47 protein-coding genes (2 of these 47 cut by a window edge) are annotated in these 57,671 nt (G+C 41.6%); 35 read left to right on the top strand and 12 right to left on the bottom strand.

Going from position 1 to position 57,671, the window contains the following annotated elements; genetic code table 11:
- The 6 genes from KYJ26_RS03515 to KYJ26_RS03490 form a co-directional block, all read left to right on the top strand.
- A protein-coding gene (locus tag KYJ26_RS03515; protein WP_219165961.1) for a glycosyltransferase family 4 protein crosses the window boundary here: on the top strand, window positions 1-999 show its 3' portion. It extends 102 nt beyond the left edge of the window; 999 of the gene's 1,101 nt are visible here — the last part of the coding sequence; its start codon lies beyond the left edge, outside the window; the stop codon is at window positions 997-999.
- A 98-nt stretch (window positions 1,000-1,097) separates the two neighbouring features.
- Entirely contained in the window at window positions 1,098-2,474 is a 1,377-nt protein-coding gene (locus KYJ26_RS03510; protein WP_219165960.1) for an O-antigen ligase family protein, read from the top strand.
- A 420-nt stretch (window positions 2,475-2,894) separates the two neighbouring features.
- Window positions 2,895-5,951 (top strand): S-layer homology domain-containing protein, encoded by a 3,057-nt coding sequence (locus tag KYJ26_RS03505; RefSeq protein ID WP_219165959.1) that lies wholly within the window; start codon window positions 2,895-2,897, stop codon window positions 5,949-5,951.
- A 220-nt stretch (window positions 5,952-6,171) separates the two neighbouring features.
- Window positions 6,172-10,758, top strand: a complete 4,587-nt coding sequence (locus tag KYJ26_RS03500) for an S-layer homology domain-containing protein (RefSeq protein WP_219165958.1) — start codon at window positions 6,172-6,174, stop codon at window positions 10,756-10,758.
- Window positions 10,759-11,034: 276 nt separating this feature from the next.
- Window positions 11,035-15,351 carry a S8 family serine peptidase gene (locus KYJ26_RS03495; RefSeq protein WP_219165957.1) on the top strand — a complete coding sequence of 1,439 codons (4,317 nt, stop codon included), beginning with the start codon at window positions 11,035-11,037 and terminating at the stop codon, window positions 15,349-15,351.
- Window positions 15,352-15,555: 204 nt separating this feature from the next.
- Window positions 15,556-16,176, top strand: a complete 621-nt coding sequence (locus KYJ26_RS03490) for an S-layer homology domain-containing protein (RefSeq protein WP_219165956.1) — start codon at window positions 15,556-15,558, stop codon at window positions 16,174-16,176.
- Between the two features lie 93 nt (window positions 16,177-16,269).
- Here KYJ26_RS03490 and KYJ26_RS03485 read toward each other — a convergent pair whose 3' ends face one another.
- Complete coding sequence (locus tag KYJ26_RS03485; protein ID WP_257474871.1) at window positions 16,270-18,402, bottom strand: 5'-nucleotidase C-terminal domain-containing protein; 2,133 nt, start codon at window positions 18,400-18,402, stop codon at window positions 16,270-16,272.
- Between the two features lie 579 nt (window positions 18,403-18,981).
- Between KYJ26_RS03485 and KYJ26_RS03480 the strand changes: the two genes are divergently transcribed.
- On the top strand, window positions 18,982-21,498 hold the full coding sequence (locus KYJ26_RS03480; protein ID WP_219165955.1) for a phosphodiester glycosidase family protein: 2,517 nt from the start codon (window positions 18,982-18,984) through the stop codon (window positions 21,496-21,498).
- Between the two features lie 48 nt (window positions 21,499-21,546).
- Here the strand turns inward: KYJ26_RS03480 and KYJ26_RS03475 are convergent, their stop codons facing one another.
- Entirely contained in the window at window positions 21,547-22,452 is a 906-nt protein-coding gene (locus tag KYJ26_RS03475; RefSeq protein ID WP_219165954.1) for an accessory Sec system S-layer assembly protein, read from the bottom strand.
- A 4-nt stretch (window positions 22,453-22,456) separates the two neighbouring features.
- The gene (gene secA2, locus KYJ26_RS03470; RefSeq protein WP_219165953.1) at window positions 22,457-24,823 is read right to left on the bottom strand and encodes an accessory Sec system translocase SecA2; all 2,367 of its coding nucleotides are present in this window, start codon (window positions 24,821-24,823) and stop codon (window positions 22,457-22,459) included.
- 360 nt (window positions 24,824-25,183) lie between these two features.
- Between secA2 and KYJ26_RS03465 the strand changes: the two genes are divergently transcribed.
- Window positions 25,184-26,233, top strand: a complete 1,050-nt coding sequence (locus KYJ26_RS03465) for a glycosyltransferase family 4 protein (RefSeq protein WP_219165952.1) — start codon at window positions 25,184-25,186, stop codon at window positions 26,231-26,233.
- 101 nt (window positions 26,234-26,334) lie between these two features.
- On the opposite strand, the gene KYJ26_RS03460 is transcribed toward KYJ26_RS03465, so the two are convergent.
- Window positions 26,335-27,363: an LCP family protein gene (locus tag KYJ26_RS03460; protein WP_219165951.1), complete on the bottom strand. Its 1,029-nt coding sequence runs from the start codon at window positions 27,361-27,363 to the stop codon at window positions 26,335-26,337.
- A 201-nt stretch (window positions 27,364-27,564) separates the two neighbouring features.
- Window positions 27,565-28,200, bottom strand: coding sequence for a YigZ family protein (locus KYJ26_RS03455; protein WP_219165950.1), 636 nt, complete (start codon window positions 28,198-28,200; stop codon window positions 27,565-27,567).
- 522 nt (window positions 28,201-28,722) lie between these two features.
- On the opposite strand from KYJ26_RS03455, the gene KYJ26_RS03450 reads away from it, so the two are divergent.
- Both KYJ26_RS03450 and KYJ26_RS03445 read left to right on the top strand, forming a co-directional pair.
- On the top strand, window positions 28,723-29,865 hold the full coding sequence (locus KYJ26_RS03450; protein ID WP_219165948.1) for a sensor histidine kinase: 1,143 nt from the start codon (window positions 28,723-28,725) through the stop codon (window positions 29,863-29,865).
- A gap of 29 nt (window positions 29,866-29,894) precedes the next feature.
- Window positions 29,895-30,572 carry a response regulator gene (locus tag KYJ26_RS03445; RefSeq protein WP_219165946.1) on the top strand — a complete coding sequence of 226 codons (678 nt, stop codon included), beginning with the start codon at window positions 29,895-29,897 and terminating at the stop codon, window positions 30,570-30,572.
- 406 nt (window positions 30,573-30,978) lie between these two features.
- Here the strand turns inward: KYJ26_RS03445 and treR are convergent, their stop codons facing one another.
- Window positions 30,979-31,701, bottom strand: coding sequence for a trehalose operon repressor (gene treR / locus KYJ26_RS03440; RefSeq protein ID WP_219165945.1), 723 nt, complete (start codon window positions 31,699-31,701; stop codon window positions 30,979-30,981).
- Window positions 31,702-31,819: 118 nt separating this feature from the next.
- Here treR and KYJ26_RS03435 point away from each other — a divergent pair, with 118 nt between their 5' ends.
- Window positions 31,820-32,428: a nuclear transport factor 2 family protein gene (locus tag KYJ26_RS03435; RefSeq protein WP_219165944.1), complete on the top strand. Its 609-nt coding sequence runs from the start codon at window positions 31,820-31,822 to the stop codon at window positions 32,426-32,428.
- A gap of 29 nt (window positions 32,429-32,457) precedes the next feature.
- Here the strand turns inward: KYJ26_RS03435 and KYJ26_RS03430 are convergent, their stop codons facing one another.
- The 5 genes from KYJ26_RS03430 to treP form a co-directional block, all read right to left on the bottom strand.
- The gene (locus KYJ26_RS03430; protein WP_219165943.1) at window positions 32,458-32,619 is read right to left on the bottom strand and encodes an aspartyl-phosphate phosphatase Spo0E family protein; all 162 of its coding nucleotides are present in this window, start codon (window positions 32,617-32,619) and stop codon (window positions 32,458-32,460) included.
- 68 nt (window positions 32,620-32,687) lie between these two features.
- Window positions 32,688-33,161, bottom strand: coding sequence for a hypothetical protein (locus tag KYJ26_RS03425; protein WP_219165942.1), 474 nt, complete (start codon window positions 33,159-33,161; stop codon window positions 32,688-32,690).
- Window positions 33,158-33,307: a hypothetical protein gene (locus KYJ26_RS03420; RefSeq protein ID WP_219165941.1), complete on the bottom strand. Its 150-nt coding sequence runs from the start codon at window positions 33,305-33,307 to the stop codon at window positions 33,158-33,160. The genes KYJ26_RS03425 and KYJ26_RS03420 overlap by 4 nt, the downstream gene beginning before the upstream one ends.
- Window positions 33,308-33,491: 184 nt before the next feature.
- Entirely contained in the window at window positions 33,492-35,177 is a 1,686-nt protein-coding gene (gene treC, locus KYJ26_RS03415; protein WP_219165940.1) for an alpha,alpha-phosphotrehalase, read from the bottom strand.
- A gap of 343 nt (window positions 35,178-35,520) precedes the next feature.
- Window positions 35,521-36,936, bottom strand: a complete 1,416-nt coding sequence (gene treP, locus KYJ26_RS03410; RefSeq protein WP_219165939.1) for a PTS system trehalose-specific EIIBC component — start codon at window positions 36,934-36,936, stop codon at window positions 35,521-35,523.
- 462 nt (window positions 36,937-37,398) lie between these two features.
- On the opposite strand from treP, the gene KYJ26_RS03405 reads away from it, so the two are divergent.
- Complete coding sequence (locus KYJ26_RS03405; protein ID WP_219165938.1) at window positions 37,399-38,304, top strand: C40 family peptidase; 906 nt, start codon at window positions 37,399-37,401, stop codon at window positions 38,302-38,304.
- A 119-nt stretch (window positions 38,305-38,423) separates the two neighbouring features.
- On the opposite strand, the gene KYJ26_RS03400 is transcribed toward KYJ26_RS03405, so the two are convergent.
- The gene (locus KYJ26_RS03400) at window positions 38,424-39,590 is read right to left on the bottom strand and encodes a 3-phenylpropionate MFS transporter (RefSeq protein WP_219165937.1); all 1,167 of its coding nucleotides are present in this window, start codon (window positions 39,588-39,590) and stop codon (window positions 38,424-38,426) included.
- Between the two features lie 187 nt (window positions 39,591-39,777).
- On the opposite strand from KYJ26_RS03400, the gene KYJ26_RS03395 reads away from it, so the two are divergent.
- The 23 genes from KYJ26_RS03395 to KYJ26_RS03290 all read left to right on the top strand — a co-directional run.
- Window positions 39,778-40,296, top strand: coding sequence for a DUF6241 domain-containing protein (locus tag KYJ26_RS03395; protein WP_219165936.1), 519 nt, complete (start codon window positions 39,778-39,780; stop codon window positions 40,294-40,296).
- Between the two features lie 78 nt (window positions 40,297-40,374).
- Window positions 40,375-40,500, top strand: coding sequence for a hypothetical protein (locus tag KYJ26_RS23870; RefSeq protein WP_257474870.1), 126 nt, complete (start codon window positions 40,375-40,377; stop codon window positions 40,498-40,500).
- A 168-nt stretch (window positions 40,501-40,668) separates the two neighbouring features.
- On the top strand, window positions 40,669-41,571 hold the full coding sequence (locus KYJ26_RS03390; RefSeq protein WP_219165935.1) for a DMT family transporter: 903 nt from the start codon (window positions 40,669-40,671) through the stop codon (window positions 41,569-41,571).
- A gap of 183 nt (window positions 41,572-41,754) precedes the next feature.
- Window positions 41,755-42,117 (top strand): PilZ domain-containing protein, encoded by a 363-nt coding sequence (locus KYJ26_RS03385; RefSeq protein WP_219165933.1) that lies wholly within the window; start codon window positions 41,755-41,757, stop codon window positions 42,115-42,117.
- Window positions 42,118-42,289: 172 nt separating this feature from the next.
- Entirely contained in the window at window positions 42,290-43,141 is an 852-nt protein-coding gene (locus tag KYJ26_RS03380) for a DegV family protein (protein WP_219165932.1), read from the top strand.
- Window positions 43,142-43,343: 202 nt separating this feature from the next.
- Window positions 43,344-44,831 (top strand): ATP-dependent helicase ComFA, encoded by a 1,488-nt coding sequence (locus KYJ26_RS03375; protein WP_374939748.1) that lies wholly within the window; start codon window positions 43,344-43,346, stop codon window positions 44,829-44,831.
- Window positions 44,832-44,919: 88 nt separating this feature from the next.
- A complete protein-coding gene (locus KYJ26_RS03370; protein WP_257474868.1) occupies window positions 44,920-45,525 on the top strand; it encodes a ComF family protein in 606 nt (201 codons plus the stop codon).
- Window positions 45,526-45,585: 60 nt separating this feature from the next.
- A complete protein-coding gene (locus tag KYJ26_RS03365) occupies window positions 45,586-46,002 on the top strand; it encodes a TIGR03826 family flagellar region protein (RefSeq protein WP_219165930.1) in 417 nt (138 codons plus the stop codon).
- 110 nt (window positions 46,003-46,112) lie between these two features.
- The gene (gene flgM / locus KYJ26_RS03360; protein ID WP_307513559.1) at window positions 46,113-46,382 is read left to right on the top strand and encodes a flagellar biosynthesis anti-sigma factor FlgM; all 270 of its coding nucleotides are present in this window, start codon (window positions 46,113-46,115) and stop codon (window positions 46,380-46,382) included.
- Between the two features lie 17 nt (window positions 46,383-46,399).
- Window positions 46,400-46,894, top strand: a complete 495-nt coding sequence (locus KYJ26_RS03355) for a flagellar protein FlgN (protein WP_219165929.1) — start codon at window positions 46,400-46,402, stop codon at window positions 46,892-46,894.
- A gap of 29 nt (window positions 46,895-46,923) precedes the next feature.
- On the top strand, window positions 46,924-48,501 hold the full coding sequence (flgK, locus tag KYJ26_RS03350) for a flagellar hook-associated protein FlgK (protein WP_219165928.1): 1,578 nt from the start codon (window positions 46,924-46,926) through the stop codon (window positions 48,499-48,501).
- A gap of 14 nt (window positions 48,502-48,515) precedes the next feature.
- Entirely contained in the window at window positions 48,516-49,421 is a 906-nt protein-coding gene (gene flgL, locus KYJ26_RS03345) for a flagellar hook-associated protein FlgL (RefSeq protein WP_219165927.1), read from the top strand.
- Window positions 49,422-49,495: 74 nt separating this feature from the next.
- A complete protein-coding gene (locus KYJ26_RS03340) occupies window positions 49,496-50,086 on the top strand; it encodes a DUF6470 family protein (RefSeq protein ID WP_219165926.1) in 591 nt (196 codons plus the stop codon).
- An 18-nt stretch (window positions 50,087-50,104) separates the two neighbouring features.
- Window positions 50,105-50,548 carry a flagellar assembly protein FliW gene (fliW, locus tag KYJ26_RS03335; protein WP_219165925.1) on the top strand — a complete coding sequence of 148 codons (444 nt, stop codon included), beginning with the start codon at window positions 50,105-50,107 and terminating at the stop codon, window positions 50,546-50,548.
- 4 nt (window positions 50,549-50,552) lie between these two features.
- Window positions 50,553-50,774, top strand: coding sequence for a carbon storage regulator CsrA (gene csrA / locus KYJ26_RS03330; protein ID WP_219165923.1), 222 nt, complete (start codon window positions 50,553-50,555; stop codon window positions 50,772-50,774).
- A 157-nt stretch (window positions 50,775-50,931) separates the two neighbouring features.
- Window positions 50,932-52,698 (top strand): flagellin N-terminal helical domain-containing protein, encoded by a 1,767-nt coding sequence (locus KYJ26_RS24165; RefSeq protein WP_219165921.1) that lies wholly within the window; start codon window positions 50,932-50,934, stop codon window positions 52,696-52,698.
- Window positions 52,699-53,181: 483 nt separating this feature from the next.
- Window positions 53,182-53,541: a flagellar protein FlaG gene (gene flaG, locus KYJ26_RS03320; RefSeq protein WP_219165919.1), complete on the top strand. Its 360-nt coding sequence runs from the start codon at window positions 53,182-53,184 to the stop codon at window positions 53,539-53,541.
- A gap of 12 nt (window positions 53,542-53,553) precedes the next feature.
- Window positions 53,554-55,566, top strand: a complete 2,013-nt coding sequence (gene fliD / locus KYJ26_RS03315) for a flagellar filament capping protein FliD (protein WP_219165917.1) — start codon at window positions 53,554-53,556, stop codon at window positions 55,564-55,566.
- Window positions 55,567-55,588: 22 nt separating this feature from the next.
- Window positions 55,589-55,993, top strand: coding sequence for a flagellar export chaperone FliS (gene fliS, locus KYJ26_RS03310; RefSeq protein ID WP_219165914.1), 405 nt, complete (start codon window positions 55,589-55,591; stop codon window positions 55,991-55,993).
- Entirely contained in the window at window positions 55,993-56,340 is a 348-nt protein-coding gene (gene fliT, locus KYJ26_RS03305; protein WP_219165912.1) for a flagellar protein FliT, read from the top strand. The genes fliS and fliT overlap by 1 nt, the downstream gene beginning before the upstream one ends.
- An 8-nt stretch (window positions 56,341-56,348) precedes the next feature.
- The gene (locus KYJ26_RS03300; protein WP_219165910.1) at window positions 56,349-56,741 is read left to right on the top strand and encodes a DUF8042 domain-containing protein; all 393 of its coding nucleotides are present in this window, start codon (window positions 56,349-56,351) and stop codon (window positions 56,739-56,741) included.
- 78 nt (window positions 56,742-56,819) lie between these two features.
- Window positions 56,820-57,152, top strand: coding sequence for an MmcQ/YjbR family DNA-binding protein (locus KYJ26_RS03295; protein WP_219165908.1), 333 nt, complete (start codon window positions 56,820-56,822; stop codon window positions 57,150-57,152).
- Between the two features lie 6 nt (window positions 57,153-57,158).
- Window positions 57,159-57,671, top strand: partial view of an ABC transporter permease gene (locus KYJ26_RS03290; protein WP_219165906.1) — the 5' portion only. It continues 243 nt past the right edge of the window; 513 of the gene's 756 nt are visible here — the first part of the coding sequence; it begins with the start codon at window positions 57,159-57,161; its stop codon lies beyond the right edge, outside the window.

Raw genomic sequence — 57,671 nt, 5'->3', positions numbered from 1 at the left:
GTCTTTCAAGAAGGTGCACTTGCAATGGAAGCCAGGGAGGCAGGAATCAGGGTGGAAGTGTTTGCTCAGTCTTCCCGTTATGATTTATCTGTATTAAAGAGGCTGGTAGCCTTTATTGGAACAGAGCACTTTGATATCCTGCACACGCACGGACCAAGAGCAAATTTATTTGGATCTTTCATTAAACATAGAATTTCATGTAAATGGATGACGACGATTCACAGTGATCCGATGCTTGACTTCATGAAATCCGGATTAAAAGGGAAAGTGTTCACGAAATTAAACTTGTTCTCTTTGAATAGGATCGACCACTTCTTTGCCGTTTCTGAACGTTTTAAGGAAAACCTGATGAAGTTTGGTATTCCAGAGGAGAAAATCCAAGCCATTTATAATGGGATTGAATTTACTGCACCTGTTGATAAAGCAAATCATCTATATGAAGAACTTAAGCTTTCTGAAGATGATTTCGTCATGACGATGGTTGCCAGGCTGCATCCGATTAAAGGTCACGAAATGGTGTTGAACTCCTTGAAGCAACTTAATAACCCCTCTATTAAGCTTTTACTTGTCGGTGATGGTCCGATTCGGAATGAATTAGAACAAATAGCAGATAAACTTGATTTGGGGAATACCGTGCAATTTTTAGGGTTTAGAAAAGATATCCAAGAAATTTATTCTATTTCTTCTATTTCATTATTGGCTTCATTCAGCGAGAGTTTCCCGCTTGTTTTACTCGAGGCTGCCAATGAACAGGTACCAATTATTACGACGGATGTTGGGGGAGTCGGGGAGCTTGTCAAACCTCCTCTTCACGGATGGGTCGTTCCAGTCGATGATCAACCGAAGTATCAGGAAGCTATAGAAGAGGCTTATCAACTGCATGTAGAGAAATCTTTACCTCTGAAGGGGCAAAATTTGAGAACTTATGCAGAATCGACCTACTCTTTACAACATTTAGCAGAGCTGACAAGAGAAACGTATAAGAAGATGATCATTTAGTTTAAATTAACCTTGTCAGTCTATACTGTATCGTGTAAGGTTTTAATGTGTTATGAAAAATAATCATATGAAAACGTTCAAAGGAGAAAGCTTCCATTATGTCTTATAAGAATTCTTTAACATATTATGTTACATTGTTAACGTTATTTATCATCCCTATTTTCTATTTCAAAACGTATATTGGACCCTTACCCCTTTCAGCTGAAATCATTCTGATCCCACTCCTTGTACTGGCTTTTCTTTGGGACTGGAGGAAAGGTTCAATTGAATTTAATGATATAAGCATTAAGTGGTTTGTGATAGCCTTTTCCGCTTTCATTCTCATTAGTCTTTTATCATTCACTAAGGCCGTATTTTTCACTCCTGCAGTCATGGAGACAGGCCGTTATATCTCATATGTAGTTTTGTTTCTTATCATTTTAAAGGTTAAGTTTACGAAAAAACAGTATTTGAACTTCGCTAAAGTCTTTGGGGCAGCAGCATTATTCATTGGACTATTCGGAGCTCTTCAATATGTGTTTAATTTCTCATTAAACAAAGCCGGGTTGTATGCTTTACAGGAAGCAAAGGGAAGAATCGATTCCACACTGGTGAATCCCAATTATTATTCTTCATTCCTTAATTTTGTCATTCCGACCTTGGTTTTACTGGCCGTTGTATACTTCAAAGATAAAAAAACACAGTTAATCTTTTTTGCCATCTACGGCATTTATATTGTGAATCTGATTCTCACATATACACGTGCAGCATGGGTAACGATGGTATGTGCATTCCTTATGATCATTCTCATTATGCCTAAGCGTTTCTTGAAAGGAATTTTCAAGCCTCATATTCTCATTGCATTCCTTATCCTTGGAGTGTTCGTCTACTTCATGCCGGACGTTCAATCGAGAACGAATTCGGCTGTCTACGCGATCGAGAAATTGGTCTTTAAAGATCAGGCAAGAGAGCACGTAGCCGGTCCTGATGATGAAGGACAGGATACAGAAGAAGTTGAAGAAGAGCCTTCTGTTGAAGACGAAACAACGAACAAAGCAGTCGTTTCCCGTATTACACTGTGGAAAACAGGTTGGGTCATGTTTAAAGATAACCCAATTCTTGGAGTCGGTATGGGGAACTACTATGATCGATATAAAGAATTCACGATTAAATATCCAGAATTGGATATTGGTCATGATACCTATTCCGTGCACAACTCTTATATTAAGGTTGCAGCTGAGACGGGAACTTTAGGAATTCTTGCGTACCTTTTGGTATATGTCATCTACTTCGTCAACATTGCGATTCTTTACTTTAAACAGCCGAACACGCTGGGTAAAGTATTGGCGGCAGGTCTGTTTGTCGGATCGACAACTTATATGGTGCAAAACATGTCGAACAACTTGATGTTTATTCCGCAATTAAACATCATATTCTGGTTAGTCGGAGGATTGGTTCTTACATTCCTGCACCGGAATTATAAACAATTTCAATAAGCACAAAATCTAGGCCCGTGGTGATAACCACGGGCTTTTTTGTATTGTTTGGAAGTTGAGTAGTGCGAAAATACCAGGTTAAAATCCCGATTTCTTGTTACATTTCTGTAAACTTTATCATCTTAATGGAAAATAAATAGAGAAATATGTAAAAAACAGTTGAAATATCCAACGAGTTTGGTAGAATAGAGTTCGAGCTTAATAATTTCTAATTCTAGCAAGAACTACCTTAATAACCTTTATTAACTACATAGTCCTTATATTACCAACTTTTTATGAAATATCAGGAATTTTACTGGGGTAAAGGTCATAGGTTAAGTCTTGTGTGAATTAAGTTATTAACACAACCAATCATTAATCGATCACAAGTCGGTTAAAAATGACAAAATAGTAAACACAAAACAGGGAGGAACTTTTAACATGACTTATCAACCAAAGTCTTATCGCAAGTTCGTTGCGACTGCTGCAACTGCTACTTTAGTAGCATCAGCTATCGCTCCAGCAGCTTCTGCTGCAACATTCACAGATGTATCTGATCGCTACAAGGAAGCTGTTGACTACTTAGTAGCAAACGGTGTAACACAAGGTACTGATGAAGGACGTTTCGGTACTGCTGATTCAATCAAACGTGTTGACGCTGCAATCATGGTTGCTCGTCTACTTGATCTTGACGGTGCAGACGCTCCAGACGCTGGATTCACTGACGTTCCAGATCGTGCACAATGGGCAGTAAATGCTCTTAAAGAAGCAGATATCATCAACGGTAAAACAGCTACTCGTTTTGGTTCACAAGATTCAATGACTCGTGCTGAAATGGCTAAAGTCATTGCTAAAGCTTACGAACTAACTGGAAGCGAAGACCTACCATTCTCAGATGTTTCTGCAACTTTCGAGAAATATGTTAAAGCAATCTACGAAGCTGGTATCACACAAGGTAAAACTGATACTCAATTCGGTTCTGATCAAGATGTAACTCGTGGAGAGTTTGCGTTGTTTGTTCACCGTGCGGAAATGATTGAAGATGTAATGGCTCCTGAGGTTGCTAGTGCGATGGCTATCGATGCCAATAAAGTTGCTGTTACCTTCAATACGGATGTTACTGAATATCACCTTAAGGCTTCTAACTTCAAAGTAAGTAACTTGTCTGTAACTGATGTATCAGTTAACGGTAAAGTAGCAACACTTACTCTAAGCTCTGAGTTAACTAACGGTACTACTTATACTGTAACTGCTACAGGATTAGAAGATGCTGATGGTAATGTGATCGAGGATTCTTCTTCTAACTTCTTATATGCAGTTGAGTTTGAAAAAGGTATCTCTCTAACTAAGAAAGAATTTGTACGCTATGCTAACCAGGATAATCCAAATATCTTCGATTTCGTTGAAGTCAAAGACCAAAATGGAAAAGCAGTTCCTGAAAGCCAAATTGCTGCAAAGAATGTTGAAACTGATGTAGCAACTGTAGTTTCAACTGCATCTGCAACTAAAGGTGATTTACTAGCTTCCGGTACTGCAAATGTAAACATTAAATACACTTTAGCTGACGGTACAATTGTTGAAACAGGTACTATTCAAATTAAAGTAACTAATCAAGATGCATCCAATACTGCTGGATTCAGCATTAATAGTGCTGCTTATGATAATACAGTAGCGTTTAAAAATGCTGAGGCAGTAAATATGCATAAAACAATTCTTTACCCTGGACAAGGAACAGGTAAAGCATTATCTGCTTATGCATACGATTCAAATAAGGATCCTTTAACTGAAGCTGTAGGTTCTACTAACAGCGAAAAAGTATCATATACTGTTACTTCTGGAGATACTCTTTTCCAAGTTAACAAAGATACTGGTGCGGTAATCTATCAAGCTCCTAAAGCTGGAAAAGCAACAGTTCAAGTTAAAAAAGGTTCATTCTCTTACGATGCACAAGTTGAATTACGTGATTATGCAAAGTTAAACAATGTAACTTCTAACAAAAGTTCTTTAACTATCGCAGAGGCTAAATCTACTCCTGCAGAACAAACTGCTACTTCACTGCAAACAGCATCTTTAGATTTAACATTGCTAGATCAATATTCAACTCCATTTGGAACAGAAGATAGTAATCGTTACAATGGTACTGCTGCTACTATAGCTGCTGGTTCAAATGTTACTAATGATGCTGGAACGGTTGTAGGTCAGTCATCAGCTATCACTTACGCTAGTAAAACAGGTAAAATTGTTGCTACTGCTGATTCAAATAAGGTTGGAGTAACAATTGGAGCAGGCGGAACAGTGACTGTGACACCTAAGGTCCGTGACATCTCTTCAGATGAAACTGTAAACCTTACATTATCATTATATGATACAACATCTAATTCAGATGGCACATTATTGAAGACTGTTACAGTGCCAGTAACAATTAAAAACATTACTGAAGCCACTGCACAAAAAGTGATGAAAGCAAGCGATATGGATGCTAGTGGTGCAGTTGATCCAATGTCTGCTGTTGTAACGTTATGGGAAGTTGACGTTGATGGAGACAAGATCAAGCCTGTTAAACAAGGTGTACCAACAGTCAACCGTGGTGCTGACTTAGCTTCTACTGCAGATGATGTAACATTATCATCTAACGAAGTTATTGAGTTTGAAGGAGTATTTGAGAATGCAGAGGTTGATCGTTTTGTTAAAGAAAAAACGGCAACTTACGATCCAACAAATGTAAAGGCTGATAATAAAGTTACAATCACAACTGGAAATGCAAATGCAACAGCTGAGTTCGAATTCAACGATCCAGCTACTACTGGAAGTTCAGTTGCTTCATTATTTGGCTATGATAAAGAATTTACTGTTAAAGCCAAAACTAGTGATTCAACTACATCAAACTATCTAGTTGCTCAAACTATCAATTTACGTGCATACAACAGTAATAAAGTAGCCATGTCCGCCAACATTGCTTCTACAACTACAGTTGATATGAGTAAAGTAAATGAAATTCTTGGTAACGCAGCAGCTACTCCAATTTCAATTAAAGATTCAGTATTAGGTCTTTATGACAAATCTGAATTTATTATTGATAAGATTGGTACTACTGACACTACTATCGCTCTAATGAATGGAGAAGATGGAGCAGTTATCTCTCCGGTAGTTTCTCTGAAAGATCAAGATGGAAATCCATTATGGATTGGTCCAAAAGCTTATGGTGAAACCGTAACAAACACATTTGCTTCAAGTAAAAATGATGCTGTTAAAGGTGGTACTCAAAAGTTACAATTCACAGCTACACTTCTTGACTCTCAGAATGTTGCTCTTTCTAGCACACCTGCAATTGGTGCTCCATTAACAGGTTCAGAAACTGTAACATTAGATGCGGATAAAGAACAAGGATCTGTAAAGGTTCTATTAACAGGAATTTATCGTGATAACGATTTCCCAAGCCCTTACAAGAAAAACTTGTTAGCTGCTTCTCAAATTGTAACAATCACTTATACTAAGTAATTAGAATAAGCTCTGTGGAGAGAAATCTCTGCAGGGCTTTTTCTTTTTTGAAAAAATTCAATGAGAGAGGTGTTCTGAAAAATAAATAAAGACACCCATAAAATCACTAGTATATACAATTTTAGTGGAATATCATTCCTTTTTATAGGATAATATAACTATATTGATTTTAGATAGATTATGAATCAATGTGAATCAAATTATCCAGGAGGAATGTTAGTTGAATAAACTATCAAGAAACAAGAAATTTATAGCATCAACAGTATCTGCGTCTATTGTTGCAGCCACTGTTGCCGCACCAGTGGCATCTGCTTTTTCAGATGTGAAAGAAGATACATATTATTATGAAGCGGTCAAGTTTTTAACGGAACAAGGGATCGTAGATGGATTTCCTGACAATACCTTCAGGCCGGATCAACAAGTGACTAGGGGACAGATGGCTAAATTTATTGCCAAGGCTTTAGATCTTGATACCACGTCTGTTAAGGGTTCGCATTTCACAGACATTGAAGGAAATAGGTTTCATACATACATATCTGTACTAAGTGAGAAAGGAATAATCGAAGGTTTTGAAGATCGTACTTTCCGACCAAATGAACCCGTTAAGCGTTCTGAAGCTGCTAAGTTTTTAGCCAAGGCATATGATTTGGATGAAAATTTTAACGTGTCATTTGATGACGTGAAAAAAGGCAAGTGGTATGCAGGGTATATTGGGGCTTTAGTAGAACATGGGATAACACTTGGAAAGACTTCAACTCTTTTTGATCCTGATGGAACCGTAAAGCGAAAAGAGATGGCAGCGTTTATATACCGTTCGGGGTCAGTAAAGCCGGTGACCGCAATGAATATCGATTCGATCTCAGGTACATACATAACAGTGGAGGGAGAAAAATATTCGGTCCCTTCAAGTTTACAAGGCTTATTCAGTGAACAAAATGCAAAAGCACTACAAAATGCTAAAATTAGGTTTTCTCTAGGTGAAGATAATAATATAGAAGAAATTACTTATTTAGAGTTAACCTCTGTTAGCAAAGAAGCTATTAGCTTAGATGGTAGAAATGCCATCATAAATGGAAATCTTAAGGTACAATCGCCGAGTATTACTTTGAGTAACCTAACCGTCAATAAGAACCTTATGTTTATCGGGACTCCCTCCGGTTCGACCTCGCTTAAGAATGTGGTAGTGAAAGGTGAGACATCTTATAAAGACGGGACATCAGTCTCTGTAAAGGGAGCATCCGAACAATATCCTACGGTTAATGTTAATGATTCCAATCTTGAAACAGTCACGTTAGACTATAAAAATATGAACTTTATATCCAAGGGTACTACGGTTATGAATCAAGTAAACATCCAAAAAAATGCTAAGATCGATTCTGCTATAGGTCTAGCCAACCTCCAACTTGGAAAAAGTGTTACTGAATTAACGGTCAATGGAATGATAAAAGAGCTAACTACCTCAGGGGAAGATCTCACAATACTTGGTCAAGCAAACATTATGAAACTGGTAGTATCAGGTGATGAAGCTGTGAACCTGAATACTACCGGTACAATCGATCTGATTGAAGTGAAAAATAAGAAAAGTAAATTAGTATTATCAATGAACGTAATCATTAAAGATATTAATCTTCCGGCTGCTAGTAAAATAGAAGAGATCATCTATAATTACAATCAAGTGAAGAGTGAAATAAAAAAAATAAATGGTATCTCTAACCCCGATGCATATAGCCATTCCGGTGGGGGGGGATATACGCCACCTCCAACTCCTTCAAAATCCTCATCACTCCAATTAGAGGATGTAATGGTTACTAATAAGCAAGGTGATACACCGGATGAAATCACAATTGGTGGATTAGCAACAGGTGATGTAGTCAAAGTATACGGCTCAGCAACTGGTACTGAAGCCCTCACAACAGTTACAGCAACAGGCCAGGAACTTACCATCAACACTCTACCTTTATCTTCAACAGGCGGATACGTTTGGGTGAGCATTAAGCGCTCTGGGAAAACGGAAAGTGACCGTATTATGAAGAGATATTATGATGAACAAATAACCGTATTAAATAAAGCGGGGATTTATGGACCGGCTGATTCGGAATCGCGTGAGACCATAAACGGAGATGTTGTAATCGACGCTGATGATGTGATCCTCAATAACACCATTATTACCGGAGACCTGATCATCTCTGAATCAGTAGGTGAAGGGGAAGCAACGCTAAACAATGTTGAAGTTCAGGGAAGTACCATCATTAAAGGCGGTGGGTTAAACAGTATCCACTTTAACGATTCAGTACTGGCTACGGTCATTATTAATAAGAATAACGGAGCTATAAGGGTAGTTGCAGAAGGATCCACTAGAATAGTAGAAGTACAACTAGAATCGACTGCCAAACTTGAAGAGAACCTGGATGAAGGATCTGAAGGATTTACTGATGTAACGGTTAGTGAAGAGTTACAATCATCAAATACTAATCTTCAGGTAGAGCTAATAGGTTCTTTTGAAACCATTAACTCAAGAGCTTCCCAAGTGCAAATTCATTTAGCAGAAGACACAGATATTGAAACGCTTGTACTAAATGCGATAGCCAATGTAATTGGTGAGGGAAGAATCACGTCACTCGAAGTGAATTCAAGTGGATCAACTATTTCTCAAACACCTCAAAACGTCGTTTTAAACATTTCACCTGTGACGAATGAACAAAATACTGTAACGGTAGGTGGGGAGGAAGTGACGGAAAGTTCCTCTTCAGCACGTTCTACTGAGATCAATGACTTTACATTAACTCAATCATTTATTTCCTTAAATTTAGGTGAATACGTTAGTGATTTATCAATAGAAGATTTCGTTATTAGTGGTTCTTTAAATGGTATTGAACTAGCACAAGATGACATTGATGGTATGAATTTTGTTTACCATCCGAATTTAGGTGTATTGACCTATTCACCTCTTACTACGTTAGAAGGAACACTTTCTGTTACTGTTTCTCCTCTAAGTGCACCTGAGGAGGGTGTGGAAGACACTCGCAAACTGAGAGGAACACCGGTAACAAAAGTGATTGATTTGGGCACAGGAGCAAGCGGAAGACTTACCGACATCTTTGGGGCTTCAGCAGCGAACGCAACTCTAAAGTTCAGACCTTCTGGGGCTGACCCTGAGAGTGAACCAGTAAAAACAGTGACTACGGATAAAAATGGATTCTATTCTGTATCACTTCCTCCAGGCACATATATTGGTGAAGTTAGTGGAAATGGATATGTCACGACCTCCATTCTTGTGACAATAACTGATGATCTTTTCCAGGAGGGGCAAGATGAAACGGTCATTCGCCAGGCTGGAACGAACGCCACTAAGATTATGCTTAGTTGGAATGAACAAGAAAGGGATGTTGATTCTCATCTGATTGGACCGACCATAAACGGAGAAGAGTTTCACACCTTTTATTCCAACAGAACATATGAAGATGGTGAGATGATCTATGTCGACTTAGACTGGGATGATGTAGACTTCTTTGGACCAGAAACGACGACCATTAGAAAGTGGACAGATGGCAGATATGTTTTTTATGTTCATAACTTCTCTGGAGAAAAAGAGTTATCCGAATCTGGTTCTGTGGTGAAAGTATTTAACGGGACTGATGGTCAAGCCAGTAAAACCTATAGGGTTCCTACTGAAACTGGGGATAAAGAGTATTGGGCCGTTTTTGAGTTGCTGGTAAGTGATAATGGAACTTCATTTCAATATAATGAAATTAACGAAATGGTGATGGATGACTTTGTTTTATCTTCACCGAAAGAGTCGCTAACATCATTGATTTCTGAAGTAGGTTATTTTCTGACTAGTGCTGGGGACTTCTTTACAGAAGGTGATCTTCTAGAATTGAATTCTCTGAGAACACAAGCCCGAGCAACTATTGAGAATACAAATGCAACAACCAAAGAACTTATTGCTGCTTATGAAAAATTGAATGAAGAAAGATATTCTCTCAATGTACCTCCTACGATAGAATTTGTAGAAGGAATTAGTGATATAAATATCAACACAAATGAAGAATTACCGATTTTTAGCGAAGCAGACGTTATAGTGAATGATCCAGATAGTCAGTCTGGGTGGAGTTTGAATATTTCAATGAAGGACAGTGAAGGTAATGAAGTAGCTTATTCGGGTTCTGCTGAAGTAGGGGTCTATGAAGTTACGTATACTGTTACAGATGCTAAGGGTGCATCCGCTCAAATTACAAGGACTGTCACAGTAACGGAACAACCGGATCAACAAGTCCAACCGGAGCTAATCCAACACACCGTGACTCTTGGATCGGACCTTGACCAAAGCACCATTATTCAATTCGATGAAACATTTACTCCCCCTTCCCTGGAAGCAACGGACGGCACTTATGGCTTTAAGCTTGTCTATGATTCCAATCAATCACAGGAGTTGCAGACCTGGTATGAAGAAAATAAAAAACCGGATGGGGACGAGCCTGAATGGTATACGTACTTATTCAACACGGTTCCAACCGGTGAAGATGATACCGAAGTCAATGCAATGTTTAACCTGGTCAAAAATAGCGAAGGCTGGAAAATACAAGATGGCACTCAGGCGGCTTCAAATCAACTTGAAGATGCATCAGCGGGAATGATCATTCCAAATGATTTTCCATCAGGTACTTACACTTTTGCAGGAAGCATTGATGGAAAGGAAGTAATGGTTGAAATTACGATTAACACATCAGAAGAGATTGCTACTTCTGATTCATTGGACATGGGAACCCATTTTGCAGTAGAAAATGGTATTGTTCGATTCATATAATCTACCAGAATTAATACATGTATGTTTGAGCCCTGACACGAATAAGTGTTAGGGCTATTCTTATTAATAGAGGTGTTATATCTTTAATAAAGTACTATTGCGAAGACACACGAATATATACTTTAATCAGTTATGACACTTAGTTAAGTTAGAATAATATTCCTATAGTAACAATAATTGACTATAAAACCTCACTCTATTAAACTATTAAAGAGTCCAATTTTTCAGAAAAAACAAAATGTGGACTTCTAGTCAAATATAAGGGGGTTATGAAGCATGAAGTTGAACAAATTGTTCATCTATCTAGTTATTTTCTTGATGGCTTTTTCCAGTTTCTCAATGGGAACGAGTGCAGCCATTAATAAGAATCTACTAGATAAGAAGACTAATAAGAAGACACTCGTTAAATCATTTAGTGATCAGAGCGAAGTGGAGTATGATCCGGATGAAAAGGTGAGAGTAATTGTTGAGCTGAAAGATAAGCCGGCGATTTTCTCAGCTCAAAGCATTGGCAAGTCGTACAGCGATCTTTCAGATTCTGTGAAAGAAAAGCTGAAAGTAGAAGCATTGAACGCACAGGAGAAAGTGAAACATGACATAAAGAAAGCTTCTATTGACATGTCTTATCAGGAAAGCTTTACAACAATCGTGAACGGATTCAGTGGTGAAGTCGACTATAAGTCTTTAGAAAAGATTGAGAATTTGGCTAACGTTGGAAAGGTACATATCTCACACGAGTATAAGCGACCTTCTGAGCAGCCTGACATGATTTACAGTAAAGAGCTTGTGAAGGCACAGCAAACGTGGCAGGACTACGGTTATAAAGGACAGGGGATGACGGTTGCGGTCATAGATACAGGTATTGACCCGGCTCATAAGGACATGGTTCTCAGTGATGAAACCAAACCTGAAATTTCTTCTGCAATGGTAGACAAACTTAAGAAAGAGAAAGGTCTGCCGGGTAAATATTTCACGGAAAAAGTTCCCTACGCATACAATTACGCCGATGAAAATGATCAGGTACTGGATTTAGGACCTGGTGCGAGTATGCACGGAATGCACGTGGCGGGAACTGTTGGAGCAAACGGTGATGAGGAAAAAGGTGGCATCATGGGTGTGGCCCCTGAAGCTCAACTCCTTGGACTGAAGGTTTTCGGAAATGACCCGGAAATGCCATCCACCTATAGTGATATTTATATTAAGGCAATCGATGATGCCATCATCCTAGGCGCTGATGTTATCAATATGAGTCTTGGTTCGACGGCGGCATTCGTACTGCCGGATGACCCTGAACAAAAAGCGATTGCGAGAGCAGTGGAAAATGGTGTGTTGATGTCCATTTCTGCAGGAAACTCAGCTCAATTTGGCGAAGGTCACGATAGCCCATTCGCTGAAAATCCTGACATTGGCGTTGTTGGCTCACCTGGATTATCTGCTGATTCTTTGCAAGTGGCATCATTTGAGAATCAGTATTTGGATCTTGGAGGCTTTAACGTAACGGTCGACGGAGAAGAACGTGACGCAGTTGCATTCTTATCCGCAAGTAGCGTAGATCCATCCACTCTGGGGGAGCAACCTTATGAATTAGTGGATGCCGGTCTCGGACGCATGCCGGGAGATTCAGAAGTGAATCCGAATGCAAATGATTTTACGGGATTGAATCTTGAAGGAAAAGTGGCCCTTATTCAACGGGGAGAAAGTTCCTTTGTAGCGAAAACATTGAATGCTCAGGAAAAAGGAGCCATTGCTGTTATCATCTACAATAATACTGGCGGGTTTGTCAGTATGGCAACAGACAATTCCATCGAAATTCCACAGCTTTTTGTCTTAAAGCAATATGGAGATGAGATAAAAGGATTATTGGATGAAGGGAAAAAGGTAGAAATCGCCTTTAAGGGCGAGAAAGTGAAATCATTGAACCCTGAAGCTGGAAAGATGTCGACTTTCACATCATGGGGAGTGACACCTAACCTTGACTTCAAACCTGAAATTACGGCTCCAGGTGGAAATATCCTTTCTACCCTGCAAGATAATCAATATGGATTGATGAGCGGTACGTCCATGGCGGCACCACATGTTGCCGGTGGATCAGCCCTTGTTATGCAGAGAGTGGACAAAGATTTTAAACTCTCAGGTTCTAAACGCGTGGAGATGACGAAGAATATTCTTATGAATACGTCAAAACCGCAGATGGATAAAGGAACGTACAATGACCACTATCAGACGGGCCTTCCATACTCACCGAGAAGAGAAGGATCAGGACTGATGGATCTTCATGCAGCGATGAGTACACCGGTTGTCATTACGGAAAGTAAATCTGGTTTAGGTAAAGTAGCCCTTAAAGAAATCGGGGATAAGACTACTTTTACGTTAAACCTTAAGAACGTAAGCAAAAAAGATGTGGAATATGTAGCGGACGGAACCGTACAGACGGACCTTGTTGCTGAAGGGTATAACACACTTGAAACTCAAGGGATCTTTAAGAAAGATACAATTAGTGAAGAAGAGCCATTCTTAGGAGAATTCCCGGTCTCGTTTTCTTCATCAAAAGGAATGGAAACGGATAAAGGGTATACTGTTACGGTTCCTGCCGGTGGATCAGTCAATGTCGATGTAACGGTCGATGTAAGTAATACCATTGATTGGTTTAACAACGCTTCATTAGATACATTATTTGAAAATGGATACTTTGTGGAAGGGTTCATTTCCTTTAAAGACCCACAAGATACCAATCCGGAGCTTTCAGTTCCTTATGTAGGATTCAAAGGGGACTGGGACCAGGCACCGATTCTTGATAACACCATCTATGATGAAAAGTCTTTCTACGGGAAAACAGGTTTAGTCAGCCCGGTTAAAGGAGCAGATAACCTCTATCTAGGAACAAATCCGGTTGAAGAAGAAGCATACGAAAACAAAGTAGCCTTCTCTCCGAATGGAGACGGGGTACAGGATGTTGTATTCCCTGCTTTATCGTTCCTGCGTAATGCAAAGAATGTTTCCTTCTCCATTCTGGATAGTAAAGGAACTTCACTATTAAAGTTAAGAACAGAAAAAGAAATTTCCAAACATTATTATGATGGCGGCTCAGCAGAAGACTTCACCCCGTTTAGCGAAGCGAAATGGGACGGGAAGTATAAAGGGAAAGTCGTAGAAGACGGATGGTACTACTATGAAGTGAAAAGCATCGTAGATTACCCTGACGCTGAGTGGCAAACGAAGAAGATGAAAGTCTATGTAGATACGAAAAAACCATCAGTAACGTCGTCTTATGATCCTGAAACAGGAAGACTGATATGGGATGCGGATGACCAGGGGGTTGGCGTTTCCTATGTTGACATTCTTGTCAACGGAAAGAGTATTCTTGAAAAACCATTTTCATCAAGAACGAGCGAATACAAATTGGAGAATGTAGATAAAGACGCAACTATAAAGGTCTTGGTATATGACTGGGCTGGAAATGTAGGAATCTCAGCTGCAAATAATGGTGATGACGATACAATTCCATTTGTTACTGCTCTTACGCCGGAGGCACTTAGTGTAACGAAGGAGAGAGCGGTCACGGTTGAGGGATATGTGAACGATGATTCCGATGTGAAAGAATTACTTGTGAATGATAAAAAAGTACCATTGAAGTGGGATGCAGAAAATAAGCGATATGCGTTCAGTACAACCGTTGAATTTAAGACGGATGGCGTTCAGGACATTACGTTCTCAGGAACCGATTCCAAAGGAAATCAAATTTCATTTAAACGTAAAGTAATGGTGGATTCAACCCTGCCTAAATTGAACGTAAAAGCCCCATACTATACGAATAAAGCCAATGCCACTCTTGATTTGAACATAGCTGATAACTTCAAAGAACTCCGTTTCTATATTGACGGCAGTGAAAAATATTATCAAGAATTCAGAGAACCTTATGAAATGAAAGCTATCCAAAAGTCTCTAAAGGAAGAGGTATCCTTAAAAGATGGTGCCAATCATTTCGAGTTAAAGCTTGTTGATATGGCTGGTAATGAGACAGTGAAAAACATCACCATCTATCGGACTTCCAAACAACCAAAATCGTTTAAAGATGTATCTTCGACTTACTGGGCAAAGGATGCGATCCAATACTTAAACGTAACGGGCGTCATCAATGGTTATAGTAACGGTGAATTCGGTATTGACGACAGCATCACACGTTTACAGGCTGCCCAGATGATCGTCAGGGATTTGAACCTGAGTACGAAGAATCGTCCTGATCCGAAGCTTAAAGATGTTAAACCTGGCAGCTATGGATACGATGTCATCGCGACGATTGCGGATGAAGGCATCATGACGGGTACACTGGAAAAGATGTTTAACCCTAATCAAACCCTTACCCGTGCCCAAATGGCAAAGATTCTGGTGGAAGGGTATGAACTAGAAGGGAAGTCTAAAGATTCCTTCAAGGACGTATCCAATAATCATTGGGCGAAAGAGTATATCAATACCCTTTCAGTGAACGGAATTACCATTGGTTACCCAAATAATACGTTCAAACCAAGTGATATTACAACACGTGCTCAATTTACAGTGTTCTTAGCACGTACGAAAGATGATCGATTTAAATAATCTAGAAGAAATGCTATGGGACAAGTTTCCCATAGCATTTTTCTAGTATAAGAGTTGAAGGAAAATATATGTAATAAAGGAATATGTCCTATAACTTCCCAAATTATATGATAAAATCGTGATAGTGTTTTTGAAATATTTAGGTGGAAAATGGAATGACTCAGAGAAATTGATGCTCATTACATAAAAGGAAGGGACTATTCTATGAAATTATCAAAATCTTATCGTATGTTTATCGCTACTGCTGCAACTGCTGTCTTGGTTACATCTGCGGTTTCTTCATCGGCTGCTAATTCTTTCACAGATGTATCGGATCGATACAAGGAAGCGGTTGACTATTTAGTGGAGCAAGAAATTACAAACGGGTTAACCGATACGACTTTTGGAGTGATTGCTCAAATTAAACGTGGGGATGCAGCCATCATGATCGCGCGGGCTCTCGATTTAGATGGCTCCACAGCGCCGGAATCAGGATTTACAGACGTTCCTGAAAGAGCCCGTGAATCAATAAATGTCCTGAAACAACAAGGAATCATCAATGGTAAAACAGACGTGAAATTCGGAGCGGGAGACACCCTGACCCGTGGTGAAATGGCCATCATTCTTTCCAGGGCATACGCACTCAGCGGGAGTTCAACCTTATCATTCACAGATGTAGGGGATCGCTATCTGGATGCTGTTCAGGCAATGGTATATAACGGCATTACACAGGGGAAAACAGAGACACAATTCGGAACACAACAAGAAATCATGCGTGGAGAATTCGCTCTTTTCATTTATAGAGCCGAAGGGAATGTGACTCCTGAAGTAATAGAAGTCAGTTAGTGAAAAGAGCAGCCAATTGGCTGCTCTTAATGATTTTAAAGATAAGACTAATAACAAAAAACCTCCGAATTTCTCGGAGGTTTTTCACTGTCATCACTCCGCAGCGTCTACGATACGCCCTTCTACCTGAGGATCAACTTTGTCTAACGATTTTAAATAATCAATGAAAATCTCATAATCAATATATCCAGGTTCACTCACACGTCCATCTGCATAAGCATTTGCAAATACATCATAACCGTCTCCACCTTTTGCAGTAAACGTGTTCGTTGCTACAAAGTAAGAATCGGATTCACTTAATGGAACGAATTCAGTTCCATTGTTCACGTCTACAGATAGGACTCTCTCTCCAGCCGGCTTACTGCTGTCGTACGTGAATTTTAAACCGGATACATGAAGGAACGCTCCACTTGCAGTCGGGGCCGCACTGACACTGTGCTCTAAGGCAGCTTTAATTTCAGCTCCTGTAAGATTCATGATTCCAAGGCTATTCCCAAACGGCATCAACGTTAATACTTCACCCATTGTAATATCACCTGCATCAATGGAAGAACGGATACCTCCACCATTTGAGAGGGCGATCATAGTTTCAGGGTTTATCGTTTTAGCTTTTGCCAACATTCCGTCTGTAATCAAATTACCAAGATTGGTTTCTTTTGTACGGACATCTGCTCTTTCACCATCTAGTACCGAAACAGCTTCCACTCCAATCGATTGCTCTTTAAGGTCTGCGATTTGATCGGAATAAGGCTTTAACATGGCAGCAACTTCAGGGTCTTCTTCTTGATCCGAAACATTAATCAATTCGCCCATATAATACGCAATGGCTCCATCTTCGTCGAAGAGTACGTCTAATGTTCCAAGAGCTTTTCCATATTCTCCTGTTTGGACGATAACCGTCGGCTCATCGCCGTCTTCGTTGATCGTTGGCTCTGTTAATTCAGAGTGGCTGTGTCCGCCGACGATGATATCGATCCCGTCAACTTGTTTTGCTAACTCTAGATCATTATCATATTGAAGGCTGTCATCATAACCGATATGTGTAATGGCAATGATTTTGTTGATACCCTGATCTTCAAACGCTTTGACCATCTCGTTCGCTCTGTCGATATAAGAAGAGAATTCAACGGCACCTGTACTTGAAATGTCTGGAGTTTCTTCAGTAGTAAGACCGAAGATCCCTACCTTTTCTCCGTTTACTTCTTTCACGATTCCATCATAGATATGGGCGTCGGCCGGTTCGTCAGAAATAGCTGAGTACTGTAAGCCTTCGAACAATGGATCTTTGGAGAAATCAACATTGGAACTTACGAATGGGAAATTGGCATTCTTGATGAATTCTGTTAACGCCTTATGTCCATCTTCGCTTGCTCCAAGATCAAATTCATGGTTACCGAACGTCATGGCATCATATCCAAGATAATTCATGAACTCTAAGTCTGCTTGTCCCAGAAATTCGTTGAAATAAAGGGTCCCTGAGAATACATCCCCAGCATCAAGTAACAGTGCATCGGGATTATACTCGCGATAGTCCTTAATGGCAGTAGCACGCTTCGCGATATCATCCAGATTTCCATGAGTATCATTTGTATGCATAACGGAAAGAGGGAAAAGGCTGTCCTGCATTTCTTTTGCCATTGCCGCTTTATATAGGAAGATGGCATAATCCCCACGTTTAGCAGGATGGTCAATTCCGAACTGTGTTTCTGAAATCCCTTGAGTAATTTCGTTTGCGACCATCATTTGAACGGCAGGCGCATACATTTCTTTCACATCTGTAAATGCGATCTCGGTTGTACCTTCTAATCCGAACCCTCTTTCAAGCCATAATGCTAATTCACCGCGGGTAATATTTAATTGAGAGCCGAAAGAAGTAGCTGTTTTACCATTGGTGATTCCTGCTTCTTTTAATGCATTTACGGCAGCCATTCCCCGTTCGGGCACATCGGTAAATCCGGCTTCTGGAGCATTTTCTGTATCTAATTCAAGAACATTAGCTAATAATATGGCGGCATCCACACGTTTAATCGACATACTTGTACCGAATTGAGTATCTGATATCCCATTGGCTCCCATTGAAACGAGGAAGTCCACTGCATCCATATAACGGTCAGGCACATCCGTGAATTCCTTTTCATCCGCGGAAGCAGCCGGAATAAACGCGCTGGCAACCAGAGTAGCCGTAGTAGCAGAAGCTAAAAGCTTACGGTAAGATTTGTTTGACAATTCAATTCTCCCCTTAATAGATAGATTAGAAGTTTTCCATTTCGACAAGACTATTGCAAATCAAACGATAGTCTTGTCGAAATGAATCAACTCCTGTTCATTATAACAGAACCTATGACAATTTTATTACAAAATTTACTCTTTACAAAATATTAATACAATTAAATTGGAAACGCTATCTTAATAGTTATTTATAACGTATTGTTTTAAAGAATGTAGAGATAAATGCAAGTTTAATAGGAGAAAATAAACAGGAATGTGCATATGTATTCCAATAAAACCAAAAATTACTTATTTACATCTTGTAAGAATTACTATATGTGTTAAAATGGAAATGTAAGTTTTATTCCTGTTTTGTTTTAACATATGTGTGAGAGTTGGGCCGGGTTGAGGCCGGAGTTGAAGAGAAAAGCATCTCATTTTGATGAGATGCTTTTCTCTTTTTTTGTTACTTTATGACCATCTTATAACAAGAAAGGATAAGTTTCCTAAATCCCCTTTAAAATCTTACAAATTTCGCTATAATTTATTAGGTGACCCATATTTTAGTAGAAACATAATACAAAAGGAGCGTTATCATTGTCATCTAAGTTAAGAAGAATGTTGTTGAGTTTGGTTGTTACTGTGTTTGTATTTGGTAGTTTCATGGTTCCGGAGTCGGTGTTTGCCCAGCAAATTTCGTCAGGGGTGAATCATCAAAAGGAAAGTGTAAGTATCTCCGGAAATACGCATGTGGTAAATACGTTGACGATGAATTTATCCGACCCTTTTACAAAGGTGGAGGTAGGCTTACCTAATCCTATTAATTCGATATCGACCGTTTCAAACATGGCGAAACGGAATACATATGAAAGCCACAAGGTAGTTGGGGGAGTCAACGCATCATTCTTCCATTGGGATAGCCGTTTACCAGCGTACCTCCTGGCTAAAGATGATAAGATCGTCAATCTGGGTGCTGTCTCAAGCTCCTATACTGATTTCATGTACGCTCCTGCTGCATTTGGAATCAATGCCAAGGGGCAGGGCCAAATTGATCGTTACAATATGGGGATTACGATTTCTCATCATAATCAGAACTTCACTTTATCTGGATTAAATCGTTCCAGAGAAGTGAATGAGAGTATATTGTTTACCCAAAGCTATAAATTTGATCATACACGAATGAACCCGTTCGGCCTGGAAGTGGTTGTAACGGGTGTGGACAAGTCGGTCGATTATGATTTGAAATTTGGTGAAAAGGTGACTGGAAAGGTATCAAGCATTCGTCCTTATGGTCAGTCTACAAGTGCTACGATTCCTAAAGATGGCTTTGTTCTATCTGCTCATGGAGAAGATATTGATAAAATAAGAGACTTAAAGATAGGGGACGATGTATCGTTATCCCTTACTGTTGATGATAAATGGAAAGATTCAGAGTTTATGTTGGCAAGCGGTCCTTTACTGGTTCAAAATGGTCAAGCCAAGTTATCCATCGATCCAACCAGTCCCCGTGTAACAGAGAGAGCGCCTCACACAGCCGTTGCAGTGGACTCAACTGGGAACCGAGTATTCTTCGTCACGGTGGATGGACGTCAACCCGGATATAGTACTGGTATGAACTTGAAAGAATTCGCCAATTATCTAGTCAGTTTAGGAGCGAATTATGCTTTGAATCTGGATGGTGGCGGATCTACAACAATGGTTACTAGGAAAGTTGGAGATGAGCTTGCTTCATTAACGAACTCACCTTCCGATGGATTTGAGCGATCCGTTTCAGCTATTCTGCAAGCTGTGAGCACAGCTCCACAAGGAAGCCCAACCATCATGAAAGCCCATCAGGTACAAGAGGGATTAGTTGGTCTTGGTGCTTCAGCAGATTTCAAAATTGATTATATTCTTGACCAATACTATAATCGATTGCTATTCGATGAAAGTAAAATGGAACTCTCCGTAGAGGGGAATATTGGTGAAATAGAAAATGGGAAGTTTGTCGGGACGAAAGCAGGCAAAGGATACGTCGTCGTCCGTTATGGAAATGCTTCAACCAAATTGCCTGTTACTGTAGTGGATGAAGTAGGGAAGCTCGCAGTGAACGTAAATTCTATCCGACTGACCCCTGGAGATCGTCAGAAATTAGATGTTAATGCCGTTTCAACTAGTGGTCAACCATTGATATTTGATGATAGTAAAGTTCAATGGACAGTAGAAGGGAGTATTGGAAAGGTTGAAAACAGTGTGTTCATTGCAGGTGACAAGGCAGGTACCGGTAAATTAATCGCCACTTTTGGAAGTCAGTCTGTTGCGATACCGGTTACAGTATCAACAGAACCTGAAATACTGCATAGCCTGAACAATTTAACGAATCTTTCTACAGAAAATATTCGTGCATCTTCAAAGTTGAAGACTGATACAATCCTACAGGCAAAGGAAAACGGTGCCTCATTGAAGCTGAGATACAACTTCCCTGATACACAATCCGGGGTTGCTGCTTCATATATCAACTTTACGAATCCTCTAAAAATCAGCGGAAAGCCAACCAATATCGGTATGTGGGTATATGGAGATGGCGAAGGGCATTGGCTGCGAGGAAAAGTAAAGGATGCTGCAGGTAAGGAGCATACAGTAGATTTTACCGGCTATGGAGATTTAAATTGGTATGGTTGGAAGTATGTTGAAGCAAAAGTTTCCGATCAAATGGCCTATCCAATCACTTTAAATCAAGTGTATCTTGCTGAGCCGGATGATAGCAACAAAGGATCAGGTTTCATCTATTTAGATAAGTTGCAGGCGGTCTATACTGACAAGAAGGAAATAGCGTTCCCTTCGTCTGACAATCCTAAAGTCGTTGATAAGAATAAAAAGTGGACAGTTAAGTTCAATATTCCAATGTCAAAGTCATGGATCAATAATCAAACCATCTATGTTGAAGATCAAATGGGGACGAGAGTACCTGTGAAAGTAACGTTGTCCGACAGTGGAAAGTCAGCTGAGGTGCTGGCCCCTGATACAGGTTATATTTCAGGTAAAGAGTATCGGTTAGTCGTAACCCGTTATGCAAAATCGACAAAGAACCTATTAATGGACAAGGATTCCATCACGCCGTTTAAAATAAAATAATCAACAAAAGAAGAAGGTCCCGTTGGCTCGGGACCTTCTTCTTTTGTTTTAATGAGTATTTTGGACTGGACGTACCAGCCATTTTGATAGATCCGGATCTTCTTTCTTCAACAACTCTTTTTGGAAGATGAACGTCCAAGGTTTAGACGTATTGGCTTGTACTTCAAGTTCGTTTAACTTAAATGCTCCTTGAGCAATCACTTCTTGCTCTGCATCAAGCACTTCCAGGGGAAGCTGGTGAAGTTGAATGGACTTTGGATTACCATTTCTGAATAGAACGGTCGTAGATAGATCCCCATTATCTGTCAGCTTTGCTTGAACGCCCATGATATTGAATTCCTTTGATTTCAATTCAGGCAGGTTAGATACAAGTGTGGCGAGTTTTTCCTTTTCGATCTGTGGCAATTGTTCATCCCATGTTTTATCTAAATCCAGTCTATGAGGCTGCATAGAACTGATATTAAAAGCAAGGGACCAGCCTTCAGAAGGAACTTCTCTTACCAGTAGAGCATCCTTCTCAAAGATAAACATCCAAGGTCGACTGCTTCTTCCCGGAATTTTTCCTAATAGAGAAAGATCGAATTCTTTTCGGGCAACAATGTTTTTATCAGCATCGAACAAAAGAAGTTCAATCTTCTCTAAACTGATTGCCTGTGAAAGGCTATTGCGTACAAAAGCAGTAACGTTAAGAGCTTCGCCTTCTTTTTCTATTTCCACACCAGCCAGAGAAATTTGATTTGGTTTCAATGGTTGTAAGTCGTTATTTAGAAAACGAAATACGTATTCCTTTTCTTTCGGGAGGTTCCAATCAGGATGGATTGATAATTCTGTCATGACTTCTTCAGTGAGGGAATGGTCTTGTGACTCATTCAGCAGTTCTCCTGAAGCAACTGAGCTATCGACGCCGGTTTTCTTTACTTGGTCTGCCGATTTCTTTTTGAAAAATGGAAACATGCTTTCACTCCTTTTCCTGTTGATTATCCGTTGTAAGGTTTTTCAGAAGACCCATACATTCAGTTGAAATATTCTTCTCCAGGGAGTAGAACATATCTGTGAATAATTCCAAGCCTTCCCTTGCGTAAATCCTCATTGGATCTTCTTGTTGATACGATCTTAACCCGATTCCTTCTTTTAGACGTGTCATGCTTTCGATATGCTTAATCCAATGATGATCTATGAAGCTGATCATGACTTGGGAAAGAGTATTGGAAAGCTTTTGATCTTCCTCGAAGTGATCGATGAACGTCAATGTATCATTAAGACAAGGTGTAACTAATTTTTCAATCTCTTTGCGGTCTTCTATTTCCATTGGTAAAATGACTTTTTCTGTGAAAAGTTGGTTGGTTATGACACTCAACGTATCAATTCTCCATTCTTCAGGGAGAAGCTCTTCTGAACATGTTCTGTCGAGCGTGTTTTGATAGGTGCTCTCAACCATAGCTCTTAATGAATGTAGAAGGTTCTCACTTGCAAGAGCCTTTTCTCTTAATTCATATAATACACTTCGCTGTTCGTTGATCACGTCATCCAGCTTTAAATTATATTCACGCATAGAGTAGTTGGCTCCCTCTACAATGCGTTGGGTGCGTTCAACAAACTCATGTATCACTTTATTCTCGACTAGACCATCCGAATTGACCTTTAGTTTCTTATTGAGTTTTTCCAGGTCATCCTTGGCGAAGCGTCGGAACATATCATCTTCTAATGAAATGAAAAATTGGCTGGAGCCAGGGTCACCCTGACGTCCGGACCGGCCGCGCAATTGGTTATCTATGCGACGGCTTTCGTGTTTCTCGGTCCCTAGTACATGAAGACCGCCAAGCTTTGCCACGCCTTCACCAAGAATGATATCCGTTCCGCGTCCGGCCATATTGGTGGCGATGGTTATCTGCCCCCGTTGACCTGCATTTGAAATTAAGCGGACTTCCTGTTCCACACTTTTCGCATTTAATAATTCATACTTAAGCCGGGCTTTATCCAATACTTTCGCCACTTTTTCGGATTGGAGGATGGAGGTGGTCCCGATCAGGATTGGTTGACCTGTCCGGTGACGCTCTGTTACTTCGTCGAGCATCGCATCGTATTTCTGCTGAGTCGTTTGATATACCCGATCCTGCATATCGACTCTAATTTTGGGACGATTGGTTGGAATGGATACAACCTGCATATTATAAACGTCCCGGAATTCTTTTTCTTCCGTTTTCGCCGTTCCTGTCATCCCTGAGAGCATAGGGTACATTCTGTAATAGTTTTGAATGGTGATTTGTGCCTGTGTCTTGTTCTCTTCGGTGATTTCCAATCCTTCTTTTGCTTCCAGTGCCTGGTGAAGACCATCACTTAAGGTCCGTCCCTCCATGACACGGCCGGTAAACATGTCTACCAGTAGAATCTTTCCTTCTTGTACAATGTAGTCTACATCCCGTTCAAACATGACGTGAGCACGGACAGCTTGAATCACATAGTGGTAGAGGGTTTGATGTTCGAGTTCATAGAGGTTGTCGACCCCGAACGCTTTTTCTACCTTACTGATACCAATCTCGGTTAGACTGGTGGATTTCGTTTCTTCATCAAAATCGTAATCGGTTTCACGCTCGAACCGTTTGGCCAACTTTGCCGCAATATAGTGAAGGTCCGCACTGGCTGACATCTTCCCTGCAATGATTAAAGGTGTCTTGGCTTCATCAATCAGCACACTGTCTATTTCATCGATAATCGCATAATGAAAAGGTCTTTGGACTTTGTCTTCATTTTTACGGGCCATGTTGTCCCGTAAAAAATCAAACCCGAATTCAACTCCGACTCCATATGTAATATCCGCATTATAAGCTGCTTTCTTAAGACCCGGATCCATCATTGGGAGATTCAACCCAACAGTCAGTCCAAGAAATTCATGTATACGACCGATTTGCTCGCGATCCCGCTGGGCGAGGTACTCATTAACGGTAATCACGTGAACACCTTTACCTTCAAGCGCACGAAGATAAGAGGAGAGGGAAGCGACAAGTGTTTTACCTTCTCCGGTAGCCATTTCAGATATATTACCCTCAGCGAGAACAAGCCCTCCGATTAACTGGACATCATAATGTCTCATCCCAAGAACCCGTTTAGAGGCTTCGCGGACAACAGCGAAGGCATCTGTTGTAATATCTTCAAGAGACTTACCAGAGTGAAGTTCTTCTTTTAAAGATAGGGTCATATTTCGTAATTGTTCGTCAGAGTAGCTTGCATAGGTTTCTTCCAGTGCATTTATTTTATCTACTTGTTTATGATATTTTTTTAATTGGCGCTCAGATTGATTTGTTGCCTTTTTTAATAGTTTTATCATTGATATTTTCTCTCCTTAACCAGTTCCATATATATGTACGCCATCATTAGTTAATCTTATCAAAATTGAGAAAAAAAGACTACTAGCTTGAAAAATTAGCAAAATTATGCAACTTTTACGTGAGGTTTGTCGTCTTATTATAAAAGGGTATAACAAGGGTAGACCGTCATACTTTCGGCTCTTTTAATATAGTCGTAGAAATTTAGTATATGAAACAAGGAGACTAAGTGGTATAATCATTTTTGGATTTGCTTTACCGAATAATGAAAATGCCTGAATCCGAAGAGATGGTTCAATTAGATATAAATAACAATATGAAATGATCCTTTTTTGGATATGATATCATTAAGGAGGTACTACATGGTTTACTTAACCTTGTTCATATGCTTCATTGCCTCGATTATTCTTACACCATTAGTAAAAATGCTTGCGTTTAAAATTGGAGCAACTGATCGACCAAATCAACGAAAAGTACATCAAAAAATTATGCCTCGCCTTGGAGGATTAGCCATATTTCTAAGTTTCGTCATTGGGGTTATTATCCTACAACCTCAGAATGTTTATTCAACGGCCATTTTAGCTGGTGCCGCAATTATTGTCCTGACTGGTATGCTTGATGATATGATTGAGCTTTCAGCGAAGTATAAGTTACTGGGTCAAATTGTTGCAGCTCTGCTGGTAGTTGTATGGGGCGGCGCTCAGGTAGAATTTATCAACTTGCCATTCGGCGGTCAGATCGAATTCGGTTTTATGAGCATTCCATTGACAATCATCTGGATTGTCGGGGTAACAAACGCGATTAACTTAATTGACGGCTTGGATGGATTGGCTGCGGGAGTTTCTTCTATCGCACTCATCACCATCGCCGGTATGGCTGTAATCATGGGAGACACTTTCGTAGCTGTAATGGCTTCTATTCTCCTTGTCAGTACATTAGGATTTTTATTCTATAATTTTCATCCTGCAAAAATTTTCATGGGTGATACCGGGGCGCTGTTCTTAGGGTATATGATTTCTGTTCTGGCTTTACTTGGATTTAAGAACATTACAGTTGTATCACTCATTATCCCGGTTATTATCCTGGGTGTTCCAATCTCTGATACGTTCTATGCAATCATCAGACGATTTGTAAACAAGCAGCCTTTATCAGCTCCAGACAAGTCTCATCTGCACCACTGTTTATTAAGAATGGGATACTCCCATAAACAAACAGTACTCATTATATATGCAATTGCAGCATTGTTTGGTCTTGCGGCACTTATCTTCTCCCAATCCACGGTTTGGGGGTCACTGATTTTCATTGCCGTTCTGCTGTTTGCCATTCAGATCTTTGTTGAAAGTATCGGGCTCATTGGGAACGACCATCAGCCACTGTTGAAATTTATGAAAACAAAACGAAATAACAGTTAATAAAAATCGGGTTCATATCATGTGAACCCGATTTTTTTATATTTTGTTTCATTTGTTCATTTTATTCGTTCCATTTTTGCCATAAAAAAAGACAGCTTAGATTATTCTAAACTGTCTTCTTCTTCCGTTGATTGGTCCATTGAAATGTCTTCCTTTATTTCTAGATGCTGCTTTAATGTTTCGCTGACCTCATCTAATTTTTCTTCATCCAATGACCAGTAGTAGGTACCATCAATATAATTATCTTCACCTGCGAGGGATAAAGTCTCTAGATCAAGCTTTCCATTTAAACCATAACTAGTAAGGGATTTCATCTCTTCAAATGTCATATTCGTTTCCATGTTATTCCCAATTGCTTCTATGATGTCATCATACTTGGAAAAAGAATTAGCTGACACTGCTCTCTTCATCACAGCTTTAATAATTTCCTGCTGCCTTTTTCCACGTTCTATATCGTTATCCTGTTTACGGGTGCGAGCAAGAGCAAGTGCTTCTTCGCCGTTGAGTTTTTGATATCCCGGTTGCAGATGGATAGCACCATTATTGTCTTCAGCATCCTTTTCAGACAGCTCATAAGGAACGTCGACTTTAATACCATCAAGAGCATCGATAACGTCCATAAAAGCATAAAAATTCATTTTCACATAGTAGTCCACAGGTATATCTAAAGATTCTTCAACGGTTTCAATCGTTGCTTTTGGACCACCGAAGTAGTGTGCGTGGTTGATTTTGGTTTCATATCCAACCTCAGGGATATAAACGTATGAATCCCTTGGTATGCTTACAAGTTTTACTGTTTTGTCTTTCTCATTCAATGTGGCAAGCATAAGTGCATCGGATCTCGTTTTCTCTCCGAAATCACGACTATCACTACCATCGACACCAATAAAGAGTACGGATACGTTATCATTTTTGGGATCCACAGCTTTTTCGCGTTTTTCTGATTTCTCCCTGCCATCAAGATCCTGGTAAGAGCTTGAGAAAACAGTCTCCGCTTTTTTGTACAAGTAAGCACCATAACCTGCAGCAGAAAATGCAACAAGCAACATGGGAAGAATTAAGAAAAACACCACGCGTCTCCGTCGTTTCTTTCGTTTCGTTATCCTCTTGTAGTCTCTGTCTAAGGGCATAAAAATAAAAACTCCTTTATCGATCGTTGGGTGGTCTTGCAAAACCTTTACTATGTAAACCTTCACAAAATAACCGAATCTCTAAAAATTCGACGAATTATACCAAATATTATTTTACTATGTAACCAATCAACCGTAAAATGAAATTTACATTACAAGTGAGGGACGGACCTCTGTTCCAGAGGTCCGTCCCTCGTCGAACTACTTAATATCCACCTCTAAGTACTCCACATCCCCTTCGGAGATCTCACCCTGTCCATTCGTCAGTTCCGTCATCCAATCCACAAATTGATCCTTTGAAGCTTCTTCTACATACACTTCGACCTCAACAGCATCCAAGTAATGAATATCTTTTAACTGATAGATGGACGACCTCACTTCATTCTCAACCTTTCCCAGCCACGTATAGTCTATTTTCGTCTTCATTATACGCATAAGACGTCTCTCGACTATGCCTGTGGCGTTGAGTCCCTCAGACGTAGATCGACCGTATGCCCGTATCAAACCGCCGGCACCAAGCTTGATGCCACCGAAATATCGGGTGACGACTACAACCGTATCCTTGAGATCCCTCTTTTTTAAAACCTCAAGCATAGGAACTCCCGCCGTCCCACTCGGCTCTCCGTCGTCATTGGCTTTCTGTATCAAATTATTCTCCCCGATCATATAGGCAGAACAGTTATGATTGGCATCATGATGCTTTTTCTTAATAGACGCGATGAATTCCTGTGCGTCTTCTTCCGTTTCCACACGATTCACATAAGCGATGAATCTGGACCGTTCAATTGTGATTTCATGCTCTCCGTAACCTTTGACGGTATTATAGTGATGTAGCAAACTCCATTCTCCTTTCTCCCTTGTCGCAATTTGCGACAAAAAACGCACGTTTATCCTATTTCTACTATATCTAAAAATGATGAAGAATGCACAATTTGGGAACTGCATGGGGTATATTGTCAGGTAAAAACTGGTTCTACATGAAATAATGGTAATACAATGTAATCAAACTTTAATCTCCGACAATATGTGACATGGTATAATGGACGCTGATAGTAATACTTCAGTTGTTCCAACGCTCTTTAAGGGAAGCCTAATGGTCTATATAATTGCCATTCATTCTCTATTATTCCTGGAGCGAATAATCCCTTGGTAGAAGTATTACATAGGAATATGCCTAGATGAATAAAGGATTTCAGTGACTTTCCATTGAATTGATAATAGGTACTATCTATTATAGATGAACAGTGGGTCTATGGACATGATGAAATCATTGTGTACAGAGCTTATTGGACCGATTATTACTATGCAAGGATAGTTTTCTAGGTGGACGACTATTGTGGAACAAAAGAGGGGTGTACCGTGTCACTAAAAAAAATAGACACCAAGATGTTAGATGGCATCCTGAAAAAGATGGTCGATACGGTTGACGAAAGTAAGGATGAAATCTTCCAGATTGGCGAGCAATGTCGAACTGATTATGAAGATTTGATGAAAGAATTATTAGAAGTGAAAGAAATGGTCCTGAAGGTGATTGATGAGGGAGATGACCTCCAGCAGAAATCGAAGTTTGCCCGGCTCAGACTATCTGAAGTCAGCAAGCATTTCCAAACCTATTCAGAGGACCAGGTAAGAGAAGCGTATGAGAAGGCTCATGACCTGCAGATGAAGCTATCCATGAACAGACAGCAGGAAAAGCAGCTTCGGGATCGCCGGGATGAACTGGAAAGACGCTTGCATGCACTTGGGGACACGATCGAGCGGGCAGATAATCTTTGCTCACAAATATCGGTCGTTCTCAATTATTTAAACAGTGACTTAAGGCAGGTCAATGAGGCGTTAGAGGACGCGAAGCAGCGGCAGGATTTCGGGCTCAGGATCATCGAGGCCCAGGAGGATGAGCGGAAACGCCTGTCCCGTGAAATTCATGACGGCCCTGCACAAATGATGGCCAATGTGATGATTCGCTCGGATTTAATTGAACGAGTGTTCCGGGAGAAAAGCACAGATGACGCCATCAGGGAAATCCGCGATCTCAAACGGATGGTCCGCTCAGCACTGTATGAGGTCCGCCGCATCATTTATGATCTCAGACCGATGGCGCTTGACGACCTTGGGTTGATACCGACCCTCAAAAAATACTTGAGTACGATCGAAGAGTATAACCGGGAGACCTCGATTCAGTTTGTGAATATGGGGCTCGATATCAGACTTCCTTCCAAATTCGAAGTCGCTCTGTTCCGATTAGTACAAGAAAGTGTCCAGAATGCCCTTAAGCACGCTGAAGCCACACATATCCAAGTTAAAGTAGAAGTAAAGAAAGACCAAATAACAGTTGTCATTAAAGACAACGGCAAAGGATTCGATCAAGATACACAGAAAACAGGATCCTTTGGCATCATGGGGATGAAAGAGCGTGTCGACCTTCTCGAAGGAGACATCACGATCGACTCAAAAGTAGGGGCTGGAACGGTCATTCTGATCCAGGTACCGCTTAATAAGTAAATTTTCCAAGGTTTAGGGAGGCGAAAGACATGGCAACAAATATTGTTATCATTGACGATCATCAGCTTTTCAGAGAAGGGGTTAAACGAATCCTCGAGTTCGAACCTTCTTTCAACGTAGTAGCAGAAGGTGATGACGGTTCAGAAGCGATGAACCTGGTTGAAACACATGAACCCGACGTAGTCCTCATGGATATCAACATGCCTGAGACAAACGGCGTGGAAGCGACTCGTGAATTAATGGACAAATACCCGGAGACGAAAGTCATCATCCTATCCATTCACGACGACGAAAACTATGTTAATCATGCGCTGAAAACAGGGGCACTGGGTTATCTGTTAAAAGAGATGGACTCAGACGCTTTAGTGGATGCAGTCAAGATTGTCGCTGAAGGCGGCTCATACGTACATCCTAAAGTGACGCACAACCTGGTTGCAGAATACAAACGCCTGGCTAATGCTCAAAACTCAGGTGGATTCCAGCAATCCGAAGTTCGCCGCCCGCTTCACCTGTTAACTCGCCGCGAATGTGAAGTACTGCAAATGCTTGCTGACGGCAAGAGCAACCGCGGTATCGGTGAAGGATTATACATCAGTGAAAAAACTGTCAAAAATCATGTAAGTAATATACTTCAAAAAATGAACGTGAACGACCGTACCCAGGCAGTGGTGACTGCGATTAAGAATGGTTGGGTGGAAGTCCGATAAGTACCGGTTGAGAGATAGAGTATTGTTAATTTGTTGTTGAGAGAGCGGCCCTTCTTGGTGGAGGGCTGTTTTTTTGTGGGTTTGGGTTTTTTGGTTGATAGAATCCAGGTTACTAATTGGTTTTTAGTCTTTGATTGTCTGTTTTAGTTGGAATGAGGTCCTGGATGGGACTTTGCGCCGGTTTGAAAGGGATGAGTTGAGATTGAAATCACTGTCGCGGGGATAATCATGCGAGTTTAGTTAGGAATCGTGCGAGATAGGAGATAATCGTGCGGGGTATAGATTTTTCATGCGAGATTTAAGATTATCAAGCGAGAGTTGTAATAATCGTGCCGTCGTGTCGAACTTTCTCTATAAAAATATTCAAATAAAAAATCCACTCCCCAACAAGGAAGTGGACCCACCCTCAATGCTTTCTCCGCGCAAAATCAACAAACCGGAACATATCCAGCCTGTGCCGCGATTCCGTATACTCAAACATCGTCGCATCCTTCAAATGGACATAGTTCTTCACGACGACCACATGATCATAGTCTTTCAGATCAAGGTATTCCCTGTCCTCATCTGTACATTCTTCCACAACGATTTCTTTCTTCGCAAAATCAATAGGGAGTTGAAGCTCACCTTCAAGATACTCATAGATGGAATTCTCGCAAATTTCTTTTGTGAGCAGGGGAACCTGTTCTTTCAAAAAATAAGATTTATCAAGAATGATCCTCTCACCACCGATTTTACGGGAGCGGATGACTTTCCAGACTTCTGCTCCACGAGAAGACTCAAGCTGAGTTGCGATCGAGTCATCAGCCTGCACCAATCCAAAGTCGTGGACGAACGTCTCGATATGATCACGGCCCATGGACGTCTGCAGTTCTTTAAAGCTGACAAGGCCAGAGATGGGGAAGCTCATACGGGAGACATCGAGTACAAGGGAACCCTTTCCACGAAGCTTCTGGATGAATCCTTTTTGAGCCAGCAATGTAAGCGCTTTACGAATAGTCTCACGTGAAGTAGAGTAAATGACCGTCAGCTCGTTCTCCGATGGGAGGATGGAATTGGCTGTATAGGTACCGTTTTGAATTTTATCAGAAAGATCTTCAAAGATTTGTTTGTATTTATTACTCTTCGTCATAGTATCACCTGCTATTATTTTACCATAATTAATAGGAAGACATGAGATTCAACTTGAGTGTTGTGAATATTTTCAATAGAATGGAGATAGCGCAAATTTTAGAAAAGGGTGAAGAGCATTGTCGAAACAGCATTGGAAGAAAATCATGTTGGGAATTGGCATGAGCACATTGTTATTAGGTGCTTGTGGAGCAGACGAAGAGAAGAAGGAAGAAAAAGATACGGCCAAGACAGAAGAGGTCAACCCGAAAGAAGATCCTGCGACTGATGAGGCGGCATCATTAAACCAGATGACCCAGGTCGTAGAGGACGCGAGCGCACTGGAAGAAGCGGAAGGAATCCCGGAAGAAGAAAAGACGGCCATCAACGCTGCCTTTGATCAATATATCAATGCCTTTAACGAAGAAGACTTCGATTCATATATGAGTGTCATCTCGAAGACACCAGTGAACTTTAAGTACGAAGATGAAGAGCGCTATGTAAAACAGATCTTTGATTCTGTCGATTCGAAGCGTTCAGTGGATAATGTGAAGATCATCAACTATGCAGCCGGAAAGAAAGCGGATGTGTACGCTGAGATCAAAGCTACGACGAAGGACCCGAACAGTGATAAGGAAGTGACTCGTTCTGGTAAGCAGGTAACCGTCTTCCATAAGAAAGAGGATGGATGGAAAGTAGCGGCGATCTTCTTCTTGGCTACTGAAGGGGAAGAGGGAGCAACGGAATAAGATGATAGGCTGCGTAGCGCAGCCTTTTTTTATTTCAATCGTTGATACCGGTTAAATAGTTCATCAAGTTCCTGACTGAGTTTCACGGTTTCGGGATGTGAGAAACCATGGTATAGTGCAAAGTATTTAAGTTCCAGGCGCTTTGTTTCTATTTCTTGCAATAGGGTTTGAACTTTAGGCGTGGCATTCATGGCAGGAACTCCTTTTAGCTTTATTATCCCATAATAGTGAATAAATGTTAACTTAATTTTTTGTGGGTTTACATTTTCTCTCTTTTGAAAAATTTTGACCGAACCAGAAGAAATAGGGTGGCAAAGCTATAGTTGAGAATACTTGAAGCAATTAAAGCCATAGACGGCTGGTGGGGTAAAATTCCTTCTGTAAAAAAGTTAAGGGCAATGATAAATAGGGAAAACGTACCGCTGAGTATCGTAATGATGGCGAAAAGTAACAGCCCTGAGCGGAAGATCTGTTTCATCGGTAGGCTTTTCTGAATAAACGACCCATTCTTACTGCTGACTTTATTTCGTAAAAAGTGTCTAATGATAAGAGCCACTGCACAGATCCCGTAAAAGAACCCTGCCAATATGAGAATCGCAGGTAGCTGCGAACGGAGATCCTCCTTAGGTATCCCCCAAAATAGTAAAACGAGCAATGAGATCGTTCCCATCAAACCGACGAAAATTGAAAAAAACAGTAATGAAAATCGAATGGTTTTTACGGATATATTCACTTGATTTCTCCTTTAAAGAACGTCAATCTTATAATTATTGAGACTGCACAAGTTCCGTATATGTAGATTCCCAACGTGGAAAGTGGGAGGGCGACGCTTGGGATTTCTTCTTTAGGGATGACCGATAACAAAAGAACACCCAGCATAATCGTTCCACCTATACCCATCATTATAGGATACAATAATAACGCGGTTTTTACCGCTTTTTTCATTTGGTTGTTCATAAGCATCCTTTCAAAAAGGGGTTTGTCGTACACAATACCCATATTTTTACTAATGTAATCCTAAAAAAATAACGTTCGGGGCCTAAACCCCAAACGTTATTTTACCTTATTTCGTTAAACGGAACACAACAGACTCATATGGACGAAGCGCCACGTTCTCGTATACATTCGCTGTATCCTCGTAATTCGATAGGAGGATCTCGCTTGTCCAGCCATTCACGTCCAACTCAGGAGGCAACGTGAATTCCGTTTCCTTCTTATAAAAGTTATTCACCACAAGTAGTTTCTCACCGTCGCCATTTCGTACATAAGCAAAAATATCAGGGTGATCTTCCAAAATCAGCTGATAGTCACCGTTGACGATGATGTCATATTCCTTACGGAGACTGTTCAGCTTCTGATAGTGATAGAACACTGAGTTTTCGTCTTTCAGTGCTTGCTCAGCATTGATTTCCTGATAGTTTTTCGCCACAGGTATCCAAGGAGTGCCGCTTGTGAATCCGGCATTTTCTTCACTGTTCCACTGCACCGGTGTCCGTGAGTTGTCACGGGATTTATGGCGCAAGATCTCAAGTATCTCTGCTTCTGATTTCCCTTGCTCTTTTAAAATATTAAAGATGTTGATGGACTCGACGTCACGGTATTCATCGATGCTTGTGAATTTCGGGTTCGTCATCCCGAATTCCTCTCCCTGATAAATATAAGGGGTACCCTGCATCATATGGATTGTCGTGGCGAGCATTTTCGCAGATTCTGTGCGATACTCTCCGTCGTCGCCGTAGCGGGACACGATCCGCGGCTGATCATGGTTGCACCAGAAGAGGGCGTTCCAACCGCCGCCTTCGTGCATTTCACGCTGCCAGATAGACAGGATGTCCTTCAGCTTCAGGAAGTCGAAGTCGGCGACCGACCATTTCTCGCCGTTTGGATAATCCACCTTCAGATGGTGGAAGTTGAACGTCATGCTGAGTTCGTTGCGTGACGGGTTCGAGTACTTGATACAATGATCAATCGTCGTAGACGACATTTCCCCGACGGTCATGATGTCGTATTGAGAGAACACTTCCTTGTTCATTTCCTGCATATACTCATGGACCTTGGGACCGTCTGTGTAGAACTTGCGTCCGTCTCCCGGTGCGATGGAACCGTCGTCATCCGGGAAATCCTGATCTTTTGAGATGAGGTTGATGACGTCGAGACGGAAGCCGTCGACTCCTTTTTTGAGCCAGAAGTGCATCATGTCATATAGTTTCTTTCTTACTTTATCATTCTCCCAGTTAAGGTCTGCCTGAGTGACGTCAAAGAGGTGGAGGTAGTACTGCCCCGTTTCCTCATCATACTGCCACGCGTTACCGCCGAACTTAGACTGCCAGTTCGTAGGCTCTGAACCATCAGGGTTACCGTCTCTCCATATATAGAAGTCACGATACTCATTGTCCTTTGATTTCCGTGACTCGATAAACCACTGATTCTCCGTCGACGTATGATTGATCACGATGTCCATGATGATCTTAATGCCGCGGGCGTGTGCCTGTTCCAACAACTCATCAAAATCCCCCATCGTCCCATACTCATCGTGAATATTGAAATAGTCACTGATATCATACCCATTATCATTTTGAGGAGACTTATAAATAGGCGTAATCCACACCACATCAACCCCAAGCTCCTTCAAATAATCCAGCTTCGCCGTAATCCCCTTAATATCCCCAACGCCATTCCCCGACGTATCATAAAAACTCTTCGGATAAATCTGATACACAACCGCTTTCTTCCACCAAGGCTGCTTCATAAACACGCACCATCCTTTACTTATATTTAGGGACGGACCTCACTTTTTCTGTTAATCCGCCGCTTTAGTTATACATAATCGTTGATTTGATGAGATTTGTTCTTCGGAAGTCTATCAATTGAGAGGGACGGACCTTCCATTATTCGTCTAAAACCCTTACCTAATAGGAAAGGATGCTCCAAAACCAGCGGGTTTGGAGGTCCGTCCCTATAATAAGAAAAGGGGACAAACAATCCCGTCACTATCCTTTACAGGCAAGTGCTAAGAATTCATTTGTCCCCCTTAGTTTAACTTGTATATACAAGTTGTTGCAACTCTTTTCTCTATCTATGGTTTCTATGATTTAGGCTACTTCGTTCTTACTAAATTTCGACCAGATCATGGTCAGGACGAATGGTACGACGATGGCGATGACCATTCCAATGGCAAATGGCAGCCAGTATTCCGATTTGATGGACAGGATACCAGGCAGTCCGCCGACACCGATGGAGAAGGCTTTCGTACCGGTCATGGCGAGTAACACACCGCCGATGGCAGAACCGATCAATGCTGAGATGAACGGATATTTATATCGCAGGTTCACCCCGAACATGGCAGGCTCGGTGATTCCGAGATAAGCGGAGAGGGCAGAGGTTCCTGCCAAACCGCGCAGTTTTTCGTTTTCTTTCTTCGCTACAAACATCATGGCTAGTGCTGCAGAACCTTGAGCGATATTAGATAGTGCCAGGATTGGCCATAGGAATGTTCCGCCAGCATTTGATACAAGCTGTAAATCGACTGCCAGGAACGTATGGTGCATACCGGTAATGACCATGACCGCATATAGTCCACCATATAGAAGGCCGCCGAGCCAAGAGAAGTGATCGAATACCCAGACCACCCCGTCAGTCAGCATGTTACCAATGAAGAATGTCACTGGCCCGATCAGGATGAACGCAGCAAATCCGGTAATCAGTAGCGCTACCGGGGCAACGACCAACAGCTTAATTGAATCGTGGACCCGTTTTTCCAGAAACTGTTCAATTTTCGCTAATAATAATGAAGCAAATAAGATCGGGAGAACCTGACCCTGATACCCGATCTTATCAACTTCAAGTCCAAATAAGTTCCACGTAGGAATCTTTTCGGCACTTGCATACGACCAGGCGTTCAGTAAGTCCGGATGAACCAGCATAAGACCTAATACGATACCGAGTAATGGACTTCCGCCAAAGCGCTTGACCGCAGACCAACCAATCAACCCAGGCAAGAATACAAAGGCCGTGTTGGCAATCAAGTTAATGATCGAAGCGAAATCAGCCCATTGTTTATGAACATCAATGACCGATTTCTCATCATAGAAAATTCCCGGTCCGGTCAGGATATTATTCAGACCCATCAACAAACCGGCCGTTACGATCGCCGGCAGGATTGGAATGAAGATATCCGCCAGAACCTTGATCGCACGCTGAAGTGGATTCAGGTTCTGAGTCGCGGCATTTTTTACATCTTGCTTCGATGCCTGCTCGATCCCTGTTTCTTCCGCCAAAATTTGATACGCTTTATTTACAAGACCTTGTCCAATGACAACCTGGAACTGACCGTTTGAGGAGAAGGACCCCTTCACCAAGTCAATTGCCTCTAATCTCTCTTTATCAACCTTTTTCTCGTCATTCAGAACCAGCCGAAGACGAGTCACACAGTGCGTGGCCGTATGGATATTTTCCTTGCCGCCAATCGCTTCAATGATTTCGAGAACGTCTTCACGTTTCACGCTCATGAAATTCCCTCCCTTGGAATGGTGAAAGATGCCGGGCGTCTAGATTGTACCCGCTTTCATTTCTATTAATGGAATTCCCCTAAATAGTATGTGAAAAACGCTTTATGTCATGCTTTTGTCAAAACGCTTTCATTTTGTTCGGGGTGTTGTATATACAAGATATACTTTATTGTATTCATGTATATACAAGTTGTCAATAAAAAAGTGTAGCCGTTTTCATTTCTATACTCAAAGATCATATAAAGATTTCTAAAATGACTTAACTGGAACCATAATGATATCGGAATTACCATACTTTAAAATTCATTGGAAATAGGACCATAAAGTACCAAGTGTTATTATACTGGGGTTTCTTCCTGATTTTTCTTTAGATAAGAATTTTAGCCTATTAAAATCTCAATCTCCTTCAGCCATAATGGACAAGCAACAAATTTCGACATTATGAATAAAGGAGACATTTTTTTGAAAAAGACTATTATTGCATTTACTACTGCTGCACTAATCTCGACAATGGCTGCTAATTCAACGGAAGCGGCATCTTACCGCGTACAATCAGGGGACTCCCTTTCGTTGATTGCTTATAAATATGATACAACCGTTTCAAACCTGAAATCCTGGAACAACCTGAGCTCTGATATGATCTATGTAAATCAAGTACTGGAAGTTTCCGCCCCAACCACGGCGAAGACGTACACCGTTCAATCAGGCGACTACCTGTCTAAGATCGGAGCAAAATTCGATGTCTATGTGTCAGAACTTAAAACATGGAATAACTTGACGAATGATGTGATCTATCCTGGACAGACGTTAATCGTTTCTTCTGGTGGGGTGAGCACTTCGTCAACTGGATCAAGTACATATACAGTTCAGTCAGGAGATACCCTGTCCCATATCGCGGTAAAATATGATGTAAGTGTTTCGTCAATTAAATCCTGGAACAGCTTAACCTCTGATTCCATTTATGTTGGTCAAAAACTTACGATTAAAGGAACTTCAAGCGGAACCGATGCCCCGACTTCAAACGTCGTTGACATCGCCAAGAAATACGTAGGGACTCCATACGCATGGGGAGGCACAACACCATCCGGCTTCGACTGCAGCGGATTCATCTACTATGTCTTCAACCAGGCGGGACAATCGATTGCACGTACGAACACTGAAGGCTATTACAGCAAATCCTATTTCGTATCCAGCCCGAAAGCAGGGGACCTTGTATTCTTCGAAAATACATATAAAGCTGGCATAAGTCATATGGGAATTTACGTTGGAAACGGGGAATTCATTCATGCTTCCGATAGCGGTGTTGTCGTTTCCAAATTGAGTAACACGTATTGGAATCCTAAGTTTGTTGGGTATAAGAGATTTTAAGATTGATTGAAGCGTCCTGCCTGGTAGGGGTGGGGCGTTTTTTCACAAAAGGCACAATCTACTCAAAACATTTCCCTTTATAAAAAAGACCGCCCGGGGAAAAACGGACGGTCACCATTTTATTTATAACTAAACACACCTCTTGCCTCACGATCATACTTCCAATACATCCACCCGCCAAGCACAACGCACGGAACGACCACAACCGCCATTCCTAAAAACGCGGTACCCGGTGACATGTCATACAGAAACCCACCGACAAAAGTGAGAATCGCTGTACTCAATCCCATGCCAAGGGACGTATACACTCCCTGGGCTGCTGGGATATCCTTACTCTCCAACTCTTCATAAATCAACCTCATAAATGCATAATGTGTCAATCCGAGGGTTAGTGAGTGGAAAAGTTGGGTAAAGATGAAGACAGGGGTGCTGGGGAATAGGAACAACAATGTCCAACGCGTCACAGCAGCCCCTGCTGCGATCATGAACATGACAGAGATACTCTTTCTTTTTAATAACCGATCTGAAAAAGCAAAGAACACAATTTCAGACAACACGGCAATATTCAAGATCACACCAATATAAACGGCGCTCACGTCTAACTCTTTCAAATAAAGTACCCCATAATTATAATAAGAAGCATGTGCTCCTTGAATCAAGACGACAATCACCATTGCCCAGACGAACTTCCGGGATTTCAGCAATCCACGGTAAGACAGCTTCTCCTGCCCTCGTGTCCCGCTCATGGACTGTGGGAGCTTCATAAGAGAAGAAAGGAGAATCACGACAATTCCGCCGAACAAAAGATAAATCACGGCCCCCTCGGTAAAAATCGAAGTTAAAAATCCGACCACAAGAAGTGCTGTCGTATACCCGATCGATCCCCATGACCGGCTCCGGCCATAATCAATCCCATCTTCCTTCATCATTACAGCCGCCATGCTTTCAACCATTGGAAGGAGCATTGGATAAACCAGGCTGAATACGACCATACATCCGATAACCATCCCGAACGAATTCATCGGCAGGAACATCAGCAGTGCAGCAGCTGAAATCAATACAAGCCATCTTGATAATCGTCCCAATGAAACTGTTTGGCTCAACTTCGGAAAAACGAAAAAGCTCGAAAACGAACGGGCAATCATTCCGACTGCGATGACCGTACTCGCCGCCGATATGGAGAAGTCCTTACTTTCCACAAGCCACGCCGTCCAGTAGGGAATGAAGATTCCCCATGTGAAAAAAATCGCAAAGAACTGAAGTGATAACCACGTCTGATTCTTCAAATCTATCAGATCTCCTTTATGTAGAGTTGGAAATTATTTTACAAACATTGAGTCATTATATAGGAGCCTCACATGAAATACAACCACATTCATTCCTATGTCATTTGAAACATCACTGACTTAGCAGGACTATCCTCATATGAAATAGAAGAAGTAACGACAGATATGAAGGAATAGGGGGCATTCCATGAAAAGGAAAAACATCGGAATCATTTTGTGCAGCGTTCTCCTGGTAACAGCTATCGGGGTCTACATAGCAGTAGGAAGCTTAGAACCAAATCCTTTAAATGGAGGTGGCGATGTTTCGACTGCAGGGGTTGAAACAGATTCAACGCAGAACATAAGCAGGGACGAAAATCCATTTAACGAAAATGTAAAAACGCCATTAAGTGAAAAGCTTATACAACAGTACATTCACGCCATGAGTCATCAGAAGGTAAAAGCGGAGGAAAAATGGTCTTTCTATGAAATTACGGATGAACGTATCGATTTTTTATTATCTCAATTAAAGGTGAACAATTATAAATATGAACCGACTTATGAAAAAATCCTCACGAGATGGAAAAACGGTGATTATTCCGAAGCAGTCAGTGATCACAATGCCATCTGGAGGATCCAGGATGGGAATGTCGGCATAGCGACAGATTTACTTTCATCCAAAGAAGAAAAGACCTATATTGAAAGCAGAAAAAAAGAATCAAGATAATTTTTTTAAGAAATTTGGTTTTAAACACATAAAATCGGGAAAAGTTTACTACATTTTACAAAAAGGAGGGCGAGCACCATGTCTATGATCTATGCGAAAGCACGTGAGTTGTTTGAAAAGGACGCCAGGGAACACAATGAACTCGAAGCTGCAAGAGTCAGAAAGTATCGCAGATTGAAGCCTGTCCCAAGTGTAAAAAAATAAAAAATAGGAATCACTTATATTTAAACCAGGCTATGGGACAAAGTAGGCTGGTTTTTTTGTGTTGAGAAAGTATTTCATTTTACGAAAGAGTAGGATAAAATAAACGGAAATATGCTATAACATCTATTTATCTACTAAACTATACATAAATAAGAAGGAGGAAGCGAATTGGCCAGACTATATACCGCCTTGATCGGCTTAAGCATGATCTGGGGAATGTCCTTCGTCTTCATCAAATGGCTCGTGGAACCTGCAGGGGTGTGGGGGACTGTATTCCTCAGATGCCTGGCAGGCGCCCTTGTGCTTCTCCCTATCTTTTTCATCCAAAAGAAAAAGGAAGGGGGAAAACCACTCCCCTTATGGAAGCTATTTGTGGTGGGGATCGGGAATGCAGCACTTCCATGGACATTGATTGCCTTAAGTGAGACGCAGATCAATAGCAACACGGCTTCCATCCTGAATGCGACGACGCCGATCTGGACTGGGCTGATCGGATTCTTATTCTTTGCCGTCGTGTTGACTGGATACCAGTGGATTGGAATCGCGGTCGGTTTCATCGGTATTCTTGTCCTGATGAATTTTGAAGTGAGCGGAATCTTTTCCTCTGATTTTGTAGGGGTGGGGACGATGGTACTCGCGACGATGAGCTATGCGTTTGCTTCTCAATTTACAAAAAAGTATTTGGCAGGAACGAGCGTGGTCGTGATTTCTACGTTCCAGCTATTGATCGGAGCAGCGGTTGGGTTTGTGGGCATGATGATAACTGACCCAATCTCTGCCGGTGACTTAGTATCAGGTGAGGTAATCCTTGGTATTTTAGGTCTGGGTTGTCTCGGTTCAGGTGTCGCGACGCTGCTTTATTTCTATATCATGACCAATGGAAGTCCGGAATTCGCCTCGACGGTGACGTATTTGATACCGGGGACTGCGATGATCTGGGGCTTCGTGCTGTTAGGGGAACCGGTGACACACAACCTCATTCTAGGGTTGCTGATCATCTTTGCCGGGGTATTCCTGTCTTCAAGGAAGTCTAAGAAAATCATCTCATCCTTACCTGCAGGGACGAGGTAAGACCTTTAAACAAACGTTTGATTAACATGTCTGAACCCTTTCATCTCAAGGGGTCGGACTACTAATCAAACGTTTGTTTAATTTTTGCAAATAGAATCATTTCATTTACTATTATTTGCTATAATATTGGTAATAAGTATGTTCCCTGAATCTGGATATTGAACGGGACGGAGGAGATTTATCATGAAGTATAAGAGAGATGAATCCTATCGCTTTACATTTTCACAGCCCATCCCTTGTTCGTTTACGATCGTCGGGATAGGAGATCAAACGATTCAATCCAAGTCAGCCAAAGGGGAGATCGTTGACTTGAGTCCTCAAGGATGCAGACTTCAGTCATTATTGGACATCCATCTGGAAAAGGAAGTCAGGTTACAGGTGACATTCCAGCTGGATGAAGGCTTTGCTGAAATCACGTCTGTTGGTGTGATCCAATGGAAAAAGAAGAAAGGTCTTTCCGATTTTCAGTATGGGGTGAAATTTACAGGGGATGCCGGCCTTAAAGAGCGCATAACTGATGAGTTGAAGAAATATGTTAAAAAATGACTATAAGAGGGTTCCATCCTTTCAATGAACTTCTGGAAAGAGTTTTTCCAATGAATATAATGCAAAAGAATACATATTCATATAAAATGGTTAGGATACATAGCTTTGTATAGACAGGTCCGGATCAAGGATGACTCCGGGTCTAAATAAAGAATAAGGATGGTAATTCGATATGAAAACGGCAATTGTAACGGATAGTACCGCCTACATCCCGAAAGAATTGCGTGATCGACTCAACATACATATGATTCCACTAAGCGTCATATTTGGAGGGGAAACCTATCAAGAAGAAGTGGATATTACAGCAAGTGAATTTTATGAAGAGGTCAGCATTCAGGATAAACTCCCGACCACATCACAGCCTCCTGTAGGACAGTTCGTGGAGCTCTTCCAAAAGCTTTCTGCGGAATACGATGCGGTCATCTCTATTCATCTATCGAGTGGAATCAGCGGCACGTACCAAGGTGCCGTGCAGGCAGGTGAAATGGTCGAGGGCATTAAAGTGTATCCATACGACTCAGAAATCAGCTGCATGATACAAGGCTTCTATGCCATTGAAGGGGCAAAACTTGAGCGTGAAGGAAAAACGGCTGAAGAAATCGTCGGGTTATTGGATGAAATGAAGGAGTCTGTTCAGGCTTACTTTATGGTAGACGATCTTGCCCATCTCCAGCGCGGCGGACGGTTATCTCAAGCTCAGGCCATCATTGGAAGCCTCTTGCAAGTGAAACCACTGCTGCACTTCGTAGACAAAGTGATCGTTCCTTTTGAAAAAATCCGTACCAAGAAAAAAGCGTTGAAGCGGGTGGAAGGCATCCTGGAAGAAGCAGTCGCGTCCGGTGAAACATATCAGGCCTCCATCATTCATGCCAATCGGGAAGAAGAAGCGATTGAGTGGAAGAATGAGCTGGAAGAGAAGTATCCGAACGTTGAATTCAATGTGAGTTATTTCGGTCCGGTCATTGGGACTCATTTAGGTGAGGGTTCGATGGGGATGGGCTGGGCGAAGAAGATGAGCCGGTAAGGGATTGGTTACTGATTTGTACCAGGTACAATAGTGTCGTCATGTACCTAGTACAACAGCTCCTTTATGTACCGGGTACATTCTCGCATCCTTTAACGGTGCCAGGCACGAAACGATTGTTTTGTGTCTGGCACTGTTTTTACATTAAGCAGGATATTCTGACCCTAGCGTAGAATACATTATTATCCAAACAAAAGGAGTGATGTATTTGCGTTTTGCTTTAATGAACAAAAGCTTAACCCCTGAACCACTTGTAAAAGATCCAGCCATTTTTCAGAAAATCTCAGACTTCACCACACTGCCACCTCAAACTCTTAACCCTTCCTATCATTTTTCACCAGACTTACAATCCTACCTCAGTGGACGATCATTATTATTAGATGAGATACCACATTCAATCGATATCCTTCAGGAGCATTATCAAAATGGATATGTTTCTTATGATAAAGGAGTATCCAATGCACAGTGCCGCCGTTGTGGAAATAACCGTCCTCATTTGTTTTCTGCCTTCCAATGCGCACGTTGTCATACAGACTGCACCTACTGCCGAAATTGCATCATGATGGGGAGAGTATCTGAATGCACTCCGCTCATAAAGTGGAACGGGGCGCCACTTGATTCATCCCGGGCTGCCTTTGACTGGTCAGGCGAACTCTCTGCAGCTCAGAGGGAAGCATCGGATAAATTGCTATCCGCTGTTGAAAACGGAGGTGATCTCCTCATTTGGGCCGCATGCGGAGCTGGTAAGACGGAGGTCCTTTTTAAAGGAATTTATGAATCTCTTCAAAAGGGTAAACGCGTCTGCATTGCCGCACCCCGTACCGATGTCATCCTGGAACTCTCTCCCCGTCTTAAAAAGGTGTTTCCCGATACATCCATCACTACTCTATACGGGGGGTCTGAGGAGCGACACACCTATGGACAGCTCGTCCTTTCCACCACCCACCAACTGTACCGGTACAAAGAAGCCTTTGATGTCATGATCATAGACGAAGTCGACGCGTTCCCATATTCCTATGACAAATCCCTTCAATTGGCTGTCGAACATGCCCGTAAACCCCGTTCGTCCATCATATATCTGACCGCAACGCCTGATTCAATAACGCAGAAGGAATGCCTCAAAGGGAAAAGGAACTTCATCCAAATCCCTGCCCGCTTCCATCGTCACCCGATTCCTCCACCGAGATTCGTCTGGTGCGGACTTTGGAAAAAAGCATTAACAAAAAATCGGATTCCCCCTGCATTGAAGAAATGGACGTTATTAAAACTCCAGCAATCCAAACAAGCCTTGATCTTCTTTCCAACCGTCGAACTCATGGAAAAAGCCCTGCTCCTGTTCAAAGAAATGGATCCCCTTATCGAATCCGTTCATGCAGAGGACCCTGACAGAAAAGAGAAAGTGTTGAAAATGAGAAGTAATGAGATTCCTATTATGCTAACGACTACGATATTAGAACGTGGTGTGACCATCCCGAATATAGATGTGGCAGTTCTCGGGGCGGAAGAAAAGATTTTCACCGAAAGCGCTCTTGTGCAGATTGCAGGAAGGGTGGGGAGGAGCTCTGATTATCCGTCGGGTGACGTTGTGTATTTTCATTACGGACGGACGAGGGAAATGATCAAGTCCCTCCTGCATATTGATGGGATGAATAAAGAAGCTAGAAAGAGAGGCTTGATACATGATAACTAACTGTTTGTATTGTGAAGGTGAGTTGGTGGAGTTGTTGTCGTGGAAAGGCTTATTTCACAGCGAGCCTCAATTTTTATGTGAGGAGTGTTTGGTACAGTTAGAAAAAATAGAAGGTGGGGAGAGATGCAACGGATGCTCCAGGTCATTGGATGGATTGCCTTCTAACTTGGTAAAGGAGGATGTGTGCCTGGATTGTCACAGGTGGGAACAGAATCCAAATTGGAAAGGAATTCTGGATCATAACCATTCCTTTTTTCATTACAATGACTTTATAAAAGATTATCTGGCGAGATATAAATACCGGGGAGATTATGCGTTGTCTCAAGCTTTCTCTCATACTATTAAACTCTATCTCGCTAAACGAAAATATGACCTCATTATTCCTATTCCCCTTAGTGATGAACGCCTCTATGAGAGAGGATTTAACCAATCTACCGCACTTTTGGAGAAGGCAGAGGTCCGTCCCTCCAATATGCTCACCCGGTCGCACTCAGAAAAGCAGTCTAAGAAAACACGGAGTGAGCGTCTTAAACAGGAGCAGGTATTTCGATTAAAGGGGAATGGAGTTAAAGACAAGAATATTCTGCTATTTGATGATATTTATACGACGGGTACGACTTTGAGGCAGGCTGCAAAGCTATTAAAGGAATCGGGGGCTGCCGAGGTTTCTTCCTTGACTCTCGCAAGGGGTTAAAGCAATCCTCCTCTCTGCCGATATAATAAATAAGAGAAGCTTTATCGGGAGGAAACAGTCATGTCAGAAATCATCAATTGTCCACGCTGCAATACGATTTTTATGCAAAATAAGTTCCGTGATGTTTGCGATAAATGTTATAAAGAAGAAGAAAATATGTATGAAACGGTTTATCAATTTTTAAAGAAGCGCGAAAACCGTGCCGCTAGTATGGATCGTGTCATAGAAGTGACCGGTGTAGACGAGGAACTTCTATATAAATGGGTTAAGAAAGGCCGAATTCAGACGAGGCAGTTTCCGAATATGGGTTATCCTTGTGATAAATGCGGGAAGATTATTGGGACGGGGCGGATTTGCAGTGATTGTTCTTCTGAACTTGCCAGTGATCTGAAAAAGTTCGAAACGGAGCAGGAATGGAAGAATAAATCCCAGGAATCCGGCCAGAGAACCTATTACACGATGAGAGATAAGAACTAGTTTTGAGGAAGAGAATTCAGGAAGAACTAACCAGTCCCTGAGACTAAACAAAACCTGTTTTCATCCGATATACTAGGTAGAAACCATGTACGTGAAGAAAGCGAGGGAACATGATGAAGATTAACAATATCGGAAATCAGAACATCAATCCTTATAAGCGCAACCTGAACAAAATGGATGAGGTCGGTAAAGCGGGTAAACCGGCATCCGACAAAATTGAAATCTCTTCTGCCGCCAAAGAAATGCAGGAGGTTTCCAAACTCGGCAAAGAGCGCCAGGCACGAGTGGAAGCATTAAAAGATCAGGTTCAGAGCGGGAACTACACCATCGATCCGAAAGCCATCGCCAAAGGATTACGAAATTTCTATAACGGTCAATAAAAAGGGAGAGAACAAACATGTCAGCCAACAACCTCATCGCAACTCTTGAAAAACTGTACAAGCTGCACAAAAGTTTGTTCGACCTTTCAGTGAATAAGACGGATGTCATCAAAAAAGGTGATATGAGTGAGCTGGATCGTGTGCTGAAGGATGAGCAGAAGCATCTGGCCGCCATCAATACGGTGGAAGTGGAGCGACAACGGGAATCCAGTCACTACCTTCAATCACGTGGAGTGGCTACTACCGAGGCACCAACCATATCCCAATGCATCGAGCACAGTTCACCTCAAGAAAAAGAAACCCTTGCCCACTGGCAGCAAAAACTGGTCGGCATCATTGGAGAGTTAAAAGTTCGAAATGAACTGAACCAAAAGCTAGTCTATCAATCTCTTCAATTCGTGAATATGAATCTGTCGATGACGCAGCCGCAGCCGGATCAAACAACCTATTCACGTCCGAACGGTGAAAAGAAAATACCGTCAAGTCAATCCCTATTCGATTCGAAAGCATAGCACTAACTAATTGAAACGGAGGCAACACCATGCGATCCACTTTTATGGGCCTTGAAACGGCAAAACGGGGCATGTACACCCAGCAGGGCGCCCTTTATACGACTGGCCACAACATCTCCAACGCCAATACCCCAGGATACACCCGTCAACGGGTCAACTTTGTCCAAACAGAACCTTACCCTTCCCCAGCCATGAACCGTCCGCAAATCCCCGGTCAAATAGGAACGGGAGTCGACGCCGGTTCGATTCAGCGCGTCCGCGATTCATTCCTGGACATGCAGTATAGAGGTGAAAATCAAAAGCTTGGCTACTGGGAGACCAAAATGGAAGCGATGAAGAAGATGGAAGAAGTTATGAACGAACCGTCTGATTCAGGGTTATCGAAGACGATGGATATGTTCTGGCAGTCCCTTCAGGATCTAGCGGTGAACCCGTCCAACTCAGGTGCACGATCGGTAGTCGTTGAGAGAGGGAAGGCTGTTGCAGAAACATTCAACTACTTATCATCCTCCCTGACAAGTGTCCGGGGCGATCTGAAAAATGAGCTCTCTGTCAGTGAAAAGCAAATCAATTCCCTTTCGAGACAAATCGACAATATTAATAAACAAATAGCCGATGTTGAACCGCACGGCTATCTGCCCAATGATCTATACGATGAGCGAGACCGCTTGATCGATGAGCTTTCCCAGCATGTTTCCATCCAAACGAGCTACCAGTCCAATGGAGGAGCCTCATCACCAATCGCAGAAGGTGCCGTCACAGTCACATTGGTCGGGAAAGACGGAAACCTTGCCGTGAACCTTGTCGGAAAAAGTGGCGTGAATGAATTGAAGCTCACCTATGGAGGCCCGCAAAATACGGTGGATACTGTATCGGTTGGAAGCCAGACACTTGACGTCAATGATTTCCTATCTCAAGGGGAAGGGAAACTCAGAGCATTGATAGATACATACGGCTTCAAAAATAAAGACGGTGAAGCAGAAGGTTCCTACATCAGCATGCTAGATGAACTGGACAGCATGGCATATGAATTCGCCAAAGCATTCAATGCACAGCATCAACAAGGATACACACCGGAACAAATGAACGATCCAAACTTTGATCCTAACACCGATACTCCAAATACACCGAAGTTCTTTAAGGATGCGAAGAATGCCGCAGCAGATCTGGATAGTGTGTCTAAAGCAGGATTTGCTCAAAGACTTCAAGTTGCCGATGAAATGAGCAACCTCGACAACATCGCGACAGCAGGTGCAGGTAATCCGACCCTTGGTGACGCATCAAATGCCCTGGTCCTAGCCGATATTATCACTACGACTAAACTGCCTTACGGTGAAGAAGATGCCTCATTCCAAGGGCACTTTGAATCCGTAATCGGGAAAATGGCCGTAGAATCTCAAGAATCCGTTCGACTTGCCAGCAACTCGGGAGTACTGAGAGGAGCTGTGGACGAACGCCGCATGTCCGTCAGCGGTGTATCCCTTGACGAAGAAATGACCGACATGATCAAATTCCAGCATGCCTACAACGCCTCTGCGAGAATGATCACACTGCAGGACGAATTGCTCGATAAAATCATCAACGGCATGGGGACCGTTGGAAGATAGGTAGGTGAAATACTATGCGCGTAACACAAAGTATGCTGACAGCGAACTCAATGAGAAACCTTAGTTCTTCTTATGGTCGTATGGGTCAATTGCAGGATCAGTTGGCGACAGGGAAGAAAATTACGAAGCCTTCGGATGATCCGGTTGTTGCCATGAAGGGGATGTTTTATCGTTCGAACTTGACGGGGATTGAGCAGTATAAGCGGAATCTTTCGGAGCTTTATTTATGGATGGAGAATTCGGAGTCTGGTATCGAACAGGCGAATCAGGGGTTGCAGCGTGTACGGGAATTGACGCTTCAAGGGAAAAACGGGACGTTAAGTCCGGAAGATCGGAAAGCTGTTGCTGTTGAAATAGAGCAGATTAAAAATGATCTTGTCAGTGTTGCTGAAACGAAAGTAGCGGGAAGATATATTTTCCATGGGACGGATGTTGGGAATTCACCTATAAAGGATGGATCTCCTGTGGATGGAAGTGCTCCTAAAGTTGCCGATAATTTAGGCAACGGTTCTATAGATGCTTATCCAATTGAAGTTTCTCAGGGTGTTTCACTAAAAGCAAACGTCAATCCGAATAATGTTTTTAATCAGAAACTGTTTGATACAGTGCACAACATTCAAAAAGCATTAGAATCTGGAGATGATTCGGCTCTTGATTCAGAGCTTGAGAATCTAGACAACGTCATGAACACATTATCAGCAGAACGTTCTGAACTTGGTGCACGTTACAATCGACTTGAAATGGTAGACGATCGACTGGCTCAGCAGGAAGTGACAGCAAATCGGATTCTTTCGGATAATGAGGATGCAGATATTGAACGCGTGATCACGGACTTGAAAACGCAAGAAAGTGTCCACCGTGCAGCTCTCGGGGTAGGAGCGAGAATCATTCAGCCGACATTAATGGATTTTCTACGATAAAAGCAAGGGGACTGACCCTTTAAGGTGTTTTGTCACCTTGGGGTCCGTCCTTTTTTATATGGAGGTGAGTAGTAGTGAACGTTCCACAAATAAGATTACAGTCCGCTTCAGCAGCCATTAGCATCCGGACGACTTTAGGGCGCATGGACATCGAACAGCCTCCGGCAGAATTGGATATCCAGCAGCCTCAAGCAAAGATGGAAATAGAGCGTACGCCTTCCAAGCTAACCATTGATCAAACCGAGGCGAGGGCCGATATGGATTTGAAGTCGGTGCGCCGCAGAATAGAAGAATATTCCCAACAAGGATATGAGGACTGGCTGGCGGGGCTCGCCCGTGTCGCCCAGGATGGTGATGATCTGATGATGATCGAGAATGGTGGAGGTGCGATTCCTGCTCAGGCGAAGAGGAACAGCGAGAACCCCATGTATGAGTTTAATATTGGTTGGATTCCTTCAGCTGGCAGTGTAAAGATCAGCTACGATCCAGGTATTGTGAAGGTGAACGTTGAACCACAAAAAGTGAGAAATAACTCTCGTTCTCAGAAGCCAAACATACACTATACACCAGCTCAAGTAGATGTCAACTTGAAACGATATGCCGATTTGCAAATTGATTTTGCTAATTTGAAGCACGTGGGGATTAACTATGAGCAAGAAATTTAGAATGAAGGAATGAAGCGGATGAAAATCAATACGAAATATCATGGAGAAATAGAGGTTCAAGCGGAAGATATTTTGACATTTGAACACGGAATCCCCGGTTTTGGGGAAGAGAAGCAGTATGTATTGTTGCCACTTCCGGAGAATGAAGTGTTTCATATAATGCAATCGGTGAAGACTCCTCAGCTTGGATTTGTGGTGACAGATCCGTTCATGTTTTTTAAAGAGTATGATTTTGAACTGGACCAGACGAGTGTGGAGTTACTGGAACATCCTGTGGAAAAAGAAGTTCAAGTTCTGTCTATCCTTACTATTAGAGAAGTACTTCATGAATCAACTGCAAATCTACAGGCTCCCGTCATTATCAATCTGGCAAATCGCAAAGGGAAGCAAGTCATCTTAACCAACTCAGAATACCAAACCAAGCACCTGATCTTTGCTCAGCCTGCAGGAAAGAAGGGGTGAGGGGATGTTAGTACTAACAAGGAAGACGGGAGAAAGCATTCAGATTGGGGATGACATTGAGCTAACTGTCATATCGGTAAAAGGCGATCAAGTAAAACTCGGGATCAACGCCCCAAAAAACGTGGACATCCATCGAAAAGAAGTCTACCTCTCTATACAAGAAGAAAACACCGAAGCTTCAAAAGGAATCGACAATCTGTTTAGCCTTTTGCCAAAAAATGATTGATTATTTTTCCTAAACTATTAAACACCAGGCGAAACGTCCGATAATAGTATTGTAAACAATGAGGAGAAGGGCGGCCGACCTTTGTGACTTGTTGTAAACTAAAAAATGATATAGTTCACATGGATGTGGACTTACTTTCAAGGAGGAAATTCAAGTTATGAGAATTAATCATAATATTGCAGCATTGAATACTTATCGTCAGTTAAATAGTGCTTCTGGTGCACAGTCTAAATCTATGGAAAAGTTGTCTTCTGGTATGCGTATTAACCGTGCAGGAGATGATGCTGCTGGACTTGCAATTTCAGAAAAAATGCGTGGGCAAATTCGTGGGTTAGATCAGGCTTCCCGTAACGCGCAAGATGGTATCTCATTAATCCAAACAGCAGAGGGAGCACTCAACGAAACGCATTCTATTCTACAAAGAATGCGCGAACTTGCAGTTCAATCAAGTAACGATACAAATACAGGTGATGACAGAAAAGAAATTCAAAAAGAAATGAACCAACTAACATCTGAAATTAACCGCATTGGTAACACAACAGAATTTAACACTAGAAAACTTTTAAATGGTGATCGTTCAGAAAACTTTGAAGTTAGTGCAGCTGTAACAACACCTGCTTCAACTGTGAACGTAGTAAAAGCAGTTGACCAAACAATTACTGTCGGTGCAGAACCGATTACTTGGTCAGGTGGTACTACAGGAGCAAAATTTGATATTGATGTTACTGGAACTGCTGATAACGGATTTGATTACACAGATCTAAACAATAGTGGAGCGAACCAAGTTACCGTTACAAAGAACGGTTCAGACTTTGAAGTCGACTTTGATGGATTAGATGGTAGTGCAAATACATTAGTTATTGATGCTGATAAAGTTGCCTTTGATGCAGCTACAGATACTTATTCTTATAATAATCAAGGAATTAGTTTCTCATTTACATCTGCTGATGCAGCAAACTGGGCAGATGGAGATTCAGTTACTCTAGATTTAAATACAGTTGCAGGTGCTGGTACTGACGGTACAGGAACGGTTTCATCGGAACCAGTAAATGTGCCTCTTACTATAGGTGGTTCTACAGGAGATGCTACTGCAACAATGACAAACTTTTCTGTTAATAATACGTCAGGTAATGTAATTGAGAATGTAGATAAAATTGATATTTCGTGGGATGAATCAACTTCAGAATTCACTGCAACATTATTTTCTGGTGCTACACAGGTTTCCCAATCCACATTCTCCTTAGCTTCTGGTGACACTTTAAACTATGATGCAGACGGGATTTCATTTGATTTTACTGCTAATGGTGATAGTTCAAGTGATGGAACAGTAACAGGATCATTTTTATTAGAAACAGCTACTAACGCAGTTACAACTGCACCTACAGTAACAACTCCAGCAGTAACCGAAGATCGCTCATTAAGTTTTCAAATTGGTGCTAATGCAGGTCAATCAATGAGCGTTTCAATTTCAGACATGAGAGCATCAGCATTGAGCATCTCATCTGCAACTTCAGGAGCAACAAAATCCGTAACAGACGGACAAGGTAATTCTTTAAATGCATCATTTGTATCAACTGATGCAGAAATTACGAATGGTACAAACAGTACTGGTGTAGAATATGCGCTTGATGTTTCTGATTCTGAAAAAGCAACTGCTGCAGTTGCGGTCTTAGATGAAGCAATTGCAAGTGTTTCTAGCGAGCGTTCTAAACTAGGGTCATACCAAAATCGCTTAGAGCACACAATCAATAATTTGGGAACTTCTTCTGAAAACTTAACAGCTGCTGAGTCTCGTGTACGTGACGTTGACATGGCGAAAGAAATGATGACTCAAACAAAGAACTCAATCCTTTCTCAAGCAGCACAAGCAATGTTGGCTCAATCCAATCAGATGCCTCAGGGAGTACTACAACTTCTGAGATAAATGATTCGAGGGCGTCCAGCTTGGTAACGAGCTGGAGTATAACTGGGTGAATTGCTGGAACTTCCTAAAGCTTTATCAACCATAACGAAACTGGAAACGGTAGGCGGTACGGTCTGAAAATGATAGAGATGAAACAATGGATAATCAGCAGCCAAGCTCCTGAGAGGAAACTCTGGAGAAGGTTCAACGACTAGAGAACACGGTCTAAGGCGAAAGCTATGACTATGAATCTCGTAGGGCAGTAAATCCTGTTCGAAGTGCCCAGCCCCTTACATACAAGGGTGAAGATATAGTCTATTCTATGATTGAAAGACATAGTCGCAAAGCAAGCGAACCAACAACCACAAGGAGTTTTACAACTTCTTCGTTAATACTAATTTCTCTAAAAGAGACTCTAGCAATAGGGTCTCTTTTTCTAATAACAACTAAACTTTCCCCGACGAACTCCGATATAACCAATATAACCCTCAGGAGGATCAAACGATGATGGACAAAGTGACAGGTGGAGTACAAGGAATACAATCATTTACTAGATTAAAGAACCAAACAAGTGAAGAAGTGAAACAAATTCAAGCGCAAGAACGACACCATAAAGAAACCACCACCAAAGAACCTGTCACCAAAGAAAAAATAGAAGATGTCGTTCATGGGATGAATGAGTTTATGTCCACTTCGAATACACACCTCAAATTTGAATTTCATGATAAATTGAAAGAATACTATGTGACTATTGTGGATGATCGCACTCAGGAAGTAGTGAAAGAAATACCGGCAAAGAAAATGCTTGATATGCATGCCGCGATGACGGAATTTGTTGGTTTGCTGGTCGATAAAAAGGTATAGGGGAGTGTCCTGATGAGAATCGGTGGTTTGGCAAGTGGAATGGATATTGATTCCCTTGTAGCGGACTTGATGAAGGCAGAGCGAATGCCTTTAGATAAATTAAAACAAAAGAAACAGACACTGGAATGGCAGCGGGATGACTATCGTTCCATGAATACATTGTTGTTGGATTTTAGATCTGAATTAACTCAAATGAAGTTATCGACAAACTATCGTGCCAGAACAACTTCTTCAACCAATTCGGACTATGTGACGGCAACAGCCAGCAGCGCAGCATCACAATCATCCTATTCAATCAAGAATGTAACCCAGTTGGCAAGTGCAGCTGTTCTCAAGAACGCTGGAGGAGTATCCGCATCATCAACGGATAAAATGGATGCGACCAAAAGTCTTCATTCTCAGAATACTAAAATGAGGAATTCTCTGACTTGGAGCGCAGGAGTAGTAGAATCAAAGAATTTCACAGTAGCTTCTGAAGGAACGACTGAATTATCTTTAGATGGCTTGAACGCAATTGATTCAAATGCTGTAAATATTAAAGTTGATGGTAAAGTATTCAAAGTGGTTCAGTCCCCTCCAACATCTGATGGGGAAATATTCCTGGATACGACTAATGATAAATTGCTATTTGGTGGAGCAGGATTAAAAAAGGGTGCTGTTGTGAATGCCCAGTTTGTAACTGAAAACAAAACCGATAGTACCACCCTGACTCAGCCATCTTCTAGTTGGCAACTTTCAAGAGGATCAATTCATTCGGTAGACGCTATCAAAATAAATGATGTGACCTATAGTGTCTCAGATGGTTCAAACGATACGCTTGATATCAAAGATGCTAGCGATAATATTGTTGGATTCATTAATAAAGAAACCGGTAAAGTGAATTTTAATACTGAACAAGCGAAAGATACAAAAATTGAAGTAACGTATAAACAAAACTACACTTCTTTCTCACTTGGAGCTCACACCTCAAAAGGAGAGACTTCTGAAACATTTCTTGTACAAGGTTCCCAGTCTCTTAATTCGGTCATGGAGAAGGTCAATTCTTCAAGTGTCGGGGTAACGATGTTCTATGATTCTTTCTCAGATCAACTGACCCTTACCCGAAAAGAAACGGGTAACTTTAATGAAGCTGGTAAAGAAATCATTAAAAGCGGAACATTTATGAATAGCTTTCTTCGATTTGGTTCAGGAACGGAAACAGATGGACAAGATGCTATTTTCAATTTGAATGGGCTGGATACAAGAAGACATTCGAATACCTTTGAAATGAACGGAGTAACATTAAATATCAAGAATACGTTTACTGATCCAGTGAGCATTTCAGTAAATAATGATAGTACAAAGGTGTTTGACAACATTAAAGAATTCGTCACGAAATACAATGAGCTAATCGATAAAATCCAGAAGAAAACGTCTGAAGATTACTACAGAAGTTATCAGCCTTTAACCGATGAGCAAAGGGAAAGCTTATCCGATAAGCAGCAAGAGCAATGGGAAGAAAAAGCGAAGAGCGGCCTATTAAAGAGAGATCCGATTTTAACTGGAGTCCTTTCACAAATGAGAACCGACTTCTACGCACCTGTCTCAAATGAAAAGGTCTCTTCCGCTTTTAGTCAATTGGCAAGCATCGGAATTACAACGAGCAGTAACTATCTTGAAGGTGGAAAACTAGTCATTAACGACGCAGATTTGAAAAAGGCAATTGAAAGCGATCCCGAATCAGTTGAAAACCTCTTTAGGGGGGATGGAAACACTTTTAATCAAAAGGGATTGGTGCAAAGACTCTATGATTCTGTCAATCAATCCATGGACAAACTCAAAGAAAAGGCAGGTAATTCCTTTTCTACAAACCAGCAATTTTCCCTTGGACGTGAGCTTACCAATGTAGACAGCAGCATTGACCGCTTCCAAGACCGACTTAAACAAGTCGAAGACCGCTACTGGCGCCAATTCACCGCCATGGAAAAAGCGATTCAGCGTTCCAACGAACAGTCTATGTTCCTCATGAACCAATTCGGCGGCTAATCATAATTAAAGGAGTGTCACTATGGCCATCAACAACCCGTATGCAGCATACCAGAACAACTCGGTCAACACCGCATCACCAGGTGAACTCACCCTTATGCTCTATAACGGAAGCCTGAAATTTATCCATATCGCAAAAAAAGCCATTGAAGAGAAGAATATTGAACTGAAGAATACGAATATCCAAAAGACGCAAGCCATCGTGAACGAGCTGATGGTGACGTTGAATACAGATCTTGAAGTCTCACAAAACCTTATGTCCCTTTACGACTATATCAACCGTCGCTTAACAGAAGCCAACATCAAGAATGACGCTGCGATTTTAGAAGAAGTTGAGGGGCTCATCACTGATTTCCGTGATACTTGGAAAGAAGTCATTCAACTGAACCGCCAGAAACAGCATGCCGGTCAAGGTGGACAGGCGTAATGAACTCGGTTCTTCTGTGCTATACGATCACGAAGCAATTGAAAGAAGCATTGGAACAGGTGAATGATGAAAACAGGGAGTCAACCATTGAAGAAGTAGAGTCTCTTTTAGAAAAAAGACATAGCGTACTTGGCACTATCAAGCCTCCTTATACTCAGGAGGAGCAGGAGCTTGGCAAGCAGATGATCGCTTGGAATGCGCAAATCGATCGGAAGCTGGCTCAATTGCGTCTTCAGATTAAACGGGATATGAACGGCTTAACCAGGAAAAAAACGTCTGTTCAAAAGTATTCAAACCCATACGAATCCCTGCAATACGATGGAATGTTTTACGATAAAAAGAAATAGGTGATTTTTTGACAGCAACGAAACTAGACGAAAAACAATACGAATTGGTAAACCAATACGTCGGAATGCTCGGCACAATCGAAGAAGCACTGAAATATGTTGAAGCAAGCTTCACGGATTTAAGAAAAACAGAAGGGGATCGGGTCCTTTCTGATGTCTTCATGGCAATTGGGCAGATTTCTGAAAGCAACCATTTGTTAAAAGCAACATTTGATGGACGGGAAGGCATCCAGAACGCTTTAACCCAATTTGATGCTGTAGCAGATCAAGCCTGGAAACTGGACGGGCAGTTAGACAACAGCGAAATGAAACAAAGTATCGTCCAGGAAAGTCTGTCACCGACGTTTTCTACATGGAAAGCTACGATTGAGAGTGAACTAAATCCTTACATAGCACACTAAGGCTCAAACTTGCGAGGCTTTTTTCTTTTTCCAAATCCTCTCATGCTATAATAATAGAAAAATGCTGGAGGACGTGGTATGAAAACGATTGAAATTGATGAAATTAGAAGACTTAGCCTTCTCTATCCAGAGGTTCATGAACATGTAGATGGGTTCGGACATATTTCTTTCCGCGTGAAGGACAAACCATTTGTGATCATCGGTGAGACTTTATCGATTAAAACACTCCCAGCCACTCAGGAAATCCTCCTTGAAGAGCCAGGTTATATCAAAGCTCCATACATAGGAAGACACGGGTGGGTGCTGGTTGAAATAGAGGAAGTAGGCTGGCAAACCATTGAAGGGTTGGTTCGCAATGGCTACTTGATTGTGGCTCCAAAGAGACTCTCAGATGCTGTTCGGAATGGGTAGAGGAACATGATGAATTTAATTACCAATGAACTTATAAAACAAACCTCTCACTCACGGATGTGGATTTCCCTTGCACTCATCGTGTTTGTGGATGCCATCGCATCCATATTTGTCTACATGCTCTTCGATGGCATCCAATTTTCATTTTGGGAATATATGCGAATCAGTTCGAATCTACTAATCATCATACAACTCTTCAGCCTGATAATTGCCGGGGATATCGTATCGAGTGAATTCTCTTCAGGTACCATCAAGTTATTGCTCATCCGGCCCATTAACCGTGTGAAGATTTTACTTTCCAAATACATAACCATATTGGTGATCGTAACTGTTTTAACAGCCTCTCATTTCTTATTTTCAGCCGTGCTGGGCACACTATGGTTTTATGATAGTTTCTTTGATTTAAATGAGAACTTTTTTATTGTCGCAGGGGCGTACGTCCTGAGATTCATAGAAATGATGGTGATTTGTTCTTTTGCTTTTACCTTTTCAGTGGTGACGAGGAGCAGTTCGTTTGCA

It is taken from the genome of Rossellomorea orangium, from assembly GCF_019334305.1.
Classification (GTDB): Bacteria; Bacillota; Bacilli; order Bacillales; family Bacillaceae_B; genus Rossellomorea.
The sequence above is the reverse complement of the archived record's forward strand: the minus strand, read 5'-3'. Positions and strand labels throughout refer to the sequence as shown.

Coding starts and splice junctions, on each gene's coding strand:
- KYJ26_RS03510 (WP_219165960.1), top strand. CDS start 1,098: ATGTCTTATAAGAATTCTTTAACATATTATGTTACATTGTTAACGTTA.
- KYJ26_RS03505 (WP_219165959.1), top strand. CDS start 2,895: ATGACTTATCAACCAAAGTCTTATCGCAAGTTCGTTGCGACTGCTGCA.
- KYJ26_RS03495 (WP_219165957.1), top strand. CDS start 11,035: ATGAAGTTGAACAAATTGTTCATCTATCTAGTTATTTTCTTGATGGCT.
- KYJ26_RS03490 (WP_219165956.1), top strand. CDS start 15,556: ATGAAATTATCAAAATCTTATCGTATGTTTATCGCTACTGCTGCAACT.
- KYJ26_RS03475 (WP_219165954.1), bottom strand. CDS start 22,452: ATGTTTCCATTTTTCAAAAAGAAATCGGCAGACCAAGTAAAGAAAACC.
- secA2 (WP_219165953.1), bottom strand. CDS start 24,823: ATGATAAAACTATTAAAAAAGGCAACAAATCAATCTGAGCGCCAATTA.
- KYJ26_RS03465 (WP_219165952.1), top strand. CDS start 25,184: ATGGTTTACTTAACCTTGTTCATATGCTTCATTGCCTCGATTATTCTT.
- KYJ26_RS03460 (WP_219165951.1), bottom strand. CDS start 27,363: ATGCCCTTAGACAGAGACTACAAGAGGATAACGAAACGAAAGAAACGA.
- KYJ26_RS03445 (WP_219165946.1), top strand. CDS start 29,895: ATGGCAACAAATATTGTTATCATTGACGATCATCAGCTTTTCAGAGAA.
- treR (WP_219165945.1), bottom strand. CDS start 31,701: ATGACGAAGAGTAATAAATACAAACAAATCTTTGAAGATCTTTCTGAT.
- KYJ26_RS03430 (WP_219165943.1), bottom strand. CDS start 32,619: ATGAATGCCACGCCTAAAGTTCAAACCCTATTGCAAGAAATAGAAACA.
- KYJ26_RS03420 (WP_219165941.1), bottom strand. CDS start 33,307: ATGCTGGGTGTTCTTTTGTTATCGGTCATCCCTAAAGAAGAAATCCCA.
- treC (WP_219165940.1), bottom strand. CDS start 35,177: ATGAAGCAGCCTTGGTGGAAGAAAGCGGTTGTGTATCAGATTTATCCG.
- treP (WP_219165939.1), bottom strand. CDS start 36,936: ATGAGCGTGAAACGTGAAGACGTTCTCGAAATCATTGAAGCGATTGGC.
- KYJ26_RS03395 (WP_219165936.1), top strand. CDS start 39,778: ATGAAAAGGAAAAACATCGGAATCATTTTGTGCAGCGTTCTCCTGGTA.
- KYJ26_RS23870 (WP_257474870.1), top strand. CDS start 40,375: ATGTCTATGATCTATGCGAAAGCACGTGAGTTGTTTGAAAAGGACGCC.
- KYJ26_RS03385 (WP_219165933.1), top strand. CDS start 41,755: ATGAAGTATAAGAGAGATGAATCCTATCGCTTTACATTTTCACAGCCC.
- KYJ26_RS03380 (WP_219165932.1), top strand. CDS start 42,290: ATGAAAACGGCAATTGTAACGGATAGTACCGCCTACATCCCGAAAGAA.
- KYJ26_RS03375 (WP_374939748.1), top strand. CDS start 43,344: ATGTATTTGCGTTTTGCTTTAATGAACAAAAGCTTAACCCCTGAACCA.
- KYJ26_RS03365 (WP_219165930.1), top strand. CDS start 45,586: ATGTCAGAAATCATCAATTGTCCACGCTGCAATACGATTTTTATGCAA.
- flgM (WP_307513559.1), top strand. CDS start 46,113: ATGATGAAGATTAACAATATCGGAAATCAGAACATCAATCCTTATAAG.
- KYJ26_RS03355 (WP_219165929.1), top strand. CDS start 46,400: ATGTCAGCCAACAACCTCATCGCAACTCTTGAAAAACTGTACAAGCTG.
- flgK (WP_219165928.1), top strand. CDS start 46,924: ATGCGATCCACTTTTATGGGCCTTGAAACGGCAAAACGGGGCATGTAC.
- flgL (WP_219165927.1), top strand. CDS start 48,516: ATGCGCGTAACACAAAGTATGCTGACAGCGAACTCAATGAGAAACCTT.
- fliW (WP_219165925.1), top strand. CDS start 50,105: ATGAAAATCAATACGAAATATCATGGAGAAATAGAGGTTCAAGCGGAA.
- csrA (WP_219165923.1), top strand. CDS start 50,553: ATGTTAGTACTAACAAGGAAGACGGGAGAAAGCATTCAGATTGGGGAT.
- KYJ26_RS24165 (WP_219165921.1), top strand. CDS start 50,932: ATGAGAATTAATCATAATATTGCAGCATTGAATACTTATCGTCAGTTA.
- flaG (WP_219165919.1), top strand. CDS start 53,182: ATGATGGACAAAGTGACAGGTGGAGTACAAGGAATACAATCATTTACT.
- fliD (WP_219165917.1), top strand. CDS start 53,554: ATGAGAATCGGTGGTTTGGCAAGTGGAATGGATATTGATTCCCTTGTA.
- fliS (WP_219165914.1), top strand. CDS start 55,589: ATGGCCATCAACAACCCGTATGCAGCATACCAGAACAACTCGGTCAAC.
- fliT (WP_219165912.1), top strand. CDS start 55,993: ATGAACTCGGTTCTTCTGTGCTATACGATCACGAAGCAATTGAAAGAA.
- KYJ26_RS03295 (WP_219165908.1), top strand. CDS start 56,820: ATGAAAACGATTGAAATTGATGAAATTAGAAGACTTAGCCTTCTCTAT.